The 43,715-nt window shown below is 63.4% G+C and carries 43 protein-coding genes, 1 tRNA gene and 1 pseudogene; 26 read left to right on the top strand and 19 right to left on the bottom strand.

Going from position 1 to position 43,715, the window contains the following annotated elements; all coding sequences use genetic code 11:
• The 3 genes and pseudogenes from VF769_RS12780 to VF769_RS12770 all read right to left on the bottom strand — a co-directional run.
• Nucleotides 1-217 (bottom strand): annotated as a pseudogene (locus tag VF769_RS12780) (cold-shock protein); the annotation flags it as partial.
• 211 nt (nucleotides 218-428) lie between these two features.
• Nucleotides 429-1,046: a VUT family protein gene (locus VF769_RS12775; protein WP_331008799.1), complete on the bottom strand. Its 618-nt coding sequence runs from the start codon at nucleotides 1,044-1,046 to the stop codon at nucleotides 429-431.
• A gap of 280 nt (nucleotides 1,047-1,326) precedes the next feature.
• Nucleotides 1,327-2,154 (bottom strand): 23S rRNA (adenine(2030)-N(6))-methyltransferase RlmJ, encoded by an 828-nt coding sequence (locus tag VF769_RS12770; RefSeq protein ID WP_331008798.1) that lies wholly within the window; start codon nucleotides 2,152-2,154, stop codon nucleotides 1,327-1,329.
• 27 nt (nucleotides 2,155-2,181) lie between these two features.
• Between VF769_RS12770 and VF769_RS12765 the strand changes: the two genes are divergently transcribed.
• Together VF769_RS12765 and VF769_RS12760 are read left to right on the top strand one after the other, a co-directional pair.
• Nucleotides 2,182-2,565, top strand: coding sequence for a VOC family protein (locus tag VF769_RS12765; RefSeq protein ID WP_331008797.1), 384 nt, complete (start codon nucleotides 2,182-2,184; stop codon nucleotides 2,563-2,565).
• A 2-nt stretch (nucleotides 2,566-2,567) separates the two neighbouring features.
• Nucleotides 2,568-2,840: a GNAT family N-acetyltransferase gene (locus tag VF769_RS12760; RefSeq protein WP_331008796.1), complete on the top strand. Its 273-nt coding sequence runs from the start codon at nucleotides 2,568-2,570 to the stop codon at nucleotides 2,838-2,840.
• 106 nt (nucleotides 2,841-2,946) lie between these two features.
• Here VF769_RS12760 and VF769_RS12755 read toward each other — a convergent pair whose 3' ends face one another.
• Nucleotides 2,947-3,606, bottom strand: a complete 660-nt coding sequence (locus VF769_RS12755; RefSeq protein WP_331008795.1) for a peroxiredoxin — start codon at nucleotides 3,604-3,606, stop codon at nucleotides 2,947-2,949.
• Between the two features lie 149 nt (nucleotides 3,607-3,755).
• On the opposite strand from VF769_RS12755, the gene VF769_RS12750 reads away from it, so the two are divergent.
• Nucleotides 3,756-4,607, top strand: a complete 852-nt coding sequence (locus tag VF769_RS12750; RefSeq protein ID WP_331008794.1) for a DUF4105 domain-containing protein — start codon at nucleotides 3,756-3,758, stop codon at nucleotides 4,605-4,607.
• Between the two features lie 156 nt (nucleotides 4,608-4,763).
• Here the strand turns inward: VF769_RS12750 and VF769_RS12745 are convergent, their stop codons facing one another.
• Both VF769_RS12745 and VF769_RS12740 read right to left on the bottom strand, forming a co-directional pair.
• The gene (locus VF769_RS12745) at nucleotides 4,764-5,522 is read right to left on the bottom strand and encodes a pseudouridine synthase (protein ID WP_331008793.1); all 759 of its coding nucleotides are present in this window, start codon (nucleotides 5,520-5,522) and stop codon (nucleotides 4,764-4,766) included.
• A gap of 9 nt (nucleotides 5,523-5,531) precedes the next feature.
• Entirely contained in the window at nucleotides 5,532-6,983 is a 1,452-nt protein-coding gene (locus VF769_RS12740) for a tetratricopeptide repeat protein (RefSeq protein ID WP_331008792.1), read from the bottom strand.
• Nucleotides 6,984-7,183: 200 nt separating this feature from the next.
• Here VF769_RS12740 and VF769_RS12735 point away from each other — a divergent pair, with 200 nt between their 5' ends.
• From VF769_RS12735 to VF769_RS12720, 4 genes are all read left to right on the top strand, one after another.
• On the top strand, nucleotides 7,184-7,543 hold the full coding sequence (locus VF769_RS12735) for a YciI family protein (RefSeq protein WP_331008791.1): 360 nt from the start codon (nucleotides 7,184-7,186) through the stop codon (nucleotides 7,541-7,543).
• Nucleotides 7,544-8,785 (top strand): RNA polymerase sigma factor, encoded by a 1,242-nt coding sequence (locus VF769_RS12730; protein WP_331008790.1) that lies wholly within the window; start codon nucleotides 7,544-7,546, stop codon nucleotides 8,783-8,785.
• Between the two features lie 60 nt (nucleotides 8,786-8,845).
• On the top strand, nucleotides 8,846-9,301 hold the full coding sequence (locus VF769_RS12725) for an SRPBCC family protein (protein ID WP_331008789.1): 456 nt from the start codon (nucleotides 8,846-8,848) through the stop codon (nucleotides 9,299-9,301).
• A gap of 114 nt (nucleotides 9,302-9,415) precedes the next feature.
• Nucleotides 9,416-10,021, top strand: a complete 606-nt coding sequence (locus VF769_RS12720) for an OmpW/AlkL family protein (RefSeq protein WP_331008788.1) — start codon at nucleotides 9,416-9,418, stop codon at nucleotides 10,019-10,021.
• A gap of 169 nt (nucleotides 10,022-10,190) precedes the next feature.
• Here VF769_RS12720 and VF769_RS12715 read toward each other — a convergent pair whose 3' ends face one another.
• Entirely contained in the window at nucleotides 10,191-10,808 is a 618-nt protein-coding gene (locus VF769_RS12715; protein ID WP_331008787.1) for a hypothetical protein, read from the bottom strand.
• 213 nt (nucleotides 10,809-11,021) lie between these two features.
• On the opposite strand from VF769_RS12715, the gene VF769_RS12710 reads away from it, so the two are divergent.
• Nucleotides 11,022-11,513 (top strand): hypothetical protein, encoded by a 492-nt coding sequence (locus VF769_RS12710; RefSeq protein ID WP_331008786.1) that lies wholly within the window; start codon nucleotides 11,022-11,024, stop codon nucleotides 11,511-11,513.
• Between the two features lie 238 nt (nucleotides 11,514-11,751).
• On the opposite strand, the gene VF769_RS18460 is transcribed toward VF769_RS12710, so the two are convergent.
• Nucleotides 11,752-12,033 (bottom strand): demethoxyubiquinone hydroxylase family protein, encoded by a 282-nt coding sequence (locus tag VF769_RS18460; protein WP_414731777.1) that lies wholly within the window; start codon nucleotides 12,031-12,033, stop codon nucleotides 11,752-11,754.
• A gap of 105 nt (nucleotides 12,034-12,138) precedes the next feature.
• On the opposite strand from VF769_RS18460, the gene VF769_RS12705 reads away from it, so the two are divergent.
• Together VF769_RS12705 and VF769_RS12700 are read left to right on the top strand one after the other, a co-directional pair.
• Nucleotides 12,139-12,780, top strand: a complete 642-nt coding sequence (locus VF769_RS12705) for a hypothetical protein (RefSeq protein ID WP_331008785.1) — start codon at nucleotides 12,139-12,141, stop codon at nucleotides 12,778-12,780.
• A 139-nt stretch (nucleotides 12,781-12,919) separates the two neighbouring features.
• Complete coding sequence (locus tag VF769_RS12700; protein WP_331008784.1) at nucleotides 12,920-13,594, top strand: hypothetical protein; 675 nt, start codon at nucleotides 12,920-12,922, stop codon at nucleotides 13,592-13,594.
• Here VF769_RS12700 and uvrB read toward each other — a convergent pair whose 3' ends face one another.
• Entirely contained in the window at nucleotides 13,595-15,907 is a 2,313-nt protein-coding gene (gene uvrB, locus VF769_RS12695; RefSeq protein ID WP_331008783.1) for an excinuclease ABC subunit UvrB, read from the bottom strand.
• 128 nt (nucleotides 15,908-16,035) lie between these two features.
• Between uvrB and VF769_RS12690 the strand changes: the two genes are divergently transcribed.
• Nucleotides 16,036-17,913, top strand: coding sequence for a sulfotransferase (locus VF769_RS12690; protein ID WP_331008782.1), 1,878 nt, complete (start codon nucleotides 16,036-16,038; stop codon nucleotides 17,911-17,913).
• A gap of 3 nt (nucleotides 17,914-17,916) precedes the next feature.
• Here VF769_RS12690 and VF769_RS12685 read toward each other — a convergent pair whose 3' ends face one another.
• The gene (locus tag VF769_RS12685; protein ID WP_331008781.1) at nucleotides 17,917-18,447 is read right to left on the bottom strand and encodes a hypothetical protein; all 531 of its coding nucleotides are present in this window, start codon (nucleotides 18,445-18,447) and stop codon (nucleotides 17,917-17,919) included.
• A gap of 439 nt (nucleotides 18,448-18,886) precedes the next feature.
• Here VF769_RS12685 and VF769_RS12680 point away from each other — a divergent pair, with 439 nt between their 5' ends.
• From VF769_RS12680 to VF769_RS12660, 5 genes are all read left to right on the top strand, one after another.
• Complete coding sequence (locus VF769_RS12680) at nucleotides 18,887-21,859, top strand: TonB-dependent receptor domain-containing protein (protein ID WP_331008780.1); 2,973 nt, start codon at nucleotides 18,887-18,889, stop codon at nucleotides 21,857-21,859.
• Between the two features lie 274 nt (nucleotides 21,860-22,133).
• The gene (gene rpsL, locus VF769_RS12675; RefSeq protein WP_094747702.1) at nucleotides 22,134-22,505 is read left to right on the top strand and encodes a 30S ribosomal protein S12; all 372 of its coding nucleotides are present in this window, start codon (nucleotides 22,134-22,136) and stop codon (nucleotides 22,503-22,505) included.
• Between the two features lie 12 nt (nucleotides 22,506-22,517).
• Nucleotides 22,518-22,988: a 30S ribosomal protein S7 gene (gene rpsG / locus VF769_RS12670; protein ID WP_331008779.1), complete on the top strand. Its 471-nt coding sequence runs from the start codon at nucleotides 22,518-22,520 to the stop codon at nucleotides 22,986-22,988.
• An 80-nt stretch (nucleotides 22,989-23,068) separates the two neighbouring features.
• Complete coding sequence (gene fusA / locus VF769_RS12665; RefSeq protein ID WP_331008778.1) at nucleotides 23,069-25,150, top strand: elongation factor G; 2,082 nt, start codon at nucleotides 23,069-23,071, stop codon at nucleotides 25,148-25,150.
• A 142-nt stretch (nucleotides 25,151-25,292) separates the two neighbouring features.
• Nucleotides 25,293-27,524, top strand: a complete 2,232-nt coding sequence (locus VF769_RS12660) for a pre-peptidase C-terminal domain-containing protein (RefSeq protein ID WP_331008777.1) — start codon at nucleotides 25,293-25,295, stop codon at nucleotides 27,522-27,524.
• A gap of 39 nt (nucleotides 27,525-27,563) precedes the next feature.
• Here the strand turns inward: VF769_RS12660 and VF769_RS12655 are convergent, their stop codons facing one another.
• From VF769_RS12655 to VF769_RS12640, 4 genes are read right to left on the bottom strand one after another with little or no spacing between them, the layout of a single operon-like run.
• The gene (locus VF769_RS12655; protein WP_331008776.1) at nucleotides 27,564-28,205 is read right to left on the bottom strand and encodes a glutathione S-transferase family protein; all 642 of its coding nucleotides are present in this window, start codon (nucleotides 28,203-28,205) and stop codon (nucleotides 27,564-27,566) included.
• Between the two features lies 1 nt (nucleotide 28,206).
• Nucleotides 28,207-28,566, bottom strand: a complete 360-nt coding sequence (locus VF769_RS12650; RefSeq protein WP_331008775.1) for a hypothetical protein — start codon at nucleotides 28,564-28,566, stop codon at nucleotides 28,207-28,209.
• Entirely contained in the window at nucleotides 28,563-29,033 is a 471-nt protein-coding gene (locus VF769_RS12645; RefSeq protein WP_331008774.1) for an SRPBCC domain-containing protein, read from the bottom strand. Before VF769_RS12645 ends, VF769_RS12650 begins: the two co-directional genes overlap by 4 nt.
• Complete coding sequence (locus VF769_RS12640; protein WP_331008773.1) at nucleotides 29,030-29,371, bottom strand: metalloregulator ArsR/SmtB family transcription factor; 342 nt, start codon at nucleotides 29,369-29,371, stop codon at nucleotides 29,030-29,032. The genes VF769_RS12645 and VF769_RS12640 overlap by 4 nt, the downstream gene beginning before the upstream one ends.
• A 123-nt stretch (nucleotides 29,372-29,494) precedes the next feature.
• Here VF769_RS12640 and VF769_RS12635 point away from each other — a divergent pair, with 123 nt between their 5' ends.
• Nucleotides 29,495-30,520: a GIN domain-containing protein gene (locus VF769_RS12635; protein ID WP_331008772.1), complete on the top strand. Its 1,026-nt coding sequence runs from the start codon at nucleotides 29,495-29,497 to the stop codon at nucleotides 30,518-30,520.
• A gap of 78 nt (nucleotides 30,521-30,598) precedes the next feature.
• Here the strand turns inward: VF769_RS12635 and VF769_RS12630 are convergent, their stop codons facing one another.
• From VF769_RS12630 to VF769_RS12620, 3 genes are all read right to left on the bottom strand, one after another.
• The gene (locus VF769_RS12630) at nucleotides 30,599-31,345 is read right to left on the bottom strand and encodes a hypothetical protein (protein ID WP_331008771.1); all 747 of its coding nucleotides are present in this window, start codon (nucleotides 31,343-31,345) and stop codon (nucleotides 30,599-30,601) included.
• A gap of 272 nt (nucleotides 31,346-31,617) precedes the next feature.
• Nucleotides 31,618-32,379, bottom strand: a complete 762-nt coding sequence (locus tag VF769_RS12625; protein WP_331008770.1) for a porin — start codon at nucleotides 32,377-32,379, stop codon at nucleotides 31,618-31,620.
• Nucleotides 32,380-32,669: 290 nt separating this feature from the next.
• On the bottom strand, nucleotides 32,670-33,410 hold the full coding sequence (locus tag VF769_RS12620) for a hypothetical protein (RefSeq protein ID WP_331008769.1): 741 nt from the start codon (nucleotides 33,408-33,410) through the stop codon (nucleotides 32,670-32,672).
• A gap of 358 nt (nucleotides 33,411-33,768) precedes the next feature.
• Between VF769_RS12620 and VF769_RS12615 the strand changes: the two genes are divergently transcribed.
• Nucleotides 33,769-34,158: a VOC family protein gene (locus VF769_RS12615; RefSeq protein WP_331008768.1), complete on the top strand. Its 390-nt coding sequence runs from the start codon at nucleotides 33,769-33,771 to the stop codon at nucleotides 34,156-34,158.
• A gap of 63 nt (nucleotides 34,159-34,221) precedes the next feature.
• Here the strand turns inward: VF769_RS12615 and VF769_RS12610 are convergent, their stop codons facing one another.
• Complete coding sequence (locus tag VF769_RS12610; protein WP_331008767.1) at nucleotides 34,222-36,300, bottom strand: ATP-binding protein; 2,079 nt, start codon at nucleotides 36,298-36,300, stop codon at nucleotides 34,222-34,224.
• 354 nt (nucleotides 36,301-36,654) lie between these two features.
• On the opposite strand from VF769_RS12610, the gene VF769_RS12605 reads away from it, so the two are divergent.
• The 3 genes from VF769_RS12605 to nusG all read left to right on the top strand — a co-directional run bounded on the left by VF769_RS12605 (nucleotide 36,655) and on the right by nusG (nucleotide 37,616).
• A tRNA-Trp gene (locus VF769_RS12605) sits at nucleotides 36,655-36,730 on the top strand.
• Nucleotides 36,731-36,801: 71 nt separating this feature from the next.
• Complete coding sequence (secE, locus tag VF769_RS12600; RefSeq protein WP_331008766.1) at nucleotides 36,802-37,029, top strand: preprotein translocase subunit SecE; 228 nt, start codon at nucleotides 36,802-36,804, stop codon at nucleotides 37,027-37,029.
• Nucleotides 37,029-37,616: a transcription termination/antitermination protein NusG gene (gene nusG / locus VF769_RS12595; RefSeq protein WP_349258139.1), complete on the top strand. Its 588-nt coding sequence runs from the start codon at nucleotides 37,029-37,031 to the stop codon at nucleotides 37,614-37,616. Before secE ends, nusG begins: the two co-directional genes overlap by 1 nt.
• Here nusG and VF769_RS12590 read toward each other — a convergent pair.
• Nucleotides 37,613-37,966: a hypothetical protein gene (locus tag VF769_RS12590; RefSeq protein WP_331008765.1), complete on the bottom strand. Its 354-nt coding sequence runs from the start codon at nucleotides 37,964-37,966 to the stop codon at nucleotides 37,613-37,615. The genes nusG and VF769_RS12590 overlap by 4 nt on opposite strands.
• A gap of 29 nt (nucleotides 37,967-37,995) precedes the next feature.
• Between VF769_RS12590 and VF769_RS12585 the strand changes: the two genes are divergently transcribed.
• The 5 genes from VF769_RS12585 to rplA all read left to right on the top strand — a co-directional run bounded on the left by VF769_RS12585 (nucleotide 37,996) and on the right by rplA (nucleotide 43,481).
• The gene (locus VF769_RS12585) at nucleotides 37,996-40,308 is read left to right on the top strand and encodes a TonB-dependent receptor (protein WP_331008764.1); all 2,313 of its coding nucleotides are present in this window, start codon (nucleotides 37,996-37,998) and stop codon (nucleotides 40,306-40,308) included.
• Nucleotides 40,309-40,331: 23 nt separating this feature from the next.
• Nucleotides 40,332-41,990, top strand: coding sequence for a phosphatidylglycerol lysyltransferase domain-containing protein (locus tag VF769_RS12580; protein WP_331008763.1), 1,659 nt, complete (start codon nucleotides 40,332-40,334; stop codon nucleotides 41,988-41,990).
• A 7-nt stretch (nucleotides 41,991-41,997) separates the two neighbouring features.
• Nucleotides 41,998-42,189 carry a hypothetical protein gene (locus VF769_RS12575; protein WP_331008762.1) on the top strand — a complete coding sequence of 64 codons (192 nt, stop codon included), beginning with the start codon at nucleotides 41,998-42,000 and terminating at the stop codon, nucleotides 42,187-42,189.
• A 133-nt stretch (nucleotides 42,190-42,322) separates the two neighbouring features.
• Nucleotides 42,323-42,769 (top strand): 50S ribosomal protein L11, encoded by a 447-nt coding sequence (gene rplK / locus VF769_RS12570; protein WP_135212313.1) that lies wholly within the window; start codon nucleotides 42,323-42,325, stop codon nucleotides 42,767-42,769.
• Nucleotides 42,770-42,773: 4 nt separating this feature from the next.
• Nucleotides 42,774-43,481 (top strand): 50S ribosomal protein L1, encoded by a 708-nt coding sequence (rplA, locus tag VF769_RS12565; protein ID WP_331008761.1) that lies wholly within the window; start codon nucleotides 42,774-42,776, stop codon nucleotides 43,479-43,481.
• Nucleotides 43,482-43,715 lie beyond the last annotated feature (234 nt).

Below are 43,715 nucleotides of genomic sequence, written 5' to 3'. Positions count from 1 at the left end.
CACCACGATAGCCGCCGCCACCGCCGCCGCCGCGATAGCCACCGCCACCGCCGCCGCCATAGCCGCCGCCACCGCCGTATCCGCCACCGCCGCCGAAGCCGCCGCCGCTTTCACCACCAAATTCCGGCGTCGCGTCACGTTCACGACCGCGGCCGCCGCGTTTGTCCTTCTTGCGATCGTTGTCGTTGTCGTCGCCAAAATCGTCGTCGAAACTCATTTCCACTTTCCTGAATTAAACACCGTGGCGCACGCCAACGGTCATGCGCACGCAAGGGCGTCCGCACGGTACCGCGAATTTCAGCTTTGTTGGGGGAAAGAAAACTTGCCGCACGCTGCGGAACTTCGCACCTTCGCCGGGCTCTTCCGGCTTTTCACGTACTGAGCTTATGCTGGAGGGCCTTGGGCTAGGCAAGCGGCAAAGTATGAGTTTACGCCGGATTCATCTCGTTTGCGGCGGTTTTGCGCTCTTGCGCTGCAACAATCTGCGACACGACCCAGGCCCCCAGCAGCTTTGAGACGATGCCGGTGAGCACCGTGCCCCAGGCGAAAATGTCGGGCACGACGAACGACGCCAGCCAAATGAACACGACCTGATCCAGCGGCGCAGAGGCGAGGCTGGAGATCATGATGCGCTGCGAAAGCGGACGCTTGGAGAAAGTGTACACCGCCCAATCCACGGTTTCGCTGACCAGAAAGGCCAAACCGCTTGCCACCACGATCGTGATCCACGAGGTGAGCGTGGACAGGACCAGGCCGACGAGCATCGCCCCCCAGACCCAGTGCTTGAGTTCGCGCTGAGTGAAATCGCGGACGACCAGAACCAAGCCGGTGACAATGGCCAAAGGCTGAAACGCGCCGCCGCCGAGATCGTCCGGGATCGGAAAGGTCGGCACCGCCGCGAACGACCAATTGATCAGCGGCATCAGCCCGACATAGAGCGCCGTCCAACGTCGACCGGCGAAAAAGAACGCCGCCATGGTCGCCAGCACGATCGGCACGGCAATGTGCGGCTGCTGCAGGAAAAGGAAGATCTCGGTGGCGTTCATCAGCGCGGAGCCTGCCCGAAGCCGGCCCGCTTCGTCCAGCGTGACCAAAGGCACAGAGCCCAGGCGCCGACGCTGTTAGCTTTATTTCATCGCAAGGACGCGATCGCCGAAACCAATTGGGGGAGCACGCAGATGACGAAGTTCTATAGCCTGATCGCCGCCGCCGCCGTGTTCGTCCCGGTCGCGATGGCCACCCTCAACCAAGCCGCGATGATCGTCTCCTGATTTAGGTAGAGACACTCGTGGCGAGGGGGAAAGGGCGCGGAGCGATCCGCGCCCTTTAACTTGTGATGAGGCGCCACCCGCTTTGGCCTTTGGTGAGCGCGTCGGCGAGGAAGGGCAGCGCCTGGCGCAGTGCTTCTTCCAGGCCGTAGGGCGGGTTGATGAGAAAAATACTCGAGCCGACCAGCTTACCTTCAGCTGTGACCGCCGCCGTCCAAAGATCAGCACGCAAAGTTTCGCGGGCGCCATGCGCGTGGATTTCGGCGTCGGCCGCATGGAGCGCGCTTTCGCTCTTCATCGGCCGCCACCAAAGGTAAGAGCCGTGCCCGAAGCGCTTCAGCGCGCGCGTGATCGCTTGCGCGGAGGTCGCCAACTCATCCGGTTTCTCATAGGGCGGATCGATCACGACGAGGCCGCGCTTCTGTGCGGGCGGCAACAGCGCGCCCAGCGCCTCATATCCATCGCGCGCGTGCAGCTGCACGTTGGGCGCGCGCGGCAAGGATCGGCGCAGCGCGGCATATTCTTCGGGATGCAATTCGCAGGCGGCCAAGGCGTCGTCCGGCCGCATCGCGGTCGTGATCAGCGCCGGGGAGCCAGGATAGGTGCGCAACACGCCGTCAGCATTGAAGCTGCGGACCGCCTCAAGGTAGCGCGCAATCAGCGGCGGCGGTTCGGGCCAATCCCACAGCCGGCCGACGCCATCGCGCCATTCGGGGCTGCGCTCGGCCTCCTCGGACGCGAGATCGTAGAGCCCGCGCCCGGCATGGGTGTCCAGCACCGCGAACGGCGTCGGCTTGCGCTTCAGCGCATCGAGGCAGAAGAGCAGGGCGGCGTGTTTCAAAACGTCGGCGTGGTTGCCCACGTGGAAGGCATGGCGATAATTCACGCCATCGACTTAGCCGGAGGCGAGGCAATGGCAAAGGTGTTGGGCGTCGGCGGCGTGTTCTTCAAATCGCGCGACGGCGAAGCGGTGCGGGAATGGTACAGCCGCGTGCTCGGCATGGAATTTTCCGATTGGGGTGGGGCGCTGTTCCTGCCGCAGACCGCCGCTGCGCATCCCGGGGCGGCCACTGTGTTCAGTTCGTTCAAGCACGACACCGATTATTTCGCGCCGTCGGACAAAGAATTCATGTTCAACCTGATGGTCGACGATCTCGACGCTGTATTGGCGCGCGCCAAGGCCGAGGGCGTGGAGCCCGTGAAACTCTTCCCCGACGAGGCCAACGGCAAATTCGCGCACATCATGGATTTGGAAGGCCGTAAGATTGAGTTGTGGCAGCCAAAGCCTATGTCATGAGCATGAGCAATTTTCGCGATAATGCCGATCGCCGCCGTTACGAACTCGACGCGCCGGAGGGCGAGTCATTCGCCGACTACCGCGACGCGAACGGCGTCCGGCAAATCCTTCACGTCGAAACCGCGCCGGAAGCGCAAGGTCGTGGCTACGCCGCGAACTTGATGGACGGCATCGTCGCAGACGCGCGCGCGAACGGGCGAAAGATCACGCCGTTCTGCTCCTATGCGCGCGCTTATTTCGCGCGGAACAAGAACGCGGAAGACGTTCTCGGGTAGCAAGCTTCGGACCGCCGGCTTCCAGCCGGCATTCGGTATCTCAACTAGCGCTCAGTGTGCAGGTTGAACCTAAGTGCCGGCTGGAAGCCGGCGGTCCGAAAGCCTTCTACTTCGGCTGCGGCACCACGCGCAGATAGGGCTTCAATGTGGTCCAGCCGTTCGGGAAGCGCGTCTTGGCTTCGTCGTCCGAAACGGCCGGGACGATGATCACGTCTTCGCCGTTCTTCCAATTCACTGGCGTCGCCACTTTGTGGTTGGCGGTGAGCTGGATCGATTCCACCAGACGCAGCACTTCATCGAAATTGCGGCCCGACGACATCGGATAGATCAGCATCGCCTTGATCAACTTGTCGGGGCCGATGATAAACACCGTGCGCACCGTCGCGTTCGTCGCCGCGGTGCGGCCGTCGGACGTCCCGTCCGTATCCGCTGGCAGCATGTCGTACAGTTTCGCGACATTGAGGTCGTGATCCCCGATCATCGGGTATTGGACATCGCCGCCGGTGACCTCCTTGATGTCGCCGCGCCAGCGCTCGTGGTTCTCGACCGGATCAACGGAAAGGCCGATGATCTTGACGTTACGCTTTTCAAACTCCGGCGCGAGCTTGGCGAGATAGCCGAGTTCGGTCGTGCAGACAGGTGTGAAATCTTTCGGGTGCGAGAAGAGAATGCCGTAGCTGTCGCCCAGCCATTCATGGAATTTGATCCGGCCCTTGGTGGTTTCCGCTTCGAAATCCGGGGCTTTGTCGCCGATACGCAGCGCCATATTGGGTCTCCTAAATGTTTGCTTGGCCGCGAGATAGCACTTGAGCTGCGGCCCCGCCACACAAGATGGGCTTCTCGTGGGCGCGAACAATATAGCGGCGCTTAACGAAGGCTGCGGCATAGACTAAAGCGAGTGCGGCGGAGGGCGATTTGAAGGCTTTGTTTGCTTGGTTTGGCGCGCATCCGTTGCGCCCGGCTTTGGTCTCGATCGTCGCCATTCTGGTGTTGGGCTCGGCCGCCGCGATCAGTGGCCCGGCGCGCGCGGACCGCAATTGGTATCCGTATCTTGGCCGTGATGTGAGCATCGAGCTGAACCAAGGCGCGTTCTCCGTCTCGCCGGTGAGCGATTGGCGTTATTTGGGCGCAGAAGTCGCCGAGGAGCGCTATTTCGATGCGTCATTCAACGTCGCGGATCTGCGCAATGTCTGGTTTGTGCTGGAGCCGCAGCCAGGCTCGACGCTGGCGGCGCACACGCTGCTGCTGTTCGAGTTCAGCGACGACCGCATCATAGGTTTGACCATCGAGGCCCGCCGCGAAACGCATGAGGATTACGATGCGCTCGCCGGCGTCTTCAACGCGTTCGAGTTGGCCTATGTCTGGGGCACGGCCCGGGATTTTCTGACGCGTCGGGCCGTTATGCTGGATCACGAAGTGTTCGTGTATCCGGTTGCGATCAGCGACGAACAGAAGCTAGTTCTGCTCACGCGTCTGATCGAACGCACCGACGCGCTGGAGCGCACGCCGCGCTATTACAATACGATCTTCTCGAACTGCACCAACGAACTCGCGAAGGCCGCCGGCTTCGATTGGGCGCCAGCCTTCATCCTTACGGGGCGCTCGGATGAATATCTCTACGATCGGCGTATCCTGCCCGGCGCGACATTTGCGGAATCCCATCGGCGCTCGGACATGACCGAATTCATCCAAGCGCTAAACTATGCGCCGCCGGAGGTCTTCGACGCCGCATTGCTGGCGGAACTGCGCCGCCGCAATGGGATATGATCATTTCTGGTGGTTGATCGCCGTGACCAAACCAAGAATGGCCAAGAATGTCGCCATAGCGCCGACAACGAACCAAACGAACCAGTGCATGCCTCTCTCCCAAACGTGCGGGGAGGCTAAAAAGCGGCGCGCCGCCTCGCTTTGATCGGGATCAAATTATTTGCTGGCGCGGATCATGGCGGCGCGTTCAGCCTCGGTCAGGGCGCGCCATCTGCCTTCCGGCAGGTCGCCGATTTTGAGCGGGCCGATACGGATGCGGTAGAGGTCGGTCACGTCGAGATCGACCAGTTCGCACATGCGCCGGATCTGCCGGTTGCGGCCTTCGATCAATGTGAAGCGCAAACGCTGCGGCTCGATCTGTTCGACCTTGGCGGGCTTCAACGTACGGCCATCGAGCGAAAGGCCGTGCCGCAGCAATGCAAGCTTGCGATCATTGATCGGGCCAGAGACGCGGACCAGGTATTCCTTGTCGAGCTTCGAGTCCGGCCCGATCACGGCCTTGGCGAGCACCCCGTCCTCGCTCAGCAGAAGCAGGCCGCGTGAATCTTGGTCGAGCCGACCGAGCGGAGGCAGGCTTGTGGTCTTGGTGGGCAATGCCTCGGCTTTGCCGATCAGATTGGCTTTCGTCAGCAAACGCGCGGCAGGGATCTGCTCACCCTCGGGCTGAGCCGAGACCACGCCGACCGGCTTGTTGATCACCGCGCTGATCTTCGGCGTGGCTTGCGCCGCGCCGACTTCGAGCTTCTGCCCTGGCAGAATCTTGCGGCCTGGATCCTCGACCCGCTCGCCATCGATCCGCACTTGGCCTTTGGCGATCAATTCCTCGGCTTCGCGCCTCGAGCAGACGCCCTCGGCTGCGAGCCATTTATTGACGCGCTGCGGCTCCGCGCCCGAATAGGTTTTCGACCAGCTCACGCCGCTTTGTTAGCGGCAGGTCGCACTGGCTTGCAACGCGCGCAGGCGCTGCACCGCCAGAGGCTGGATACGCAATTCGTCGCGCATGCAGGCCAAGCTCTGATAAAGCACGATTGCGCGCGCCCGCTCCTCGGGCGAACCGCTGCGCAGCATATCGGCCAGATTGAACATGGACGGCGCATGGTTCTCGCGCGCCGCCATTTCATAGAGCGCCTTGGCGCGGCCCTCGTTGCGCGGCACGCCGATGCCGTCGCGATAGAGTGTCGCCAGCATGTGCTGGGCGTCGGTTTGGCCCTGGGTGACGGCTTGTTCCAGGAAGGGCAAAGCCGCCGTCGGGTCGCGCGGACCGGCCGGGCTGTCACGCAGCCAGCGCGCGTAAAAGAATTGGCCGCGCGCATCGCCGCGTTCGGCGGCGGCGAGGAAGAGCCGCCCAGCTTCGGCTTGCGCTTCGATCGCGCTGCTGCCGGCGAGCACTTGCGCGTAGTCGATTTGCGCATTGGTCCAGCCCAAGCGCGAGGCCTCGGCGAGGCGTTCCCGTGCAACCGCTTCACTCAAGCCCGCATGCGGCGCTGCGCGGCGCAGCACCCAGGAATAGTAGAGCCCGGCTGGCTGATTTTGCGCGGCTGACGCGTCGCAGAATTCGCGGGCGGCCGTGGGGCTTGGCAGGAAGCCTTCGGCGCCGGCGAGGTGGCCCAAGCACGCGAGCGCTTGCGCGACCGGTTCGCCGCGCTCGGCGCCGGATTTGATTTCGCGCGCGCTCTCCGCATCGATCCGCGCCGCCGTATCGCGCCAAGCTTCGGTTTGCAGACGTGCCGCCGCGAAGCGCGCCGCTTCAGCAGGGGGCGCTGTCGCGATTTCCGGACGCGGCGCCGGCGCTGAAGTCGGGGCGGCGTCGGCCATGGCGGTCATGAATTGAAAATCGCCGTTGCGGATCGCGTTGATCAATCGCCCGGCGCCGAAGCCGACGACGAAAAGCGCGACAAGCGCGATGCCCAAAGTCGCCAAGCCGCCGGACTTCTTCTCTGGCGTCTTGAGCAACAGCGCGCCGCGCGCCGCCGCGAGCGCGGCCGGCATGGCGGCGGGATCGGCTTTGGTGGGCGAGAGCTTGTCGAGTTCGACGATCAGGGCGCCGAAGCGCTCCTTGAAAATCGTGCGATCACCGCGCGCCAGATCGATGCGGGGCGCGGCATGGAAAAGGGCGGGGGTCGCGTCCTTCTTGAGTTCGGCGTTGATCAGCTTCTTGCGATCGAGCGCCATCGTTACCGCGGCGGTCAGCCATACCGGGGCCGGTTCGGCCGACCAAAGCGTGACGACGCATTTGGCCGCTTCGACCTTGGCGGCGATTTCGGCCTCTGGTGGGGGCGCCGCATCGGCCTTGAAGCCGAGGGCGCAGAGCACTTCGGCAAGGCCGCGCGCTCGCGCGTCTTCGCCCGGCGCCGCCGCAATCCAAACCTCCGCCATCTGTTCCTCGCGCGACCATCTCAAGCGAAACGAGGCCCGCGCCGTCAAGCGCCGGAATGGAACATTGCTGTGTCTTAAGCTATTGCCCGCGTTGCGGATTGTCGGCCGTCGCATTTCCCGAGGCGTGGCTGGGAAATTGTTGGCGCGCCTGTCGGCGTTTGGCCTAGTCGTTCGTCCTTGTTGGTATGAGGCCCTATCCGATGAAATACGCGCTCCTTTGCTACAATGACGAAGCCGCCGTCTTTTCCTGGACCAAGGAAGAAGACGACGCGGTGATGGCGCGCCTCAACGTGGTGCACGAGAAATGGGAGAAGGCCGGTAAGCTGAAGCCGTCCATTCGTCTGCTGCCGACCAGCGCCGCGACGACGCTGCGTAAGAAGGACAATGAAGTGCTCGATGGCCCGTACGCGGAGACCAAGGAGCAATTGTTGGGCTTCTACATCATCGAGGTCGAGAGCCTGGAAGAGGGGCTCCAGTTCGCGCGCGAGCTGACGGCGGCCAATCCCGGCGGCGCGTATGAGCTGCGGCCGATCATGATCTATAACGAAGGCGCCCGCTAGGTGAGCGACCTCGCCTGGATTGACGCTGCGCTGGTTTCGGCGCGGCCCCAGGCGGTGGCGGCGCTGCTGCGCTATTTCCGCGATCTCGATCTGGCCGAGGAAGCGTTTCAAGACGCCTGCCTGCGCGCGCTGAAAAATTGGCCCACGAACGGCCCGCCGCGCGACGCCGCCGCTTGGCTGATCATGGTGGGCCGTAACGCCGCGATTGACGTAACGCGGCGACGGGCGAAACAGACTTCGTTGCCGGATGAGGAGGCGCTTTCCGATCTGAGTGACGTCGAAGACGTCGCTGTGCAAAGGTTGGATGAAGCCGATTATCGTGACGATGTTTTGCGTCTCCTGTTCATCTGCTGCCACCCCGATTTGCCGGCGACGCAGCAAGTGGCGCTGGCGTTGCGCATCGTATCTGGCCTGAGCGTGCCGCAGATCGCGCGGGCGTTCCTGGTCGGCGAAAGCGCCATGGAGCAGCGCATTACACGGGCGAAGGCGAAGGTCGCCGGCGCTGGCGTGCCGTTCGAAGCGCCGGGCGCGGTGGAGCGGGCGGAGCGTTTGGGTGCGGTGATGGCGATGGTCTATCTCGTGTTCAACGAGGGCTATTCCGCCGCCGATCCCGCGAGTGATCGCGCCTCCTTGTGTGATGAGGCCATTCGGCTGGGGCGTCTGCTTTTGCGGATGTATCCTTCCGAGCCAGAGTTGATGGGCCTATTGGCGTTGATGCTGTTGCAGCATTCGCGTTTGGCGGCGCGCTTTGATGCCGCGGGCAATCCCATTTTGCTCGACGATCAAGACCGCGGCTTGTGGAAACGCGCGCCGATCCAAGAGGGTTTAGCGCTGATCGATAAAGCGATGCGCGCGCGCAAACCGGGGCCGTATCAAATTCAAGCGGCGATTGCGGGGCTGCATGCGGTCGCCGATACGCCTGCTGAGACCGATTGGGCCGAGATCGATGCGCTCTATGCGGCGCTCGAACAGCATAGTCCGTCTCCGGTGGTGACGCTCAATCGCGCGGTGGCGGTGTCGAAATTGCGCGGGCCGGAAGCGGCGCTCGCCATGATCGAGCCGCTGGCGGCGCGGTTGGACAAGTATTTTTACTTTCACGGCATGCGCGGCGCGATGCTGAAAGAACTGGGCCGCGCCAAGGAAGCGCGCGAAGCCTTCAATCAAGCGATCGCGCTGGCGAACAGTCCGGCGGAAGCAGCGCATATTCGCCAACATCTGGATGCGCTCGCGCAGGAAAACTGAGCCCGCCTGTCGGGTCTGGTCACGCGCGTTCGTTCTAGATTCAGTCAACAGGAGACAATCATGTCGAACTACGAACTGGCGATTGAATTGGAACTCGATGCCCCGGCCGAAAAGCTGTTCCGCTGCTATGCCGAGCCGAAGCTGCTGCAACAATGGTTCGCGCCGAAGCCTTGGACGATCAAAAGCGTCGACAATGATTTTCGCCCGGGCGGCCGCACCTCGTTTGTGATGGTCTCGCCCGAAGGCGAGGAATACCCGAACGCCGGGCTCTATCTCGAGATCGTGCCGAACAAGAAGATCGTCACCACGGACGCCGTCACGCCGGACTTCAAACCGTCGGGGCCATTCATGATCGCGGAGATCAATTTCGAAGATCTCGGCAATGGCAAAACCAGATACCGCGCCATCGCCCGGCATTGGACGGAGGAGACGATGAAGCAGCACGCCGAAATGGGCTTTGAACCGGGCTGGACCCAAACGGCGCGGCAAATGGAGGATTTGGCGAAGACGCTTTAACCCTCGCGCAAGAAAGCCGCGACCTTCTGTCCTGTGCGGGCGTTGATCGCGATCAAATCGCATTGGTGACGCCAGCGTCATTGTGGCCCCGCTGTGAAAGCACAGGGGTATTCCATGATGAAGTTTGGGGCGGCCGCAGTAGCGGCCTTCGCGGCGATGGCGCTGGCGACACCTGCCAATGCGGGCATTCTCGACAATTTCCAGATCAAGGTCGGCGTTTCGGGCGTTCTGCCGGATGAGAGCGGTGACCCCATTCCGGTCGACATTTCCGATGAATGGGTGCCTTCGGCGCAGATCGAATATTTCTTCAACGATCACGTCTCGGCGGAATTGCTCTGCTGCGTCGCGACGCATGATGTGACGGCGAACGACGGCGCGATTGATCTCGGCGAAGTTTCGCACTTCCCGCCGACGGTGACGCTCAAATATCGCTGGACTGATTTCGGCGCGTTCGAACCCTATGTGGGCGCCGGCGTGAATTTCACCACCTTCTACGACAGCAACCCGCCGGATGGCCTCTCGGTCGAATATGACGACTCGTTTGGTCCGGCTCTGCAGGCGGGCGTCGATTATCGCGTCGACGACCATTGGTTCGTGAATTTCGACGTGCGCCGCATCTGGATCAACACGGACGTGACGATCTCGGGCGCGATCAACGCGACGGATGAAGTCGATATCGACCCGTGGGTGGTCTCGACCTCGATCGGCTACCGCTTCTGAACCTTCACGGGGTGTGGGCGAGTCCTCTCCCTTCACGCACTGACCTACATCTCATCAGAAGCGAATTGGGGACGCGCGGCGAAGTTTCGGCTTCGTCGCGCGTAGCCTTTTGGGCATGCGCCGGCGCCCCGCTTCCGCGGGTGGGGCAGGTGCGGCGCTCGGCGCGCGGCTAGCTGGAATTGTTGAACGCTGGGCATGCGCCGGCCGCTCTTGCGAGTTCTTCAAAATCATCCGGACCGACGAGATATTCGGCGCCGGGCGGGGCGCGCAGCGCCGGCGCGAGGCGGTGCGGCGTCGCGTGCAGGCGCGCGGCGAGGCGTTGGGCGTAGGGCGCGGGATTGTTGAACACGCGCAGCAGCGCTTCGTAGCGTTCGGCCAAGGGCCAAGCGCTGTGAAAGCGCGGGATGTGCGCCGGCGGCGGCGCCCGGCGCGGGCCGGGCGGGTTTGGCGCGCGATCGGTGAACACGCGGAAACTCACGCGCCAGGTCTCTGGCGCTTCAGCTTGGTAATAGCGCAATTTGCGCACGCGTTTGCGTTGCGGGCGCAGCAGCGCGCGTGTGTTCGGCTTTGGATAGGCGCTGGCTTCGATGATGAGCAGACGCCGCATCAAGGCTTCGCCGGCGCGCAGCCACGGGATCAGGATCGCGTAGGCGCGACGCGTCAGCGTGTGCTGCTCGGCCAAATGCGCGGGCGTGCCGAACAGATTGTAGAGCAGATCAAGAAAGCTCGCCGCGATGCGCCACAGCGCCAGCGGCGCGGTGCGGATGGGGGCGGGTGCGTCTGACATGACGCGCATTATGCGGGGTGTGGGAGAGGGGTTGGATAGATTTTTTTGCACTTCTTTGAACCCTCTCCCGCTGCGCGGAAACACGCCGAACCCCTCCCAAAAGAGGAGAGGGTTTTCTGAGGGCGAAGCCGATCTTCTCGGCGCCAGGGCTTGAGGCCGCGCAATGCGGGTGAAGCCAAACCGGCGCGGCATGGCGCGAGAGGAGGAAAGCCGATGCGGTCGATGATGCGATGCATGGTGTTGGCGGTTGCGGGCGTGCTGTTGGCCGGCTGCGCTTCGCTCGGCGCGGCGCCGCCCGCGCCGCAACAGAGCGCGCGGCTCTTGTACCAGATCGAAGTGAGCGCGCCGGGCACGCGCAGCCAGGGCTGGCGCGGCGTGCTCTATGGCGAGGACGGCGCGCCCATCGCGCTCGCGCCTGGGGCGCGGATCGAGACCATGGCCGGCGCATTCGTCGGCGTCGCTTGTCCCTATGCCTGGAGCACGTGCGGCGCGATCGAGACGCGCATGCATGCGTGGATGCAAAGCCACGATCACAACATCAATATGCGCGAACGCTGGACGTATCGTCTGCAAGCGCGCGGCGACGCCGTGCACGGCGAGCTGCTGCGCGATGGCGTTGCGCTGACCAACGGCGACGAAGTGCTGACGCCGATGGGCCTGTACCGCCGCACGGAGTCGGGGTGGCGGCATGTGAGTGGGGGGTAGGGCGCCGGGACGCGCTGGTTCTTGGAGACCCCTCTCCCGCAGTGCGGGACGGCAGGGTGAGGGGCCGGCTCCGTCGTGAGAGATTGGGCGCTCCCAGTCGTTCGCTCGCGTTCGTTCTGAAACGCTTGCGCTCCACCCTCACCCAACCCTCTCCCTCCCAAAGGAGGGAGAGGGCTTTTTGAGCTAGCGCAGGGCTAATGCGGCGCGTGCGTTCCCCCTCTCCCTTGCGGAGAGGGGGTTAGGGGGTGAGGGGCGTGAAGCTGCCGCGATGCTGCGCGACCGGGCTGCGCGAACTTGCCAAGTGCGCGCTCGTGTTTGCGCCCCTCATCCCCCGGCCCCTTCTCCGCAAGGGAGAAGGGGAGTCCGCGCGTGCGTCTTCGTGCGACAGCGTCTCGCTCAGCCACGGGACGAGATCAGGATGGCGCTTGCGCGCCTGCGCCAGCTGCGCCGCATAGATCGCCACCGCGCCATGCTCGCCAGCGTGGTTCACGCGCAGGATGCGGGGGATGAGGCGGGGCATTTGTGGTGTGGGTAGCGGACTGACCATCTGAAGCGCGATCGTAAACGCCCGTCGACGCCGATGGCAACTTAGGGTAGTGGGGTTTGAGCTTTGGGGGGATCGCGGATGTGTTGGCCATTGCCGGACGGATGGGAAATTCACTGGGATCTTTGGGTTGAAGTGATCGGGCACATTGCCTGGCCGTTCGTAGCGCTCATTGCAGCATTGCTTTTTGTCGGACCAGTGCGCCGCCTTGTTGAGCGTGCGAATAAATTCAGCGCTGGGGGGATATCCTTCGAGGCTCAGGCGCTGACTGCGAAGGTGGAAGCTATTGATGACCAGCCAGAGTCGGCCCCGACATCAGAAGCTGCGCAAGACGCGGCGCAAGACCTTCCGACTTCGGCGGAGGTCATCACAACAAACCAGAGAAGGCTTGAGCCAGGCTGGGACTCGATCGTTCAGCGCCTGCAAGAGGCCTTTAGGCTAATCGAGGAGCAAAGGCCTGATCGGTTGCCACAGCTGGCGCGAACCTACTTCCGTCAGCGAAAATACGTGCTTTGCTGGAATCAGCTTGTACTAAATGGATGGATTAGCTTCGAGTTGCGAGACGTGCTCAAGTCTCTCTACGAATTGCGTGAGAAGGCCGCGGTCGGACAGCTTGGCGAAGACTCCGTCGATATCTTCAATCGAAACGCTGACAAATCCGCGCTGAGCATCCTCAACGCCGTTCGGTATAGATTGCGCGAGCCTGTTGCCGTGCGCACCTAGCAACGCACGGAGCTGCCCTGCGGCCCGACCGCTTCGGACCACCTTTCCCGCTCGCGGGGGAGCTGCGTCGTCTGGTGTGTGTCGTTAGGCTCGACGTCAGCGACATCGATTCGGATAGGCCTTCGGGGAGGGTATTGCGATGGACGGCCAAGCAGCGTTGCTTTGGGCGCAGGTCGCGACGGCGGCAGCGACCGCAATTGCCACCATTGGTCTCGTCGTCTTCACCTGGATGCTCGCAGAACGCACGTCGCAGCCGCACGTCGTGGCGACGCTCGAAGCCAACCAATGGTCGATGATACATATTGACTTGATCTTGGCGAACACAGGGAACGCCGTGGCGTACGATGTTCAACTTGTCTTTGAACCACCATTGGCGTCCGAAGAGTTGGAGCGACGCAAGAGGGCGACGCCGCTTGCGGAGCTTGCACTCTTAAAACCCGGTCAGTCGTTCGCGAGTTTTGTCGGCGAGTATCAATCGTTCAAAGGCGTCGAGTATCAGATAAAGATAATGTGGCGCCGGGCTCCTGGCCGGGGCCGTGTTGAAACGAACGAGTATAAATTCCGCATTGATCAATTCGCGGATGTAACGCAGCTGGGTGAGGCAAGGCCGGACGTCCAAATCGCGAAAGAGATTAAGAAGATTCGCGAGGAATGGGGGCGCGTGGCATCTGGCTTTAAGAAGCTTGAAGTGAATATTCACAGCTCGCAGGATCGGGACGCAGATCGTCGGAAGCGTGACGAATTTTATCGCGAGAAACGTGAAGCATCTTCGGCATCGGAAAAGACTAACCCCGATGCAAGTTCCGAAGACTAGCTAGGGCCCCTTCCTCCGTCGTCCGCGATACGGCGCTTTGCCTTTTCGCACCGTGGTCGCCGTCGCACGATCGCCGTCGCGCGCTTCGCGGACGGCGTCGTTGGCGGCGGCGCTGATGGCGCTCTGTCGCGCCAACGGATCGTCGGCGATGAGGAGTTCGGTGGTTTGGAGTTTCTTGATTTCGTCGCGGAGGCGCGCGGCGGTTTCGAATTCCAAGTCGGCGGCGGCGTCCTTCATCTGCTTTTCTAGGTCGGCGATGTAGCTCTTGATGTTGTGGCCGATGAAGGGGGTGGTGTCTTCGCGGGCGCCTTTGCCGCGTTCTTTGAGGCCGGCGCCGCGCTTGAAGGACATGGGATCGCGCGGGTCGATGGTCAGGGAATCCTTTTCATAGACGCTGTCGAGGATGTCCTTGATGTGGCTCTTGATGCTTTGCGGCGTGATGCCGTGTTCGAGATTGTAGGCGGCTTGTTTCTCGCGGCGGCGCGCGGTTTCGGCCATCGCGCGCTCCATCGAGCCGGTGATCTTGTCCGCGTAGAGGATGACCTTGCCGTCGATATTGCGGGCGGCGCGGCCGATGGTTTGCACCAGTGAGGTCTCGCTGCGCAGGAAGCCTTCCTTGTCGGCGTCGAGAATGGCGACGAGGCCGCATTCGGGAATGTCGAGACCTTCGCGCAAGAGGTTGATGCCGACCAGCACGTCGAAGGCGCCGAGGCGCAGATCGCGGATGATTTCGATGCGCTCGACCGTGTCGATGTCGGAGTGCATGTAGCGCACGCGTACGCCTTGCTCGTGCATGTATTCGGTCAAATCCTCGGCCATGCGCTTGGTGAGCACGGTGACGAGGGAGCGGAGATCTTTCTTCGCCGCTTCCTTCACTTCGGCGATGACGTCATCGACTTGGCTGTGCCCATGCGCTTGCACCGGGCGCACTTCGACCGGTGGATCGATCAGGCCGGTGGGGCGGATGACTTGTTCGGCGAAGACGCCGCCGGTGCGCTCGAGCTCCCAGCCGCCCGGCGTGGCCGAGACGTGGATGCTTTGCGGGCGCATCGCGTCCCATTCCTCGAATTTGAGCGGACGATTGTCCATGCATGAGGGCAGGCGGAAGCCGTAATCGGAGAGCGTTTTCTTGCGGTTGAAGTCGCCGCGATACATGCCGCCGATTTGCGGAATGGTGACGTGGCTTTCGTCGGTGAAGACGAGGGCGTTGTCGGGGATGTATTCGAACATGGTCGGCGGCGGCTCGCCGGGTTTGCGGCCGGTGAGATAGCGGCTGTAATTCTCGATGCCGGCGCAGGAGCCGGTGGCGAGCATCATCTCCATGTCGAAATTCACGCGCTGTTCGAGGCGCTGGGCTTCGAGCAATTTGCCTTCGGCTTTGAATTGCGCGAGGCGGCCGTCGAGTTCGAGTTTGATCTGCTCGACCGCCTGTTGCAGCGTCATTTTTGGCGTGACGTAGTGCGAGTTGGCGTAGACTTTGACGGCGGGGAGGGAGCCGGTCTTGCGGCCGGTGAGGGGATCGAATTCGTCGATGGCTTCGAGTTCGTCGCCGAAGAACGAGAAGCGCCAGCAGCGATCGTCCAAGTGCGCGGGCCAGAGTTCGACGGTGTCGCCGCGCACGCGGAACATGCCGCGCGCGAAGCCAGCTTCGTTGCGCTTGTAATGGGTGGCGACGAGATTGCGGATCAGCTCCTGGCTGTCGATCATGTCGCCGGCTTTCACCGTGAACGTCATGCTGGTGTAGGTCTCGACCGAGCCGATGCCGTAAATGCAGGAGACGGAGGCGACGATGATGACGTCGTCGCGTTCGAGGATCGCGCGCGTCGCGGCGTGGCGCATGCGGTCGATCTGTTCGTTGATGTTGGATTCTTTTTCGATGTAGGTGTCGGTGCGCGGCACATAGGCTTCGGGCTGGTAATAGTCGTAATACGAGACGAAATACTCGACCGCGTTTTCCGGGAAGAATTGTTTGAACTCGCCATAGAGCTGGGCGGCGAGGGTTTTGTTCGGCGCGAGGATGAGCGCGGGGCGCTGCACCGTCTCGATCACCTTGGCCATGGTGAAGGTTTTGCCGGAGCCGGTGACGCCGAGCAGGACTTGGTCCTGGTCGTTGCGCTGCAGGCCTTCGACCAGTTCGGCGATGGCGGTGGGCTGATCGCCGGCGGGCTCGTAATCGCTGACCAGCTTGAATCGCTTGCCGCCTTCGAGCTTTTCCCACGCGCGCGCGGGACGATGCGGCATCCACATCGCGGCGTTGGTGTCAAAGGTGGCGGACGCCTCGGCGACGCCGGGCGGTTTGGGGGAACGGGCCATGAACCGTGAAGATAGGGTGCGGCTGGGGCGTGCGCCAGCTTTGCCGCATAGGGCGCATGGAGCGCGCGCTTGCGTGGCCGAAGTGGCAGGCGCTACACGGGCGGCGTGCTGCAGAGGTTGCTAAGTTTATGAAATTGGCCGCGCGTTTTGTTCAGCTGCCGGTTCAGTTCGATGCTGAACGCTTGGCGCGGGAGATCAACGCGCTGCCGGAAAGCGCTTGGCGCGCGCACCCGCAGGGCTTCGCCGGCAATGATTTCCTGCCGCTGATCGCCGCCCATGGCGAACCGGCCAATGAATCCTTCTCCGAGCCGATGCGGCCGACGCCGCATCTGGAACATTGCCCCTATCTGATCGACACGCTGAAGACGATCGGCGCGTCGCTGGGGCGGACGCGGCTGATGCGGCTGTCGGGCCATGCCGAAGTCACGGTGCATTTCGATGCGCACTATTATTGGCGCGAGCGCATGCGCGTGCACGTGCCGATCATCACCCAGCCGACGGTGCGCTTCATTTGCGGCGACGAAGAAGTGAACATGAAGCCCGGCGAGTGCTGGATCTTCGACACGTGGGCCAAGCACCGGGTGATCAATGACGCGGTGCAATCGCGCGTGCATTTGGTGGCGGATACGGTCGGCGGCGAGGGCTTCTGGGACTTGGCCGTGCGCGGGCGCAATCCGCGGCTGCCGACGCCGCCGGGCTGGAGCGCGCCGGTGGTGGCGCCGTTTGGCGCGCGGGTCTCGGACCTGGATTACGAGCGCATGAACGTGCCCAAGGTGATGACGCCGTGGGAGGTGCGCGACAATATCAATTTCCTGCTCGGCGAGGCGCTGCCGAACCAGCCGGCCTTGGCGGCCACGGCGCAAGTGGCGGGACAGTTCGCGCATACTTGGCGCGGGCTTTGGTCGACCTATGGCGAGAGCGCCGACGGGTTGCCGCGCTATCGCCGGGCGCTGGAAGAATTCGCACGCAAGCTGCAGCAAGTCCGCGCCGATACGGTGAAGCTGCCGAACGACGGCGATCTGTTCATGTTGATGCGGGCGCAGATTATCAGCATCGCGCTCGCGGGTTCCGGGCGGCCTGATCTGGGCGGCGAGCGCCGTGATGGCGGCGCGCAGAACCCAGCGCCGAACGCCGTGCCGATGCCGGCGGTGTCGACGCAAGCGGCGCACGATCCGGAGTTTGATCGCCCGGTATTCATCGTCAATCCGCCGCGCTCGGGCTCATCGCTGCTGTTCGAGACCATGATCGCCGCGCCGGAATTGTTCACGATCGGCGGCGAGAGTCACAGTCTGATCGAAGGCATTCCTGCGTTGAGCTTGGGCGCCAAGCAGGGCGCTTCGAACCGATTGGATCGCAACGACGCCACGCCTGAGACGGTGCGGGAATTGCGGCGGCGCTTCATGGCGGCGCTGCGCGATCGCAATGGTCAGCGCCCGGCGCCGGGCGCGCGCGTGCGCATGCTGGAGAAGACGCCGAAGAATTCTTTGCGCGTGCCGTTCCTGGCGGCGGCGTTTCCGGAGGCGCGCTTCGTCTATCTGCACCGCGATCCGCGCGAAGTGTTCGCTTCGATGATGGAAGGCTGGGAATCGGGACGTTTCCGCACCTATCCGAACTTGCCGGGCTGGGAAGGCGAGCTGCCCTGGTCGTTCTTGCTGACGCCGGGCTGGCGTGATCTGGCAAGGCTGCCGCTGAACGAACGGGTGGCGTCGCAATGGGCGACGACGACGCAAATCCTGCTGGACGATCTTGAGGCGCTGCCGCGCGAGCGCTGGATGGTGTCGCGCTATGATGCGCTGCTGGCTGATCCCAACGCGGAAGTGCGCCACATCTGCGAGACCATGGATTTGCGCTGGGACGTGACGCTCGGCGCGCAGCTGCCGCTGTCCTCGCACACGGTGTCGAGGCCGCGCGCAGAGAAATGGCGCGATCGCGAAGCGCAAATTACAGCAGTTCTGCCGCGCGTGGCGCCGCTGATCGATCGCGTGAGCCGCTTGGCGGCGCGTTAGGCGCTATTCCTCGCGGCGTACGCGATGCGCCGGACCGCCGCGCGAACCGACCAGCATGAAGCTGCCCATGGCCGCGCGGCGCACGGTGACCGTATCGCCGGCGCGGACGTTGGAGGGGCTGCGGATTTCAGACTGGGTCCAGGTCTGGCCGTTGGTCATCTCGAAGCGCGCGCGACCGTAGGCGTCTCGCGCAACGCGTTCGATCTGCATCTGGATATTATCGACCTCTTCGCGCTGCTCGTCGCGCACGCGCGGCAGGATGCCGGAGAGGCTGGGGAGCGAGAAACCGAAGGATTCACGCTCGATGGTGGCGACCTGTTCACGGTCGACCGAGACGATGCGGCCTTCGCGCTCTTCCTGGGCCAAGCGGCCGACGGCGGAATCGTAGCAGGCGAGGCGCTCTTGATTGTCCGCGACATTGGCGCAGCCATAGACGCGGCTAAGTGCTTCAGGCGTGCCAGCGGCGGGGGGCGTTTGAGCTAAAGCCGTGCCGCAAAACAGAAAAACGACGATACCCGCAAGCCAACGCATCATGGAATACACTCCCGCTCGACGTTTGGGTTACAGCCAAGACGTGGCTTTGAGAAGGCGCAGGGTGTGTGGTGGCAGCGGGATGCCTCCTGCGGGAGAGTTCCCACGTCCGCCTGACACGTAAACGACACACCTCTTGTTCATCCGCCGCAAACTTGGGCATGTTCCCCGTCTGTTCGTCGATTCATCTCCTAATCATGTTTGACCCGGGCCAAATTGTGTCGTTAGCGTTGCCCCAGCAAGGCGGGGAGCTTGTGCATCGTGTCATCACGATGGCGGGCCCAGGGTAGCCTGCAGCTATGGGGGTTCATTACCAATGGCATCAAATAAGTCTCAAAATGGTACGCGCCGTTCGCTTTGGATGGGTGCGTCCGTGCTTGCTGCTACGGCAGCGGCGCTGACGGCCACTCCGACGTACGCGCAAGACGAAGATAACGAAATCGTGGTCACCGGCACGCGCATCCGCCAGCCGAACCTCGAATCGCCTGTTCCGGTTCAAACGTTGAACTCGGAAGTGCTCGACCTGTCGGGCTCCAACAATGCGCAAGACGTCCTGCGTGAACTGCCGGTGTCCGGTATTCCGGCCATTTCGAGCACGAACTCGGTGTTCTCGACTCAATTCGCCGGCATCAACACCGTCGACCTGCGTAACCTCGGCGAAAACCGCAACCTGGTCCTGTTGAACGGCCGTCGTTTCGTCGGCGGCGTCGCCGCTTCGAACATCGTCGACTTCAACATGCTCCCGACCGAACTGATCGAGCGCGTGGACGTGATCACCGGCGGCGCCTCGGCGGTGTACGGCTCTGACGCCCTCGCCGGCGTCATCAACGTCGTGACCCGTTCGGACTTCGAAGGTCTGGTGGTGAACCTGCGCGGCGGCATCAGCGAGCGCGAAGACTTCGAAAACTACGGCGCGAGCTTCACGCTGGGTTCGAACTTCGACGGCGGCCGCGGCAACGCGGTTCTGAACGCGTCGTGGGGCAACGAGGGCGGCATTTACGCCACCCACCGTGGCGACCAAGGCATGGGCATCGACTGCTTCGCCACTGGCGGCCCCCCCGGGAACAACGTCGCGCCGCAATTCTGCCCGGCCTATAGCTCGTTCTCCGCGAATACCCGCCTGATCGTGGCCGACGGCCCGGTCAGCCCCGTCAACCGGATTTACAATCCGGACACCGACGCGGTCGAAACGTTCTCAACGCCGGTGCATGGCTTTAACCGCTCGGCTCGCCGTAACCTCGCCATTCCGCTGGAACGCTTCTCGTTCCAAACGCTGGTGAATTACGACGTGGCGCCGTGGGCCAACGTGTTCGCGGAAGCCGTCTATGGCCGCACCGAATCGGCTTCGGACATCGAGCCGTTCGCCATGGGCACCGCCGACATCTTCCCGTCGGAAGTCTTCTGCGACAGCGCGGCTCTCGATTCCGATAACGATGGCGACATTCTTGAGTGCCACAACGGCGTCCAACTCTCGAACCCGCTGATTCCGGAAGCCGTCCGCGTCGCCGCCCGCCTGCGTCCGGGCAACGCCGGCCGTTCGGATGACGATATCCGTATCGGCTTCGCGCGCCGTCTGACGGAAGTCGGCAACCGCGGCGCCTCCGCGGAACGTGAAACCTTCCGCTTGCTGACGGGCGTTCGCGGCGACGTGAACGAAGACGTCCGCTTCGAAGTCGCGCTGAACTATGCGCGCACCTCGGACACGCAGTTCGGCAGCGGCCAGATCATCGCGCAAAACGTGCGCTATGCTCTTGACGCGATCGACCTGGACGGCGACCCGCTCACGACCGACGACATCGTTTGCCGCGATGAAGCCGCCCGTGCCGAAGGCTGCGTCCCGCTCGACCTGTTCAACGGCCCGGGCACGATCACCGACGAGATGCTCAACTGGATTGACGGCGTGACCCTGCGTCAGGCCTTCAACGAGCAGACCTACGCGATCGGCTTCTTGGAAGGTGATTTCTCGCTCGGCTTCCTGCCGGACAACATCGCTTGGGTCATCGGCGCCGAGACGCGCGTTGAATCGGCCAAGGACATCACCGACGCGCTGACCCGCACGGGTCAGAACGCTGGTAACGTCGCTGGCTCCACGAGCGGCCGCTTCCGCGTCGGCGAGTTCTTCGGTGAAGCTCAGATCCCGTTGCTGCGTGATCTGCCGTTCGCTCAAGACCTCACGCTGAACCTCTCGGCGCGTACCTCGAACTACGAACGTGCGGGCTCCGAGCTTCAAACGGACGCGTACGCGGCGAGCCTCGAGTACGAACCGGTTGACGGCCTGCGCTTCCGTACGCAGTTCGCCCGCGCCGTGCGCGCGCCGAACGTCGGCGAGTTGTTCGGACCTCCGGGCGAAACCTTCGCTGTGGTCGGCGACCCGTGCTCGGGTCTGACCCTCGATGGCGGTATTCCGGCGTTCTACAACATCCGCGAAGACGTGGCTGATCCGACGAACGTGACTTCGAGCGGCATCGACGCCTCGACGGTTGGTTCGCAAGAAGCGATCAATTGCTACGCCGACCCGCTGATCCAGCAACGCGTCACCCTCACGGGCGGCTTGGTGCTGTCGCAGCCGGAAGTGCAAGGCGTCGGCGGCTTCGTCGGCGGCGGCAGCTTGGGTCTGTTCGAAGAAACCGCCGATACGTTCACGGCCGGCTTTGTTCTGCGCTCGCCGCTGAGCAATCCGTGGCTGAGCGGCTTGACGGTTTCGGTCGACTATTACGACATCGAGATCACGGACGGCATCGGTTCGCTGGGTCGCCAGACCTCGCTTGACCGCTGCTACGAAGATGCCGCGTCCTACGATCCGGCCAGCGCCTTCTGCCAAAACGTCGTGCGCTTCGACTCCGGTCCGTTCATTGGTGCGGTCGACCAGGTCAACTCGAACCTGCAAAACCTCGCAACGATCTGGACGTCGGGTGTCGACTACCAGGCCCAGTACAACCTCAACTTCGCGGATGCGGGTATCCTCCAGGGCACCTTCCTCTCGGAAGGCGAGATCCAACTGGCGGCCAACTACACGCACTTGGCGGAATGGGAGCGTGAGGCGTTCGCGGGCGACCCGATCCAAAGCTTCCGTGACACCGTTGGTGTCCCGGGCGACAAGGGCACGGTTCGCTTCACGTACCGCCAAGGCCCTGTGACCTGGGCGTGGAACGCGGCCTATATCGGCGAAGTGGACGTGTTCGGCGAAAGCTCGGGCTATTACATCCCGACGCAGTGGTTCCACAGCACCCAGGTCCGTCTGACCTTCAACGAATCTCACGAAGTGTTCTTCGGCGTGAACAACATCTTCGACGAGTACGTTCCGGTCGGCGGCACCAACGGCGACTTCGGTCAGACCGTGGGTTGGACCACGTTCCCGGACATCTACGACGGTATCGGCCGTCGCTTCACCGCCGGCACCCGCCTGCGCTTCTAAGCGACAGTCAAAACGTAGAAAATAAACTGGCGGCGGGCTCTCGGGCCCGCCGCTTTATTTTTGGCCGATCTTTGCCAGTGCAGAGCGCGTATCTGGCTTGACGGGTAGGCCTCGGCTCCGTATTTGTCCGGCCTCATTCGGAACGGCTGCGGTCCCGAACTTCACGCACCGCCCCGCCGATTGGCTTTATCTAAGGCGCGCCACCTGGCGGTTCCCGAAAAAGGGCCCGCTTGGCGCGCTGTTCGAGTTTGAAAGTACGGAACGGAAGAGGCGAATGCCGACGATTAATCAGCTGATCCGCAAGCCGCGGTCCCCGAAGCCGGTGCGGAATAAGTCGCCGGCCCTGAAGGCCAGCCCGCAGCGTCGCGGCGTCTGCACGCGCGTCTACACCACGACCCCGAAGAAGCCGAACTCGGCGCTGCGTAAGGTCGCCAAAGTCCGTCTCACCACCGGCATCGAAGCCGTGTGCTACATCCCGGGCGAAGGCCACAATCTGCAAGAACACTCGGTCGTGCTCATCCGCGGCGGCCGCGTGAAGGACTTGCCGGGCGTTCGCTATCACATCCTGCGCGGCGTGCTCGACACGCAAGGCGTGAAGGACCGGAAGAAGCGCCGCTCGCTCTATGGCGCGAAACGACCGAAGTAAGGAAGAGATCAGATGTCCCGCCGTCACCGCGCCGAGCCGCGCGAAGTTCTGCCCGATCCCGTTTATGGCGATCTCGTTCTGACCAAGTTCATGAACTACGTCATGTACGAGGGCAAAAAGTCCGCTGCCGAGCAGATCGTCTATGGCGCGCTCGAGACCGTCGAGAAGAAGATGAAGCGCCCCTCGATCGAGGCGTTCCATGACGCGCTGGCCAATGTCGCGCCGGCGATCGAAGTGCGCTCGCGCCGCGTCGGCGGCGCCACGTATCAGGTGCCGGTGGAAGTCCGCCCGGAACGCCGCCAAGCGCTGGCGATCCGCTGGCTCGTGGGCGCCGCGCGCGCCCGCAACGAGAACACGATGCAGGAGCGCCTCGCCGGCGAACTCATCGACGCCTCGAACAATCGCGGCAACGCGGTGAAGAAGCGCGAAGACACGCACCGGATGGCGGAAGCCAACCGCGCCTTCTCGCACTATCGCTGGTAATCAGCTCAATCGCCGGCGTGCGCCGGCCTTAAAGACCGCCGTTCCCCGTGGACGGCGGTCTAAACACGGACAGAATTGTCATGGCCCGTCAGTATAAAATCGAAGATTACCGCAATTTCGGCATCATGGCCCACATCGATGCGGGCAAGACCACGACGACCGAGCGGATTCTGTTCTTCAGCGGCAAGTCGCACAAGATCGGCGAAGTCCATGATGGCGCGGCCACGATGGACTGGATGGAGCAGGAGCAAGAGCGCGGCATCACCATTACGTCGGCGGCGACGACGACGTTCTGGAAGGACAAGCGCCTCAACATCATCGACACGCCCGGACACGTCGACTTCACCATCGAAGTCGAGCGCAGCTTGCGCGTGCTCGACGGCGCCGTCGTCGTGCTCGACGGCAACCAAGGCGTTGAGCCGCAGACCGAAACCGTTTGGCGCCAAGGCGACAAGTACAAGGTGCCGCGGATCATCTTCGCCAACAAAATGGATAAGACCGGCGCTGACTTCTACATGTGCGTGGAAGACATCAAGAAGCGCCTGGGCGCCCGACCGGTGCCGATGCAATTGCCGATCGGCTCGGAATCCAATTTCCGCGGCATGGTCGATCTGGTCGAGATGAAGGCGATCGTCTGGAAGGATGATCCGTCGGGCATGAAGTTCGACGTCGTCGATATTCCGGACGACCTGAAGGACAAGGCCGCCGAATACCGCGCGGGTCTGGTCGAAGCCGCCGTCGAACTCGACGATGCGGTGATGGAAAAGTATCTCGAAGGCGAAGAGCCGGATACGCCGACGCTGAAGCGTCTGATCCGCGCCGCCGTGCTGAAGAGCGCCTTCTATCCGATGTTCTGCGGCTCGGCCTTCAAGAACAAGGGCGTGCAGCCGCTGCTCGACGCCGTCGTCGATTATCTGCCGAGCCCGATCGATCGCCCGGCGATCAAGGGCGTCGACATGGACGACCCGGAGAAGGAAATCATCCGCAAGAGCGACGACGCCGAGCCGCTCTCGCTGCTGGCGTTCAAGATCATGGACGACCCGTTCGTCGGCACGATCACGTTCTGCCGCATCTATTCGGGCGTGCTGAACGCGGGCGACAGCTTGCTGAACTCGACGCGCGACAAGAAAGAGCGCGCCGGCCGCATGCTGCTGATGCACGCCAACAACCGCGAAGACATCAAGGAAGCCTATGCGGGCGATATTCTCGCGCTGGCGGGCCTGAAGGAAGTTCGCACGGGCGACACGCTCTGCGATCCGAACAAGCCGGTCATCCTCGAGCGCATGGAATTCCCGGAGCCGGTTATCGAAGTGGCGATCGAGCCGAAGTCGAAGGCCGACCAGGAAAAGCTGGGCGTGGCGCTGTCGAAGCTCGCCGCGGAAGATCCGTCTTTCCGCGTGTCGACCGATCAGGAATCCGGCCAGACCATTCTCAAGGGCATGGGCGAACTCCACCTCGACATCAAAGTCGACATTCTGCGTCGCACTTACAAAGTCGAAGCGAACGTGGGCGCGCCGCAGGTGGCCTACCGCGAAAAGCTCGGCAAGGGCGCGACCATCGACTACACGCACAAGAAGCAAACCGGCGGTTCGGGGCAGTTCGCGCGCGTGAAGCTCGAATTCGCGCCAGGCGAACCGGGCACGGGCTTTGTGTTCAAGAACGCGATCGTCGGCGGCGCGGTGCCGAAGGAATACGTACCGGGCGTCGAAAAGGGCCTGAACATGAGCAAGGAAAACGGCCTGCTCGCCGGCTTCCCGCTCATCGACTTCACCGCCACGCTGGTGGACGGCGCCTACCACGACGTCGACTCGAACGTGCTGACCTTCCAGATCGCCGCGCAGGCGGCCTTCCGCGAACTGAAGGAGCAAGGCGATCCGCGTCTGCTCGAGCCGGTTATGAAGGTCGAAGTGACGAGCCCGGAAGAATATGTGGGCTCGGTGATCGGCGACCTGAACTCGCGTCGCGGCATGATCCAAGGTCAGGACATGCGCGGCAATGCGACGATCATCAACGCGCAAGTGCCGCTGGCCAACATGTTCGGCTACGTGAACACGCTGCGTTCGTTCTCACAGGGCCGGGCGTCCTACGTGATGGAATTCTCGCACTACGAAGAAGTGCCGAAGGCCGTCGCGACGGAAGTGTTGTCGAAGCTGCGCGCGTAAGCGCGACGAGACCGCAAAACACGAAGGCCGCTCCGAAAGGGGCGGCCTTTTTGTTTGCGCTGTGGTTCCGGCCCATCGCGAACTGTGCCAACCATAGCGGCGAGGGAACGCCGGCCTTGGCCTGCAGCTATGGGGATCGTCTTTGCGCGCGCTGATCGCATTTTTCGCTGTTCTGTTCATGACCGCGAGTGCGGCTGGGCAGACCTCAACGGCTCAACATTTCGAGGGCGAGCTGACGACGCGCGGGGCGCGGGCGAGCTTTCCGCTGCAGCTTGAGGCGGGCCAGATCGTGACGCTGCAGACCAGCGCCGAAGGCCTCGACACCGTACTGACGCTGAACGGGCCCGGCGGACGCGCCGTGGCGGAGAATGACGATCAGGGCGATGGCCTGCTGACCTCGCGCATCGTGCATGTGGTGCAGACGAGCGGCGCGTATAGCGCGGTGGTGACGGGGTTCAACGGCGCGCAGGGCGCGTTTGAGCTTGATGTATCGTACGGCCTGGATGTCGGCCTTTCGGATGCGGCGCGTATTCTGCGGGAGGAGCGCCGGTCGCTGAGCGCGCAGACGACAGAGATTCGCGTGCCGGTGACGTTGCGCGCGGACGAGATTTTCGTGGCGTCGACATTCGCGCTTTCGCCGGAGCTCGATACGACGCTCACGCTACGCAACGCCGCCGGCGAAATCCTAGCGCAGAACGACGATCGTGGCGACGGCAGCCTCAATTCGCAGATCATTTATCAGGCTGCGCGCGCGGGCCGTTACGAGATCGTGGCGAGCTCTTATGGCGGCAACGGAATTGGCGACTTCATGCTGTCGCTGGCGATCGATCCGGAGGCCGAGGCGCCGTTTAATTTTGCCTCTATCGAAGGGCGCGTGATCGCGCGACACGAAGGCGAGATCGGTGATGCGCAGCCGTCGCATCAATATCAAGTCACGCTCGCGGCGGGACAAACCTTGCTGGCGGTCGCAGATGTGACGGGCGGCAATCTTGATCCGGTGCTGCGTGTGAACGCGCCGGACGGCTTGCCAGTCGCGCTGAATGACGATCGCGGCGACGGATCATTGAATTCAGCGGTGGCGTTCACCGCGCGCGAAGCGGGCGTCTACATTGTGGAGCTTTCGCGCTTTCGCCAGGGCAATAGCAGCGGCGGCTTCCGTTTGGTGCTGTCGTCCGTCGATGCGTCGGTGGTGGCGACGCTGCAGAATTTGTTGGCCAACCAGGTGAGTCTGAGCGGGCCGGAGCTGGCGGTGGAGACGCAGGACTTCCGTGTCGCCTACACGCTCGAAGGCCGCGATGCGTCGACGGAAGATTATGCGCGCGCGGTGGCGAACACGCTGCAGCGCATGCTGCTGGCGCAGGAGCAGCTGGGTTTCGCCGCGCCGGTGCGCGCCGATGACGGGCGCTACCATGCCTATGTCGCCGACGCGCGCGGCGTGATGGGGTATGCCAAGGCGGAGCAAGTGGTGTTCGATAACCCCAATACGGCTGATGTGCGCGAGACGTCAGCGGCGCGCGGGGTGCTGGTGATTGACAATGATTTCGGCAGCATGGGCAAGAAGGCGTCCGCCGAAAGCCTGATGCACGCGACGGTGACGCACGAGTTCAATCATATCGTGCAATACGGCTACGATTCCGAAGAGGGCCTGCAATGGCTCTATGAATCGACCGCCTCGTGGGTGGAGGTGGCGACGGCGGGCGCAGATCAGGACGCGTCCGGTTACGTCGAAACCGATTTCCTGGCGCCGCAGCTGTGTTGGACGACGAGCACGCCTGGCCACAATTACGCACAATGGACGTTGCTCCAATCGCTTGCGGATGTGCATGGCGATCGCATCGTTGCGCGTTTGTGGGAAAACGCCGTCGCTTATGACGGACTTGAGACCATGTCGCGGACGCTGAGCGCGGTCGGCACCGATATTCCGGCGGCGCTGCAGCGCTGGCGCGTGCAGAATTTCGCGCGCGATTATGATCTGGCGCCCGTGCTGGGGCGCGCGGTGGCGTTGAGCGGCGCGATCGCGCGTGATGGCGTTTGGCGCCCGCGGAGCGGCGTCGAGCAATTGGGCGCGAATTATGTGACGCTGCGCCTGCGTGGGCCGCGGATGTTCACGCTGAACGGCGACGATAATCTTGAACTCATCGCGCTCGGTCTGCGCAATGGTCGGGTCGAAGCCTATCCGCTTGGGCGCGGCGGCGTGTTTGACGCATCGCGCTTTGCCTATGCGGCGCTGATGGTGTTCAACCGCGCGGTGCCGGAGCAGCCGGGCGCATGCGAGAGCGCAACTTACGCCATCGATGTCGCGCCGGCGGCGCGTACGCCTGCGCCAACGCCAGCCTACCAGTTCGACGCACGTCATTTCGCGCCGCCGTGGTGAGGCGTGTCGCCCTTCCCAGTGCGGGGAGGGCGCGCGCGTTTACGCCGCCGCTTGCTTGAAGTCGCCGAGCTGGGCGTCGAGCGCCCGCGTGAAGGCGGGGCGTGCGGTGCAACGCTCGACATAGGCTTTGAGGCGCGGCTCGGTGTTGGTGAGCTCGGGCAAAATACGCAGCACGGTTGACATCATGAGATCGCCGGCGGTGAAATTCTCGCCATCGAGATAGGGCTTGTCACCGAGCGCGGTTGCAAGGCCGGCGAGGCGCTTGAGCGCGAATTCGACGGCGCCGGGGCGGCGAAGTTTGGCCCATTCCTCGTTGGCGTGGAAAAGATCGATCACGGCCACCTGCATCACCCACGGCTCAATCGAATTGAGCGCGGCGATCAGCCATTGCATGGCGCGGGCGCGCGCGGCGGGATCCTTCGGCAGCAGCGTTTCGCTGCGCTCGCCGATGTGCAGCACGATCGCGCCGGATTCGAAGAGCACGAAGCCGTTCTCTTCAAAGATCGGCACTTGGCCGAACGGCTGCAGCGCGCGGTAATCGGGTTTGTCCTGATCGCCCATGGCGAGCAGCCGCGTCTGATACGGGATGCCGGCTTCTTCGAGCGCCCAACGCACGCGTAGATCGCGGACTTGGCCTTGGGCGAAATCCGGCACCCATTGAAAAGCGGAAATGGTGATCATGTCAGGCGTCCATGCTTGGGATCGGGTTGCAGGGCATGATTTCCACGGCGTCGCCCGGGAAGATCGAAAAGTGCGGATGGTTTTCGAACAATTTGGCGGCGGCGTCGTGCGAGTCGGCTTCGACGATGACGTAACCGGCAATGTTGTTGCTGGCGTCGCTGACGCCGCTTTTGTCGACGCGTTTGGTTTTGCCGAGCGGACCGCCTTCAACAACGATCGCGGCTTCGTGCTTCTCGCCCCAAGCATGCCAGGCTTGCATGCCTTGGCTTTCACGGGCTTTGCGCTCCGCATCGCTGAGCCGCGCCCAACCGGAGCTTTCGAATGCTTTCGGCGTGCCGGTGAATATCGCCATGTATTTCATGGTATGGCCTTCCCTTGGTGTTGCGCCGCGTAGGCCGCGAGCTTGTTGAAGAGCGAAGTCCAGCCGCCGATGTGGGAGTCGCGGCGTTCGACGCTGGTGAACGGCGTCTGATGAAAGATTTGCGTGGTGCGTCCGTCCGCTTCGGCGCGGAAGGTGATAGTGACGGTTGTCTCGGTGTCCGACGCCGGGCCTTGCTCCCAGCGCCAAGTGAAGACCAAGCGATGCGGCGGCTCGATCTCGCGGTACTCACCATGAAACCAATTATCGCCGTGATCCTTGGAGCGGATCATGCCGCGATATTTTCCGCCGACGCGGAAATCCATTTCCATCTCGGGGCAATCGAAGCCTTCGGGGCCCATCCATTTCTGGAAATGATTGATGTCGCTCCATAGCGAGAACATCAAAGCCGGTGGCGCGTCGAAGGTGCGCGAGATGAGCAATTCGTCGTCGGCAAGTGTGGCGCTCATTTCGGCGTGTCCTTGATTTTGAGTTCGGCGATGTAGGCGTCCATTTTGTCGAAGCTGCCGGTCCAGAAGCGCCGGTAGTGCTCGAGCCAAGCGTCAACGTTCTTCAGCGCCTTCGTTTCCAGGCGGCATGGACGCCATTGCGCGTCTCGCCCCCGGCTGATGAGGCCGGCGTGTTCGAGCACTTTGAGATGCCGCGAGATCGCCGGCAGGCTGATGTCGAAGGGCGCGGCGATTTCATTCACGGTCGCCTCGCCCTCGGCCAAGCGCGCGAGAATGGCGCGGCGGGTGGGGTCGGCGAGCGCGAACAGGGTCTCGGAGAGGGGGTCGGATGCCTGCATTTAACCAATTATGCAATTAATGTAGTGGTTAAATAAAGACCAATCTGTTCGCCGTCAAGCCCGGGCGCATCTGAATGCGCTCCACGCCGCATCTTTCCTGGCGAGGCTTATTGGGAGGAATCCGTGCGCGTAACTTTTGCGGCGGTGGCGGCGGCCACATGTGCTTTGTCTGGCCCAGCGGCGGCGGAGCTATTCAATCAGGATGCGGTGACGGTTCGCCACGCGGCGGCGGTGCTTGAAGTGATCCCGGAAGATCGCACGGACGTGGATGTCGCGATTGCGCAGAACGCGCGCTTGCCAGCGATCAGCGCGCGTGTGGATGGCGAGCGCGTCGTCATCGATGGCGGCCTGCGCAATCGCTTCCGTGGCTGCACGTCGATGTTCGGCGGCCAGCCGCAAGTGCGGATCTCCGGCATCGGCGGGGTCAGCCGCGAGGACCTGCCGCGCATCACCTTGCGCGTGCCGCGCACGCTCGATCTCGATGTCGGCGGCGCGGTGTTCACCAATGTGCGCGCCTCGGCGGGCGGGCGGCTCGAATTCAATGGCTGCGGCGACACGCGCGTGGCGGCCGTGAGCGGCGGGCTGGATGTCGAGCTCAACGGCTCGGGCGATGTGAATGTCGCGGACGTGAGCGGGGCGCTCAATGCGTCGCTCAATGGCTCGGGCTCGCTCGAAGTGTTGCGCGCCGGCGGCAATGCGGCGTTGCGCCTGAATGGATCGGGCGACCTGGAGGTGGGCGATGTTGGCGGCGCGGTGGAGGCCCGGCTGAATGGATCTGGCTCGCTGGAGGTGGGCGCTGTCGGCAATGGCGCACGACTGGCGGTGGCCGGTTCGGGCGACGTGGATGCGGGCGCGGTGCGTGGAGCATTGAGCGTGGATGTGCGCGGCTCGGGTAGCGTGGACGTGGCATCGGTGGATGGGCCGAGCGCCGACCTTGCGTTGACCTCGTCCGGCGACATCGACGTGGCCCGCGGACATGTCGGCGTCCTGAACGCACGCAGTGCGGGCTCCGGCAATGTGAGCTTCGGCGGCGCGGCGCAGACCACGCGCGCGTCGGTGAGCGGGTCTGGCGACATCTCGATCGCCGACGCGGGCCGCGTTGAGGAATTGCGCGACAGCGGTTCGGGCAGCGTGCATGTCGGTCGCTAGCGCGCGCTGATATCGCCAAAAAACAAAGCGCCCCAACCGTGAGGTTGGGGCGCAGTGGTTTGAAGAAGGATGCCGTGCTTATGGCGAGGGCGAGAGCGTGAGCAATTGGTTCCCATAGCTCGCGCCGGTTTGGCTCGGGCCGCTGGTGGCGCGATCGTAGAGCGAGTCAGCGCCGAGATCGATGTTGAAGCCGATCGTCCAGCTGGTGACATCATCGTCGAAAACGTCGGCTTGGCGATAGCCGAGTTCGATGCTGAAGGGTTGGCCCGTAAAGCGATATTCGCCGCCGATGCCCCAAAGCGTCACGTCGTCGCCATAGAGTTCATCGTCAGCGAACGTGGCGCGACCGGTGATCGAGAAGTCCGGCGTAAAGAAGTACGAGCCGTCGACTGTCACGCTGGTTGTGGAGGCGTCGAGATCCGAGAAGTCGTAGTTCGCGACCGAGCCGTTGAACACCATGTTCGAGGTGTACCACTGGCCTTCGAGGCCAATGCCGAGGCCCGAATAGATGAAGAGGTCGTCGAGGCTGACAAAGCCGCCGAACGAATAGTTTTCGTTGCGCATGCCGTAGTGCACGGCGGCGTAGCTGGAATCGAGGCAGCAACCGCCAGCGTCGATGCGGTCGGCGGCGGCGTCCATCTGAACATAGGTGCCGTTCGAGAAGTTGTGGTTGAACGCGCCATTGATGCCGTAGGCGTCGAAATCGAAGCTATCGATATCGGTGTTGCCATACTGGATGCCGACGACGGCGGTCGTTTCGGCGGACGCCATCGCGGGCGCGAGGATAGCTGCGGCGGCGGCGGCGCCGGCCAAAAACTTCTTCATCTCAAATTCCCCTAAAATGTGCGCCGTCTGAGCGGCTGCGCACAAAATAGGCGAATGGCGCCGGCGTAAAAAGCAAGATCGTGAGGTATTCGAAAGGTTGCTGTGGGTACGTGGCGCCGTCGTCACAGTTTATTATGGTTAAGCACAAATGAACGACGTTACGTATTCCTAAAAATCGCAATGACGTCAGTTGATTACATGCATCCCCAAAAGACAACGCCTCGGTCGCGGAACGACCGAGGCGTAAACATTTAGTTAATAGCTATTTCTGTTTAGAGCAGGCCGGCGAAGCGGCCGAGGCCGCCGCCGCGTGACAGGCTCGCGCCCGAGCGGTTGCGCTCAAGCAGCGTCGTGCCGCCGAAATTGTAGCGGACGCCCAGGCCCAGCGTGTCCGCGTCGGCGTCAGCGTCATCGAGTTCGATGTGCTGCCAGCCGCCGAAGATGCTGATCGGCGCGGAGGCGAATTGGTATTCCGCGCCCAAGCCGTAGGTCATGGTGTCGGCGTCAGCGCCGCCGCTTTCGATGTTGCCGAAGCCCAGGTTGCCGCCGAACGAGAAATTGTCCGTCAGGAAGTGGGTGGCGCCGAGATCGAGGCCGGTGAATTCGGCGTCGAGGTCATCGCCTTCGCCGTACGACACGGCCGCGTCGAACGTGGTGCGCGACAGGTAATATTGGCCTTCGAGACCGACCGTCCAGGCGTCGACTTCGTCGCCGCCGTCGACGTCGGTGTTGCCGTAGCTGGCGAAGCCGCCGAACAGGTAATTGCTGTTGCGCGTGAAGAGGTGGCCGCCGATGCTGTAGGTCGAGGTGTCTTCCGCGTCGCCATAGAGGGCGTCGAGCTGAACGCCGAACGTGCCGTCGCCGCCCCAGGCGGTCGCGCCGCCGATGGTCCAGCCGTCGCCGTCAGCTTCCAGACCGCCCGCTTCAACTTCGGTCGATTGGTAGCCCAGATCGAGATAGCCGGATTGCGCGGCGGCGACGCCAGGCGCGGAAATGGCGAGAAGCGCGGCGGCGCCGAGCAGATACTTTTTCATTATGAGGGTTCCCCTTAGAGGTCGCCGGTTATCGGCTGACCGCTAAGTGGGATGATCCTAGGCGGCGACCTAGATGCACCCTGCAGTGGAATGTACGACTTGCTTCGCAGTGTGGTTCCCAGGTCACACAAACATGAACGGAATCATAATGATGTGGGCGAAATCGCGGCGTCAGACGGGCGCTTCTGGCGACAATCCACAGGCGAGTGAAACGATGCCGCACAGAAAAACGCCCCGGCCGAAGCCGGGGCGTTGAGCAGTTTTACTAGAGGTGGTTGGGCTGTTTCAGCTTAGAGGCCGAAAGCGCCGCCGAGGCCGCCGAGCACGCCGGCTTGGCTCGCGCCGTTGCGATCGCGATCGCGCAGCGTGCCGCCCCAATTGTAGCGAACCGCGAGCGACAGCGTGTCAGCTTCGGTGTCCACTTCGTCGAACTCGACATGGCTCCAGCCAGCCGCGATGCTGACCGGGAGCGAGGCGAATTGGTATTCGCCGCCGAGGCCGTAGCTGAAGGCGTCGTCTTCGCCGAAGCCGTCATAGTCGATCGTGGCCCAGCCGAGGTTGCCGTTCAGGCGGAAATTGTCGGAGACGAAATAACGGGCTTCGCCGTTCACGCCCCAACCGTCAGAGCCGAAATCGTCGTTGTTGCCGTAGGCGACAGCGGCGGCGAGCGTCCAATCGGTGTAGTACTTCGCGGCTTCGAGGCCGACGGTCCAGGTTTCGGTGTCGTCCGAGCCCGCGACGCCGACGAAGCCGCCGAAGAGGTGGCTGTCGTTGCGGCTGTAGACGTGGCCGACGAGGCCGTAGCCCGTGTCGGTGTCGTCGCTGTCGGACAGCGCCGCGTCGATTTCGAACACGATCGAGCCCGAGCCCGCGAACGCCACGGCGCCTTCAACGCCATAGGCGTCGAAATCGTCACCGGCGTCGAATTCGGTGTTGCTGATGACGGCGCCAACGTAGCCCGTTTGGGCCGCGGCGACGCCCGGCACGGCGAGAGCGAGCACGGCCGCCGCGCCGATAATCCAGTTACGCATTAGGTTTTACCCCTGTTTGTGATCACCGGTTCTGGTGAGTGGCCGTCACATGCGCGCGGGGGCCGCGGGGAGCAATTCACTACCCCCCGTTTATCGACGATTAACCGAAATTGCGGCGCCGGCGACACAGCACAAAGTGCGAAAACAAAAGGCAATTTCGCCCGAATGGGGAATTGAGCGCTGACCTCAACCGAATTGGCGCTCTCCACAAGATTGTGGGCCTGATCGTCAGAGTGAGGCCTCGCGCGCAGCGGTGGAGAAGCGGCCCACATCGCCGCTAAAGCGCCTTGTCGCGCCCTGCAAATCGATTCACTCCTCCCTGCCGTGACGCGGTTGGCGTCGATTTGTGGAGGGTAGGATGCCTGCAGCGATTTCTTGCGTCACGGTTCCGGTCGATGATTTGCAGAAGTCGGTGGGCTTCTACAAAGCGCTCGGTCTGACGCCAGAGGAATCCGACGAGGATAGCGCGGCGTTTGATCTCGACGGCGTCTATCTGGTGCTGCTGCAACGTGGCGAGTTCGGCGTGTACGTCGAAAGCGTCGGCCACGGCGCGGCGGGCAAGGGCTCCTCGGAAACGATCTTGAGCTATTTCACCGACAGCCGCGGCGACGTGGATGCGCTGTTGGCCAAGGCCAAGGCCGCGGGCGCGGGCGCGGTGACGCCGGCGGAAGACGACGATGGGTCGTATTCGGGCTATTTCACCGACCCGGACGGCCACATCTGGGAAGTGCTGTACGACGCCGGCTAAGCGCGCTTTCGACAGTCTGCAGAGCGGCGCGGAGGTTCACGATCTCCGCGCCCTTTTGTTGCGCTACGTACCGGTCGCGCGTACGGGCGCCGGGGCTTGCAGCGCGGCGATGCTGCTCAGTAGCGCCTCGCGCGTGAAGGGCTTCTGCAGGAAGGAAATCGCGCCGGCTTCGGCGTCGAGTTTCTCTGGCGTGTAGCCGGAGATCAGCAGGATCTTGAGGTCGGGCGCAATCTGCGCCAGCGCGCGCGCCAGATCGACGCCGGATTCTTGCGCGCCCAGCGCGATATCAATGATGGCCATGTCGAACGGGGCCTCGACCGCGCGCGCGAGCGCGGCCTTGGAATTCTCCACCGCGACAGGGGAGAAGCCGTGTTCGACCAGGGTGTGCGTGAGTGCATCGCGCACCAGGTCGTCATCATCGACCAGAAGGATGCGGGCCGGCGCGGGCTGCGCCGCGCGCGTCGCTTGGGGTTGAAACGCCGGCGGCACGGCGTCGGCGGCGGGGAAGGTGAGCCTGAACCGGGCGCCTTGGCCCGGCTTGCTCTCCACCTCGATGGCGCCGCCCGACTGATTGACGAAGCCGTGCACCATCGAAAGCCCAAGCCCGGTGCCGAGGCCGGAATCCTTGGTGGTGAAGAAGGGATCAAAGATCTTGGCGACGATGTCCGGGGTCATGCCGGCGCCGGTGTCGACGACTTCGAGCACGACGCGGCCCTGCGCGTTGATCGCGGTTGAAAAACAGAGCACGCCGCCTTCTGGCATGGCGTCAGCCGCATTGATCGCGAGATTGAGAATGGCGTTCGACAGCTGCGCGGCATCGAGCATCGCCCAGAGCGGCGCTTTGTGCAGGTCCAACTTGATGTCGATCGTCCTGTCCAGCATCGGCGCCAGTAGCGCGACGGCCTCTTCGACCGCGACGTTCACGTCGAGAACGATCGGATTGAGCACTTGGCGACGCGAATAGGCGAGCAATTTGGTGGTGAGGTCGCCCGCTCGAGCGGCGGCCTTGGCGATCGCTGCGCCCAGTTGCGCCGTGCGCGCCTCCGACGCGTTCTCCAGCAATTCCGCGGAACTGAGGATAGCGGTCAGCACATTGTTGAAATCGTGCGCGACGCCGCCGGTGAGGCGACCGATTGCCTCTAGCTTCTGCGCTTGCATCAGCTCTTCCTCGAGCCGCACGCGTTCTGTGATGTCCTGGAACGCGCCGATGAGAATGCGCGTCCCGCCCACAGTCGTGATCTTGCCGGTGACGCGCACCCATTTGCGCGCGCCGCTCGGCAGGGCGAGCGGCGCTTCGAGCGTCCAGGGCGCGTCCGATTGCAGGGAGCTGCGCAATGCCTTGACGATGATGGGCTGCGCCTCTGGCGAATAGCAGGCCAAGGCCATTTCCAACGTCGGCGTGACTTTGTCGTCGACCTCAAGGATGCGGCGCGTTTCGGCGCTCCACTCAAGCTGTTGCGTGGCGAGATCGAACCGCCAGCCGCCCACCTTGGCGACGGAGGCGGTCTCTTCGAGGAAGGCTTTGCTTTCCGCGAGCGCGCGGCTCACGCGTTCAAGCTCGCTGTTTTTCTGTACGAAGTTGCGGTCGGATTGCTGCAGCACCAGCGCGCAAGAGACGATCGATATGCACGCGCCCACTATTGCAAATATGCCGAGCGTCGCCGGCAGCGGCGACGCATGCGCGATCAAATGCATTGAGAGCAGCAGGAAGAGGGCGCTGAGCGGCGGCGCCAGAAGCAGGGCCGAGACCAGCCGGTCTTTCTGGCCGCCGACGATGCCGGCGAGCGCAGTGATCAATAGGCATACGGTCGCCGCCATGCGCGCGACTTCGGTGTCGGCGCTCCACAACAGGAGCGCTGCCGCGACCCACATCGTCGAGATGACGCCGATCGCGATCAGATAGGGTCGTCGCAGCCGCTCCTCGCCAGCGACAAGGCGTAGCCGGATCCAGGTGGTGACGCGCTCCACCAGAAGCATGGCGACGAGCCAGGCTAAGCCCCGGCCGTTGTCGGCAAGGCCGATGATCATGCCGCCAATGGCGAAGACGATAGGAAGACGAATCCAGCCGATGCGGGCGTTCAGCCGCGCGGTCTGCTCCAGCGCCGGAGCCTCGTCATGATCTGCGCGCGACGGCGTGGACACGGCCTCGATGATCTCCAAAGAAGAGGACCAATTGTGAGCAAGATCAGAGTCGGGGAACCCGCGCCAACGGAAAGAGCAGGCCAGTTCAGTCGGGCTTGTGGTCTGGTCATCGGACTGGCCGGTGCCCAGTACTACATGACGCTTCGTCACTCGGGGGCGCCGACCTTGGCCTAGAGGTCGCGGAGCCGGTGTAGGCGGGCTAACGCCGGTCTTGCATCGGCTTGGCGCCCAGACTAGAAGGTCGGCCTTCCACAAAATGCGGGTATTCCGGATTCTCGGCGCGCACTTTTGTCTCTGCGTAGACCCTGGTCCACGCCGGCGTTTTGAGGAAAAGTCCTGTAGAAACAGGCGCGTAGGAGTTTAGCTCAGCTGGTAGAGCATCGGTCTCCAAAACCGAGGGTCGTGGGTTCGAGTCCCTCAACTCCTGCCATGCCTGCTTGCCGACAGGGCAAGTCGGTACGATGTGAATGCCGATAACGATCAGGAACGCGAAGAAGACGAATGACCGACAGCACCGATCAGGAAAGTGAACCGCGGCGCAAGGGCGGTCCCTTCAAATTCTTTGGCGAAGTGCGCGCGGAGGCGCGCAAGGTCACTTGGGCGACGCGCCAAGAAGTGACGGTGTCGACGATCATGGTGCTGATCATGGGCGTCACGGCGGCCATCTTCTTCTTCCTAGTGGACTCGATTTTGCGCCTATTCATGCAGTGGTTTTTGAATCTCGGTTGATGGTCATGGTCGAAGCGCAAGAAACTCAAGCCGCGCCACGCGCCTCTTCTGGCCGCGCCCGCTGGTACATCGTCCACGCCTACTCGAATTTCGAAGGCAAGGTCGCCGAGGCGATCCGCGATCAGGCCAGCCGTCAGGGCCTCGAAGCGCAATTCGAAGACATCCAAGTGCCGACCGAGGAAGTCACCGAAGTCGTGCGCGGCGCCAAGAAGGTGCGCCAGCATCGCCACTTCCCGGGCTACGTTCTGGTGAAGATGGAAATGACCGACGAGGCCTACCACCTCGTGAAGAACACGCCGAAGGTCACGGGCTTTCTCGGCACGCAAAACAAGCCGCAGCCGGTGAGTGATCGCGAAGTCGAGCGCATCCTCGGCCGTGTCGCCGAGCAGGGCGTGGCCAAGCCGCGTCCGGTGGTGAATTTCGAAACCGGCGAGCGTGTGCGCGTGTCGGATGGTCCGTTCCAAAGCTTCGAAGGCTTGGTCTCGGAGGTCGATGAAGAGCGTGGCCGCTTAAAGGTCGCGGTCATGATCTTCGGCCGCGAGACGCCGGTCGATCTGGAATACGGCCAGGTCGAAAAGCTGCGCTAGTCAGCCATTCTGTAAGAGATCGGAAGGATGACGCGGGCGCCCACGGCGACGCGCTCATCGTCCGCGCGCGCGACATAGCGCGACGCAAGCCGCATGGCGGCGGCGCCGAAACCGTAGTCGAGCGGCGTCTCCGAATGAATTGCGCATTCGAGTGCGCGATCGTCGCGCACGGTGCAGAGCAGGCGCACATCGCCATTCACGCCCTCGCTGAGCGCGCGCTCAGGGTAAGTGGCGTACACTTCCGCAGGCGTCGGCTGTCGTTCGGCCCAGGACGCCAAGCCCTGCGCATTGGCTGACGGATGAGTCAGCCATAACGCTGCCATCACAGCGAGAAGAGCAAATCGCTTCATTCTACTTGTTTTAACGTGCGCGCCGCATCGTGAAAGGGGCTCAATTCGGCGACGACGGGAATCGCTTTGCGCTGCGTGGCGTGGGGCGTCAGGAGGCGCGCGTGCTGGTGAAGTGGCGGGAGCAGGGCATGCGGTTCGAAGTGCTTTTGGCGTGCGCATTGGTAGCGAGCGTTTCACCCGCCTTGGCGCAAGAGAGCGACGAGATCGTCGTGATGGCCGACAAGCGCGGCGACACACGGGCGCAAGATTTGCCGATCGCGCTCAACATCTTTGGCGCCAGCGAGCTTGCGGCGCGGCATGTCGAGGATTTGCAGAGCCTGAGCTACGCGATGCCCAACGTGCAGCTCGAAGATATCGCCACCGCGCGCGGAATCGCCAATTTCACCATTCGCGGCGTCGGCGTGAATTCCTCCATCCTGGCGACCGATCCCGCCGTAGGCGTTTTTGTCGACGGCGTGTACCAGGGCGTGAACGCAGGCTCGATCATCGAAGGGTTTGATCTTCAGGCGATCGAAGTGCTGCGCGGGCCGCAAGGCACGCTCTATGGCCGCAACGTCACGGGCGGCGCGGTGCTGGTGCGTACCGCGGCGCCGACCGATGGATTTGAAATGCGCGGCCGCGTCGCGGTGGAGACAGGGCTCAATGTCATCAGCGAAGGCGTGATCTCGGGACCGTTGGCGGAAGGCGTGCTCTCAGGCCGGCTGGCGCTTTATAACGCCAATGATGAGGGTTGGTTCGAGAACGATTTCGACGGCGCGCAATTCGGAGAGAACGAGACGAGCATTTATCGTGCGGCGCTGCGCTTTACGCCGACGAGCACGCTCGAATTCCTGTTGCGCGCCGAGCAAGGCTTTGTCGATGGCGACGGACCTGCAGGCCAAAACCACGCGCTGTTCGAACGCGGTTCGTTCGATTTCGCCATCAACAATCGCGGCTATGCGGCGACCGATTGGGAGCAAGTGACGCTCGAGACCAATTGGGACGTGGCGTTCGGCGATGGCGTGATCACCAACATCGCCGGTTGGCGCGCGGTCGAAGTGCCGTGGAGCGCCGACATCGATTCCTCGCCGGCCTTCACCTTTCACACGCGCGTTTTGAACACGCAGGAGCAATGGAGCGAAGAGCTGCGCTATGCGGGCGCGTTCGGTCCGGCGGAAGTCACGGCTGGCGTGTATTATTTCGAACAGGATGTGCTCTATATCGACGAGCGCAATCTCTCGCCCGCGGCTGTGCCCGGCACAGGGTGCGGCCCATTCGACGCCGCACTCTGCCGCGTCGGCGGCGGTCAGGGCGAGTTCTCGACGGCGGCCGTGTTTGCGAACGTGGATTGGCGTTTGAGTGAGACGCTGACTGTGTCGGCGGGCCTGCGCTACACGCACGAGGAAAAGGATGCGCGCATCTCCCGCGTCCGCGCGGCGACCGACAATCTGGACGGCCCGCTGATCGTGGCCGGCGAGGGCGTCACGGGCGGCAGTATCGATGAGCGCACGCTGAACTTCTCGGACGCGCCCTATGCGCTCTCGTGGAACGACACTTCGCAGCGCGTGGCGCTGCAATGGCGGCCGAGCGCAACGACGAACCTCTACGCCTCGTGGTCGCGCGCGTTCCGTTCTGGCGGCGTGAACTTCCGCGTCGCGTCGCTGGGCACGGCGAGCGTTGCGCAGCCGCCGCGCACGTATGACGCGGAAGAAGTGGAAGCGATCGAGCTCGGCTGGAAGCAGGATTTCGCCGACGGCCGCGGCCGCGTGAACCTCGCGCTCTTCCACAATACAATCGACAATATGCAGCGCGAAACCAACGTCCCGGGCATCTCGGTCGTGCAGCAAACCACCCTGAACGCCGGTGACGCCGTGATTTATGGCGCGGAGCTGGAAGCGCGCTATGCGCTGACGGCCGGGCTCACGCTCGCGGCCTATGCCGGATACACGCATGGCGAATATGATCGGCTGTTCACGGATTTCACTGGCGATCTCATCATCGATGATCGCGATCTCGCGCTGGAGATTCCGCGCGTGGCGCCGTGGTCATATGGCGTGAGTGTCGATTATGTGACGCCGCTGGCGGGCGGCGAGGTGAGTGCGCGGCTGGCGTACAATCACCGTGACGCGGCGTTCTATAGCGACAACAATGTCGGGCGTTTGGCCGAGGCCGATATGGTCGAAGCGAGTGTGGCGTATGGGCCGGCGGACGGACGCTGGTCGCTCGCGGCGTATGGCGAGAATTTGTTGGATGAAGCGACCTGGGGCAATGACACGATCATCGGGGGTGGTTCGCCGCCGCCGACCTTCTCGCCGCTCAACAAGGGCCGTGTGCTGGGGCTGGAGCTGCGGGTGCGCTATTGAGCCTGCCGCGCTAGAAGCGGCGCATGGCTGACTCGTCCGCGACGACCGAGACCAATGCGCGCTGGGAGGCGTGGCGCGCACGCATCTTTGAAATCGCGCCGCGCATGTTCGCGGCGGTGGCGTTTCTTGCAGGCCTCTTCACGATCGTTGCGGTGGCGACGCCAGCCTTGCCGCGCATTCGCGGCATCGACGGCGTCGAGCGCTTTATCTCCGAGCTTCCCGAACTGAGCGCGAGTCTGGCGGGTCTTGCGCTGATGGGCTTGGCGACGGGCTTGCGCAAACGCGTCGATACGGCGTGGGCGTTTGCGTTGGCGCTGCTGACGGCTGTGTGTCTGTACGCGGCTCTGCGCCATGGGCATGTGGTCGCCGCGACCAGTGCGGGCGCCGCAGCACTTGCGTTGGCGTTTACCCGCAAAGCCTTTTTCCGCCATTCGCGCCTGGGCGAATTGACGCCAGATTCACGTGTTGCGCTTGCGATCGCGGCGGGGTTTGGCGTGGCGCTGGTGGGCGCGTTGTTGTGGGCCGGCGGGCGTCCGGAATTCGCGGACGCGCCGTGGTGGTCGTTGCTGACGGACGAGCATTTGGGACGGCCCGGCCGAGCGCTGGCGCTGAGTGCGATCGCGGCGGGCGCCCTGGCGGCGTGGCATTTCCTGTTGGAGCGGCCGCTGCAGGCGCCGTCGCCGCCTGCGGGTGCGGATTATGCGCGCGCGGAAGCTCTGATCGCCCAAGCTGAAGACGCGCTGCCGGACGCGCAACTCGCGTTCAGCGGCGACAAGAGCTTTGTCTTCACCGATGGCGCTTTCATGATGGCCGCGCGTGGCGGCACGAGCTTGATCGCGATGGGACCGCCAGTTGGCAAACGCGCCAGCTGGCGCGCCGCCTTAGGCGCCTTGCGCGCGGAGGCGGAGCGCCTGTCGCTGCGGCCTGTCGTGTATTCCGCGCCGCCGCAGCTTTTGCCCGACCTGCTCGATGCAGGCTTTCGCGTGGAGAAGGTGGGCGAGAACGCCGTCGTCGATTTGACGACGTTCACCATGGTCGGCACGGCCAAGCAGAAGCTGCGCACCGCGCGGCGTCGTTTCGTCGAGCGCGAAGGCGCGGTGTTCGAAGTGATCGAGCCGCCGCACGCGCCAGAGCTGTGGCAGGATTTGCGCAAAGTCTCCGACGCTTGGCTCGCGGCGCACGGCGGCAAGGAGAAAGCCTTCTCGCTCGGCGCCTTCGATCCGGATTATCTCGGGCGCAATCCCATCGCTATCGCCCGCCAGCACGGCCAGATCATCGCCTTCGCCAACCTTTGGCTCACCGCTGACGGCCAACGCGGCGCGCTCGATCTGATGCGCTTCGATCCCGAACGCAGCGCCAATGGGCTGATGGACTTCCTGTTCACGGAAATTCTGCTCTGGGCCCAAGCGCACGGGCTGCGCAGCTTCGATCTCGGCATGGCCCCGCTCGCCGGCCTCGCGGCGGATCAATACGCCTCGCTGTTCGCGCGCATCGGCCGGCTCGTGCATCAATACGGCGAGCAATTTTACGGCTTCCAGGGCCTGCGCATGTTCAAGGACAAATTCGGCCCACGCTGGGAGCCCCGCTATATCGCCGCTCCAGGAGCATGGACGATGCCGATTGTGCTGGCGGAGGTCGCGCTGCTGACCAATGCTGGGCGCGAGCCGCCAGCGGCGAGTTAGGAGATCCATGTCCGGCGCGCCCGAACGCCCCCAGCGCCCACGCCAAGCGCTGTTCGTGATCGCCGCCGCCCTGGTGGGCGGGCTGTTGTTGCTGCCGATCCTGTTCGCGATTGGCTTAGGCCGGGTGCTCGCCGATATCTGGGTGTCCGTGATGGCCGCCGTGATTAACCTCACCCGCGCCCTGTTCGGGGCCGGCTAGCCCGCCTCGACAACCCCATCCTGTTCCGCTATAGCCCCGCGCTTCCCGCGTGGGAGGGGTCTAGCCACCCATACCACGCTCCCCTCAGGCAGGCCGGTTCGAAAGGATCGTCCCGCGAAAAGCGAGGCACATCATGGCTAAGAAGGTACTGGGGCAGATTAAGCTCCAAGTGCCGGCCGGGGCTGCGAACCCTTCGCCCCCGATCGGCCCCGCGCTCGGTCAGCGCGGTCTGAACATCATGGAATTCTGCAAAGGCTTTAACGCCCGCACGCAGGACATGAACAAGGGCGACCCATGCCCGGTGGTCATCACGTACTACCAAGACAAGAGCTTCACCTTTGAGATCAAGACACCGCCGGCGTCGTTCCTGATCAAGAAGGCCGCCGGCCTGAAGCCGGGCAAGAAGCCGGGTTCGGGTTCGAAGAAGCCGGGCGTCGATGTGGTCGGCAAGATCACGATGGCCCAGTGCAAGGACATCGCCAAGGCGAAGCAGAAAGATCTGAACGCCGCCGATCTCGATCAAGCCGCGAAGATGATCGCAGGCACTGCGCGCTCGATGGGCGTGCAGGTGGTGGAGTAAGCACATGGCCAAGACCACGAAGCGCATGGCCAAGAGCCACGCCAATATCGATAGCCGCAAGCTGCACACGCTCACCGAAGCCGTGAAGCTGATCAAGGAACGCGCGAGCGCGAAGTTCGACGAGACTGTCGAAATCTCGATGAATCTCGGCGTCGACCCGAAATACCCGGACCAGCAGGTCCGCGGCGTTTGCTCGTTGCCGAACGGCACGGGCCGCACCGCGCGCGTTGCTGTGTTCGCACGCGGCGCGAAGGCTGAAGAAGCCAAGGCCGCTGGCGCCGACATCGTCGGTGCGGAAGACCTGTTCGAGACCGTCAATGGCGGCAAGATCGACTTCGAACGTCTGATCGCGACGCCGGACATGATGGCCCTCGTCGGCCGTCTCGGTAAGGTGCTGGGCCCGCGCGGCCTGATGCCGAACCCGAAGGTCGGCACCGTCACCATGGACGTGAAGAAGGCCGTCGCGGACGCCAAGGGCGGCGCGGTGGAATTCCGCGTCGAAAAGGCGGGCATCGTCCATGCCGGCGTCGGCAAGGCGAGCTTCTCGGAAGAGCAAATCCTGCAGAACGTGAAGGCGTTCGTGGATGCTGTTGCGAAGGCGAAGCCGTCGGGCGCGAAGGGCACGTTCGTGAAGAAGGTCGCCCTCTCGACCACGATGGGCCCCGGCGTCCGCATCGACCCGGCTGCTGCTGTGGCTGCTGCTGCGAACTAAGTTTACGGAGCGCGGGTCTTCAGACCCGCGTCGCCAGAAAACGAAACGCCCCGGTGAAAGCCGGGGCGTTTTTTTTTTGAGATTTCCGCTCTTGGCTGTGAGTTCAACTGATCGACGCAACACGTACCTTGAATTGAGGGCTTGGAGCGAAGTCAGTGAAGAGAAATTATCGGCGTATGTCCGCCGCGCAGAGCGCGGAATTGTGGGATCGATGGAAGGCGGGCGAAGGCCTGA

This window comes from Vitreimonas sp. (assembly GCF_036392335.1).
Classification (GTDB): domain Bacteria; phylum Pseudomonadota; class Alphaproteobacteria; order Caulobacterales; family Aquidulcibacteraceae; genus Vitreimonas.
The sequence above is the reverse complement of the archived record's forward strand: the minus strand, read 5'-3'. Positions and strand labels throughout refer to the sequence as shown.

What these genes read in the sequence shown, in the direction of transcription:
- uvrB (WP_331008783.1), bottom strand. Translation starts at nt 15,907, where the DNA reads ATGGCCCGTTCCCCCAAACCGCCCGGCGTCGCCGAGGCGTCCGCCACC.
- rplA (WP_331008761.1), top strand. Translation starts at nt 42,774, where the DNA reads ATGGCCAAGACCACGAAGCGCATGGCCAAGAGCCACGCCAATATCGAT.
- VF769_RS12755 (WP_331008795.1), bottom strand. Translation starts at nt 3,606, where the DNA reads ATGGCGCTGCGTATCGGCGACAAAGCCCCGGATTTCGAAGCGGAAACC.
- VF769_RS12735 (WP_331008791.1), top strand. Translation starts at nt 7,184, where the DNA reads ATGAAATACGCGCTCCTTTGCTACAATGACGAAGCCGCCGTCTTTTCC.
- rpsG (WP_331008779.1), top strand. Translation starts at nt 22,518, where the DNA reads ATGTCCCGCCGTCACCGCGCCGAGCCGCGCGAAGTTCTGCCCGATCCC.
- VF769_RS12625 (WP_331008770.1), bottom strand. Translation starts at nt 32,379, where the DNA reads ATGAAAAAGTATCTGCTCGGCGCCGCCGCGCTTCTCGCCATTTCCGCG.
- VF769_RS12630 (WP_331008771.1), bottom strand. Translation starts at nt 31,345, where the DNA reads ATGAAGAAGTTTTTGGCCGGCGCCGCCGCCGCCGCAGCTATCCTCGCG.
- VF769_RS12700 (WP_331008784.1), top strand. Translation starts at nt 12,920, where the DNA reads ATGGACGGCCAAGCAGCGTTGCTTTGGGCGCAGGTCGCGACGGCGGCA.
- VF769_RS12690 (WP_331008782.1), top strand. Translation starts at nt 16,036, where the DNA reads ATGAAATTGGCCGCGCGTTTTGTTCAGCTGCCGGTTCAGTTCGATGCT.
- VF769_RS12740 (WP_331008792.1), bottom strand. Translation starts at nt 6,983, where the DNA reads ATGGCGGAGGTTTGGATTGCGGCGGCGCCGGGCGAAGACGCGCGAGCG.
- VF769_RS12640 (WP_331008773.1), bottom strand. Translation starts at nt 29,371, where the DNA reads ATGCAGGCATCCGACCCCCTCTCCGAGACCCTGTTCGCGCTCGCCGAC.
- VF769_RS12710 (WP_331008786.1), top strand. Translation starts at nt 11,022, where the DNA reads ATGCGGTCGATGATGCGATGCATGGTGTTGGCGGTTGCGGGCGTGCTG.
- VF769_RS12655 (WP_331008776.1), bottom strand. Translation starts at nt 28,205, where the DNA reads ATGATCACCATTTCCGCTTTTCAATGGGTGCCGGATTTCGCCCAAGGC.
- VF769_RS12685 (WP_331008781.1), bottom strand. Translation starts at nt 18,447, where the DNA reads ATGATGCGTTGGCTTGCGGGTATCGTCGTTTTTCTGTTTTGCGGCACG.
- VF769_RS12590 (WP_331008765.1), bottom strand. Translation starts at nt 37,966, where the DNA reads ATGAAGCGATTTGCTCTTCTCGCTGTGATGGCAGCGTTATGGCTGACT.
- fusA (WP_331008778.1), top strand. Translation starts at nt 23,069, where the DNA reads ATGGCCCGTCAGTATAAAATCGAAGATTACCGCAATTTCGGCATCATG.
- VF769_RS12620 (WP_331008769.1), bottom strand. Translation starts at nt 33,410, where the DNA reads ATGCGTAACTGGATTATCGGCGCGGCGGCCGTGCTCGCTCTCGCCGTG.
- VF769_RS12720 (WP_331008788.1), top strand. Translation starts at nt 9,416, where the DNA reads ATGATGAAGTTTGGGGCGGCCGCAGTAGCGGCCTTCGCGGCGATGGCG.
- VF769_RS12775 (WP_331008799.1), bottom strand. Translation starts at nt 1,046, where the DNA reads ATGAACGCCACCGAGATCTTCCTTTTCCTGCAGCAGCCGCACATTGCC.
- VF769_RS12615 (WP_331008768.1), top strand. Translation starts at nt 33,769, where the DNA reads ATGCCTGCAGCGATTTCTTGCGTCACGGTTCCGGTCGATGATTTGCAG.
- rplK (WP_135212313.1), top strand. Translation starts at nt 42,323, where the DNA reads ATGGCTAAGAAGGTACTGGGGCAGATTAAGCTCCAAGTGCCGGCCGGG.
- VF769_RS12650 (WP_331008775.1), bottom strand. Translation starts at nt 28,566, where the DNA reads ATGAAATACATGGCGATATTCACCGGCACGCCGAAAGCATTCGAAAGC.
- VF769_RS12765 (WP_331008797.1), top strand. Translation starts at nt 2,182, where the DNA reads ATGGCAAAGGTGTTGGGCGTCGGCGGCGTGTTCTTCAAATCGCGCGAC.
- nusG (WP_349258139.1), top strand. Translation starts at nt 37,029, where the DNA reads ATGGTCATGGTCGAAGCGCAAGAAACTCAAGCCGCGCCACGCGCCTCT.
- VF769_RS12715 (WP_331008787.1), bottom strand. Translation starts at nt 10,808, where the DNA reads ATGTCAGACGCACCCGCCCCCATCCGCACCGCGCCGCTGGCGCTGTGG.
- secE (WP_331008766.1), top strand. Translation starts at nt 36,802, where the DNA reads ATGACCGACAGCACCGATCAGGAAAGTGAACCGCGGCGCAAGGGCGGT.
- rpsL (WP_094747702.1), top strand. Translation starts at nt 22,134, where the DNA reads ATGCCGACGATTAATCAGCTGATCCGCAAGCCGCGGTCCCCGAAGCCG.
- VF769_RS12760 (WP_331008796.1), top strand. Translation starts at nt 2,568, where the DNA reads ATGAGCAATTTTCGCGATAATGCCGATCGCCGCCGTTACGAACTCGAC.
- VF769_RS12705 (WP_331008785.1), top strand. Translation starts at nt 12,139, where the DNA reads ATGTGTTGGCCATTGCCGGACGGATGGGAAATTCACTGGGATCTTTGG.
- VF769_RS12580 (WP_331008763.1), top strand. Translation starts at nt 40,332, where the DNA reads ATGGCTGACTCGTCCGCGACGACCGAGACCAATGCGCGCTGGGAGGCG.
- VF769_RS12725 (WP_331008789.1), top strand. Translation starts at nt 8,846, where the DNA reads ATGTCGAACTACGAACTGGCGATTGAATTGGAACTCGATGCCCCGGCC.
- VF769_RS12645 (WP_331008774.1), bottom strand. Translation starts at nt 29,033, where the DNA reads ATGAGCGCCACACTTGCCGACGACGAATTGCTCATCTCGCGCACCTTC.
- VF769_RS12575 (WP_331008762.1), top strand. Translation starts at nt 41,998, where the DNA reads ATGTCCGGCGCGCCCGAACGCCCCCAGCGCCCACGCCAAGCGCTGTTC.
- VF769_RS18460 (WP_414731777.1), bottom strand. Translation starts at nt 12,033, where the DNA reads ATGCCCCGCCTCATCCCCCGCATCCTGCGCGTGAACCACGCTGGCGAG.